This is a genomic window from Bordetella genomosp. 1, assembly GCF_002261335.1.
In the GTDB taxonomy this organism is placed as follows: Bacteria; Pseudomonadota; Gammaproteobacteria; order Burkholderiales; family Burkholderiaceae_B; genus Bordetella.
Window position 1 is genome coordinate 838673 of sequence record NZ_NEVL01000003.1, and the last position, 55931, is coordinate 894603.

General features: G+C 69.6%; 52 protein-coding genes (2 of these 52 running past the window's edge). 25 read left to right on the plus strand and 27 right to left on the minus strand.

The features are described 5' to 3' along the window. Positions 1–1927: the 5' portion of a monovalent cation/H+ antiporter subunit A gene (locus CEG14_RS12210; RefSeq protein WP_094826620.1), read on the minus strand. 1016 nt of this gene lie to the left of the window's left edge; only the first 1927 of its 2943 coding nucleotides appear in the window; it begins with the start codon at positions 1925–1927; its stop codon lies beyond the left edge, outside the window. A 786-nt stretch (positions 1928–2713) separates the two neighbouring features. Here CEG14_RS12210 and CEG14_RS12215 point away from each other — a divergent pair. Continuing rightward, positions 2714–3688, plus strand: a complete 975-nt coding sequence (locus CEG14_RS12215) for a Bug family tripartite tricarboxylate transporter substrate binding protein (protein WP_176461482.1) — start codon at positions 2714–2716, stop codon at positions 3686–3688. Positions 3689–3768: 80 nt separating this feature from the next. On the opposite strand, the gene CEG14_RS12220 is transcribed toward CEG14_RS12215, so the two are convergent. Genes CEG14_RS12220 through CEG14_RS12230 form a run of 3 tightly spaced genes read right to left on the minus strand, consistent with a single transcriptional unit; the run spans position 3769 to position 8856 of the window. After that, entirely contained in the window at positions 3769–6396 is a 2628-nt protein-coding gene (locus tag CEG14_RS12220) for an AAA family ATPase (protein ID WP_094826621.1), read from the minus strand. Continuing rightward, positions 6393–7505 carry a metallophosphoesterase family protein gene (locus CEG14_RS12225; RefSeq protein WP_094826622.1) on the minus strand — a complete coding sequence of 371 codons (1113 nt, stop codon included), beginning with the start codon at positions 7503–7505 and terminating at the stop codon, positions 6393–6395. The genes CEG14_RS12220 and CEG14_RS12225 overlap by 4 nt, the downstream gene beginning before the upstream one ends. A 52-nt stretch (positions 7506–7557) precedes the next feature. Next, a complete protein-coding gene (locus CEG14_RS12230; protein ID WP_094826623.1) occupies positions 7558–8856 on the minus strand; it encodes a D-amino acid dehydrogenase in 1299 nt (432 codons plus the stop codon). A 138-nt stretch (positions 8857–8994) separates the two neighbouring features. Here CEG14_RS12230 and CEG14_RS12235 point away from each other — a divergent pair, with 138 nt between their 5' ends. Continuing rightward, complete coding sequence (locus CEG14_RS12235) at positions 8995–9462, plus strand: winged helix-turn-helix transcriptional regulator (RefSeq protein ID WP_094826624.1); 468 nt, start codon at positions 8995–8997, stop codon at positions 9460–9462. Here the strand turns inward: CEG14_RS12235 and CEG14_RS12240 are convergent. Then, positions 9428–10159, minus strand: coding sequence for a glutathione S-transferase N-terminal domain-containing protein (locus CEG14_RS12240; RefSeq protein ID WP_373454193.1), 732 nt, complete (start codon positions 10157–10159; stop codon positions 9428–9430). The genes CEG14_RS12235 and CEG14_RS12240 overlap by 35 nt on opposite strands. A gap of 107 nt (positions 10160–10266) precedes the next feature. Between CEG14_RS12240 and CEG14_RS12245 the strand changes: the two genes are divergently transcribed. Then, on the plus strand, positions 10267–10998 hold the full coding sequence (locus CEG14_RS12245) for a DUF502 domain-containing protein (protein WP_094827519.1): 732 nt from the start codon (positions 10267–10269) through the stop codon (positions 10996–10998). Between the two features lie 175 nt (positions 10999–11173). After that, the gene (locus tag CEG14_RS12250) at positions 11174–12346 is read left to right on the plus strand and encodes a hypothetical protein (RefSeq protein WP_094826626.1); all 1173 of its coding nucleotides are present in this window, start codon (positions 11174–11176) and stop codon (positions 12344–12346) included. Positions 12347–12450: 104 nt separating this feature from the next. Here CEG14_RS12250 and CEG14_RS12255 read toward each other — a convergent pair whose 3' ends face one another. The 6 genes from CEG14_RS12255 to CEG14_RS12280 form a co-directional block, all read right to left on the minus strand. Beyond that, positions 12451–14196 carry an ABC transporter substrate-binding protein gene (locus CEG14_RS12255; protein ID WP_094826627.1) on the minus strand — a complete coding sequence of 582 codons (1746 nt, stop codon included), beginning with the start codon at positions 14194–14196 and terminating at the stop codon, positions 12451–12453. 106 nt (positions 14197–14302) lie between these two features. Then, positions 14303–14611 carry a DUF2160 domain-containing protein gene (locus CEG14_RS12260; RefSeq protein ID WP_094826628.1) on the minus strand — a complete coding sequence of 103 codons (309 nt, stop codon included), beginning with the start codon at positions 14609–14611 and terminating at the stop codon, positions 14303–14305. 10 nt (positions 14612–14621) lie between these two features. Continuing rightward, a complete protein-coding gene (locus CEG14_RS12265) occupies positions 14622–15434 on the minus strand; it encodes a carbohydrate ABC transporter permease (RefSeq protein WP_094826629.1) in 813 nt (270 codons plus the stop codon). Then, positions 15427–16311 (minus strand): carbohydrate ABC transporter permease, encoded by an 885-nt coding sequence (locus CEG14_RS12270; RefSeq protein ID WP_094826630.1) that lies wholly within the window; start codon positions 16309–16311, stop codon positions 15427–15429. The genes CEG14_RS12265 and CEG14_RS12270 overlap by 8 nt, the downstream gene beginning before the upstream one ends. Then, on the minus strand, positions 16308–17396 hold the full coding sequence (locus tag CEG14_RS12275) for an ABC transporter ATP-binding protein (RefSeq protein WP_094826631.1): 1089 nt from the start codon (positions 17394–17396) through the stop codon (positions 16308–16310). Before CEG14_RS12275 ends, CEG14_RS12270 begins: the two co-directional genes overlap by 4 nt. Then, positions 17397–18482, minus strand: a complete 1086-nt coding sequence (locus CEG14_RS12280) for an ABC transporter ATP-binding protein (RefSeq protein WP_094826632.1) — start codon at positions 18480–18482, stop codon at positions 17397–17399. It lies immediately after the preceding gene. Positions 18483–18630: 148 nt separating this feature from the next. Between CEG14_RS12280 and CEG14_RS12285 the strand changes: the two genes are divergently transcribed. Then, on the plus strand, positions 18631–19446 hold the full coding sequence (locus CEG14_RS12285; protein WP_179280589.1) for a DeoR/GlpR family DNA-binding transcription regulator: 816 nt from the start codon (positions 18631–18633) through the stop codon (positions 19444–19446). 48 nt (positions 19447–19494) lie between these two features. After that, a complete protein-coding gene (locus CEG14_RS12290; RefSeq protein ID WP_094826634.1) occupies positions 19495–21093 on the plus strand; it encodes a glycerol-3-phosphate dehydrogenase/oxidase in 1599 nt (532 codons plus the stop codon). Between the two features lie 46 nt (positions 21094–21139). Here CEG14_RS12290 and CEG14_RS12295 read toward each other — a convergent pair whose 3' ends face one another. Beyond that, on the minus strand, positions 21140–21820 hold the full coding sequence (locus CEG14_RS12295) for a type 1 glutamine amidotransferase domain-containing protein (RefSeq protein ID WP_094826635.1): 681 nt from the start codon (positions 21818–21820) through the stop codon (positions 21140–21142). Next, positions 21820–22872, minus strand: a complete 1053-nt coding sequence (locus CEG14_RS12300; protein WP_094826636.1) for an NADP-dependent oxidoreductase — start codon at positions 22870–22872, stop codon at positions 21820–21822. Before CEG14_RS12300 ends, CEG14_RS12295 begins: the two co-directional genes overlap by 1 nt. 176 nt (positions 22873–23048) lie before the next feature. Between CEG14_RS12300 and CEG14_RS12305 the strand changes: the two genes are divergently transcribed. The 3 genes from CEG14_RS12305 to CEG14_RS12315 all read left to right on the plus strand — a co-directional run bounded on the left by CEG14_RS12305 (position 23049) and on the right by CEG14_RS12315 (position 24995). Further along, complete coding sequence (locus CEG14_RS12305; protein WP_094826637.1) at positions 23049–23558, plus strand: YbaK/prolyl-tRNA synthetase associated domain-containing protein; 510 nt, start codon at positions 23049–23051, stop codon at positions 23556–23558. Between the two features lie 9 nt (positions 23559–23567). Further along, complete coding sequence (locus CEG14_RS12310) at positions 23568–24353, plus strand: NRDE family protein (protein ID WP_143277206.1); 786 nt, start codon at positions 23568–23570, stop codon at positions 24351–24353. A 186-nt stretch (positions 24354–24539) separates the two neighbouring features. Next, entirely contained in the window at positions 24540–24995 is a 456-nt protein-coding gene (locus CEG14_RS12315) for a carboxypeptidase-like regulatory domain-containing protein (protein ID WP_094826638.1), read from the plus strand. A gap of 103 nt (positions 24996–25098) precedes the next feature. On the opposite strand, the gene CEG14_RS12320 is transcribed toward CEG14_RS12315, so the two are convergent. Beyond that, positions 25099–25473: an MAPEG family protein gene (locus CEG14_RS12320; protein ID WP_094826639.1), complete on the minus strand. Its 375-nt coding sequence runs from the start codon at positions 25471–25473 to the stop codon at positions 25099–25101. 165 nt (positions 25474–25638) lie between these two features. Between CEG14_RS12320 and CEG14_RS12325 the strand changes: the two genes are divergently transcribed. Then, a complete protein-coding gene (locus tag CEG14_RS12325) occupies positions 25639–26469 on the plus strand; it encodes a CPBP family intramembrane glutamic endopeptidase (protein WP_256985669.1) in 831 nt (276 codons plus the stop codon). Positions 26470–26487: 18 nt separating this feature from the next. Here the strand turns inward: CEG14_RS12325 and arfB are convergent, their stop codons facing one another. Next, positions 26488–26904, minus strand: coding sequence for an alternative ribosome rescue aminoacyl-tRNA hydrolase ArfB (gene arfB / locus CEG14_RS12330; RefSeq protein WP_094826641.1), 417 nt, complete (start codon positions 26902–26904; stop codon positions 26488–26490). A gap of 118 nt (positions 26905–27022) precedes the next feature. Between arfB and queE the strand changes: the two genes are divergently transcribed. The 7 genes from queE to CEG14_RS12365 all read left to right on the plus strand — a co-directional run bounded on the left by queE (position 27023) and on the right by CEG14_RS12365 (position 33655). Beyond that, on the plus strand, positions 27023–27655 hold the full coding sequence (queE, locus tag CEG14_RS12335) for a 7-carboxy-7-deazaguanine synthase (protein WP_094826642.1): 633 nt from the start codon (positions 27023–27025) through the stop codon (positions 27653–27655). Between the two features lie 31 nt (positions 27656–27686). Continuing rightward, entirely contained in the window at positions 27687–28133 is a 447-nt protein-coding gene (gene queD / locus CEG14_RS12340; protein ID WP_094826643.1) for a 6-carboxytetrahydropterin synthase QueD, read from the plus strand. A 329-nt stretch (positions 28134–28462) separates the two neighbouring features. Continuing rightward, positions 28463–28939, plus strand: a complete 477-nt coding sequence (locus CEG14_RS12345; protein WP_094826644.1) for a MarR family winged helix-turn-helix transcriptional regulator — start codon at positions 28463–28465, stop codon at positions 28937–28939. Then, complete coding sequence (locus CEG14_RS12350) at positions 28936–30996, plus strand: FUSC family protein (protein WP_094826645.1); 2061 nt, start codon at positions 28936–28938, stop codon at positions 30994–30996. The genes CEG14_RS12345 and CEG14_RS12350 overlap by 4 nt, the downstream gene beginning before the upstream one ends. Beyond that, positions 30993–31205 (plus strand): DUF1656 domain-containing protein, encoded by a 213-nt coding sequence (locus tag CEG14_RS12355; protein ID WP_094826646.1) that lies wholly within the window; start codon positions 30993–30995, stop codon positions 31203–31205. Before CEG14_RS12350 ends, CEG14_RS12355 begins: the two co-directional genes overlap by 4 nt. A 4-nt stretch (positions 31206–31209) precedes the next feature. Further along, on the plus strand, positions 31210–32127 hold the full coding sequence (locus tag CEG14_RS12360) for an efflux RND transporter periplasmic adaptor subunit (RefSeq protein ID WP_094826647.1): 918 nt from the start codon (positions 31210–31212) through the stop codon (positions 32125–32127). Positions 32128–32182: 55 nt separating this feature from the next. Further along, positions 32183–33655: an efflux transporter outer membrane subunit gene (locus tag CEG14_RS12365; protein WP_094826648.1), complete on the plus strand. Its 1473-nt coding sequence runs from the start codon at positions 32183–32185 to the stop codon at positions 33653–33655. Between the two features lie 114 nt (positions 33656–33769). Here the strand turns inward: CEG14_RS12365 and CEG14_RS12370 are convergent, their stop codons facing one another. After that, positions 33770–34555, minus strand: a complete 786-nt coding sequence (locus CEG14_RS12370; RefSeq protein WP_094826649.1) for an SDR family oxidoreductase — start codon at positions 34553–34555, stop codon at positions 33770–33772. Between the two features lie 235 nt (positions 34556–34790). Between CEG14_RS12370 and gmk the strand changes: the two genes are divergently transcribed. Genes gmk through CEG14_RS12385 form a run of 3 tightly spaced genes read left to right on the plus strand, consistent with a single transcriptional unit; the run spans position 34791 to position 37977 of the window. Continuing rightward, the gene (gene gmk, locus CEG14_RS12375; RefSeq protein WP_094826650.1) at positions 34791–35423 is read left to right on the plus strand and encodes a guanylate kinase; all 633 of its coding nucleotides are present in this window, start codon (positions 34791–34793) and stop codon (positions 35421–35423) included. Between the two features lie 38 nt (positions 35424–35461). Continuing rightward, entirely contained in the window at positions 35462–35665 is a 204-nt protein-coding gene (rpoZ, locus tag CEG14_RS12380; RefSeq protein WP_003811126.1) for a DNA-directed RNA polymerase subunit omega, read from the plus strand. A gap of 23 nt (positions 35666–35688) precedes the next feature. Then, the gene (locus tag CEG14_RS12385; protein WP_094826651.1) at positions 35689–37977 is read left to right on the plus strand and encodes a RelA/SpoT family protein; all 2289 of its coding nucleotides are present in this window, start codon (positions 35689–35691) and stop codon (positions 37975–37977) included. A gap of 62 nt (positions 37978–38039) precedes the next feature. Here the strand turns inward: CEG14_RS12385 and glnQ are convergent, their stop codons facing one another. From glnQ to glnH, 3 genes are all read right to left on the minus strand, one after another. Beyond that, a complete protein-coding gene (glnQ, locus tag CEG14_RS12390) occupies positions 38040–38768 on the minus strand; it encodes a glutamine ABC transporter ATP-binding protein GlnQ (RefSeq protein WP_094826652.1) in 729 nt (242 codons plus the stop codon). Then, positions 38765–39421, minus strand: a complete 657-nt coding sequence (gene glnP, locus CEG14_RS12395) for a glutamine ABC transporter permease GlnP (RefSeq protein WP_094826653.1) — start codon at positions 39419–39421, stop codon at positions 38765–38767. Before glnP ends, glnQ begins: the two co-directional genes overlap by 4 nt. A 98-nt stretch (positions 39422–39519) precedes the next feature. Continuing rightward, entirely contained in the window at positions 39520–40272 is a 753-nt protein-coding gene (gene glnH / locus CEG14_RS12400) for a glutamine ABC transporter substrate-binding protein GlnH (protein WP_094826654.1), read from the minus strand. 167 nt (positions 40273–40439) lie between these two features. On the opposite strand from glnH, the gene CEG14_RS12405 reads away from it, so the two are divergent. Further along, complete coding sequence (locus CEG14_RS12405) at positions 40440–41471, plus strand: C45 family autoproteolytic acyltransferase/hydolase (RefSeq protein ID WP_094826655.1); 1032 nt, start codon at positions 40440–40442, stop codon at positions 41469–41471. On the opposite strand, the gene CEG14_RS12410 is transcribed toward CEG14_RS12405, so the two are convergent. Continuing rightward, entirely contained in the window at positions 41441–45079 is a 3639-nt protein-coding gene (locus tag CEG14_RS12410; RefSeq protein ID WP_094826656.1) for a hydantoinase B/oxoprolinase family protein, read from the minus strand. The genes CEG14_RS12405 and CEG14_RS12410 overlap by 31 nt on opposite strands. A 118-nt stretch (positions 45080–45197) precedes the next feature. Further along, a complete protein-coding gene (locus tag CEG14_RS12415) occupies positions 45198–45707 on the minus strand; it encodes a winged helix DNA-binding protein (RefSeq protein ID WP_094826657.1) in 510 nt (169 codons plus the stop codon). 615 nt (positions 45708–46322) lie between these two features. On the opposite strand from CEG14_RS12415, the gene CEG14_RS12420 reads away from it, so the two are divergent. Genes CEG14_RS12420 through CEG14_RS12430 form a run of 3 tightly spaced genes read left to right on the plus strand, consistent with a single transcriptional unit; the run spans position 46323 to position 49091 of the window. Then, positions 46323–47294 (plus strand): TRAP transporter substrate-binding protein, encoded by a 972-nt coding sequence (locus tag CEG14_RS12420; RefSeq protein WP_094826658.1) that lies wholly within the window; start codon positions 46323–46325, stop codon positions 47292–47294. Between the two features lie 2 nt (positions 47295–47296). Continuing rightward, positions 47297–47797, plus strand: coding sequence for a TRAP transporter small permease (locus CEG14_RS12425; protein ID WP_094826659.1), 501 nt, complete (start codon positions 47297–47299; stop codon positions 47795–47797). Then, positions 47790–49091 (plus strand): TRAP transporter large permease, encoded by a 1302-nt coding sequence (locus tag CEG14_RS12430; protein WP_094826660.1) that lies wholly within the window; start codon positions 47790–47792, stop codon positions 49089–49091. The genes CEG14_RS12425 and CEG14_RS12430 overlap by 8 nt, the downstream gene beginning before the upstream one ends. A gap of 74 nt (positions 49092–49165) precedes the next feature. Here CEG14_RS12430 and CEG14_RS12435 read toward each other — a convergent pair whose 3' ends face one another. From CEG14_RS12435 to CEG14_RS12460, 6 genes are all read right to left on the minus strand, one after another. Further along, complete coding sequence (locus CEG14_RS12435; RefSeq protein ID WP_094826661.1) at positions 49166–50521, minus strand: amidase; 1356 nt, start codon at positions 50519–50521, stop codon at positions 49166–49168. Positions 50522–50556: 35 nt separating this feature from the next. Beyond that, on the minus strand, positions 50557–51237 hold the full coding sequence (locus CEG14_RS12440) for a DUF2848 domain-containing protein (protein WP_094826662.1): 681 nt from the start codon (positions 51235–51237) through the stop codon (positions 50557–50559). Between the two features lie 88 nt (positions 51238–51325). Further along, on the minus strand, positions 51326–52609 hold the full coding sequence (locus tag CEG14_RS12445; RefSeq protein WP_094826663.1) for a TRAP transporter large permease: 1284 nt from the start codon (positions 52607–52609) through the stop codon (positions 51326–51328). Then, positions 52606–53226, minus strand: a complete 621-nt coding sequence (locus CEG14_RS12450; protein ID WP_094826664.1) for a TRAP transporter small permease subunit — start codon at positions 53224–53226, stop codon at positions 52606–52608. The genes CEG14_RS12445 and CEG14_RS12450 overlap by 4 nt, the downstream gene beginning before the upstream one ends. Positions 53227–53316: 90 nt before the next feature. Then, a complete protein-coding gene (locus CEG14_RS12455) occupies positions 53317–54360 on the minus strand; it encodes a TRAP transporter substrate-binding protein (RefSeq protein ID WP_094826665.1) in 1044 nt (347 codons plus the stop codon). A gap of 338 nt (positions 54361–54698) precedes the next feature. Further along, complete coding sequence (locus CEG14_RS12460; RefSeq protein ID WP_094826666.1) at positions 54699–55610, minus strand: LysR family transcriptional regulator; 912 nt, start codon at positions 55608–55610, stop codon at positions 54699–54701. A 95-nt stretch (positions 55611–55705) separates the two neighbouring features. Here CEG14_RS12460 and CEG14_RS12465 point away from each other — a divergent pair, with 95 nt between their 5' ends. Further along, positions 55706–55931, plus strand: partial view of a DMT family transporter gene (locus CEG14_RS12465; protein ID WP_094826667.1) — the 5' end (the start) only. It continues 725 nt past the right edge of the window; the window shows 226 of its 951 coding nt (coding positions 1–226); it begins with the start codon at positions 55706–55708; its stop codon lies off the right edge, out of view.

A 55931-nucleotide genomic window follows, 5' to 3' on the forward strand; every position in this document is an offset into this window, starting at 1 on the left:
TCATGAGACCGGCGCCGCCCGAGAGCGTGAGCGCGGCGAGGCGGTGATACTTGGCCTGATAGGCCGCGCCGAGCGCGCAGCCGCCGCCCACCAGCCACAGGATCAGGAAAGCCGGGTCGGCGGGGGTGCGCGGACCGTCGCCCGAGAGCCAGCCGCCCACGCGCAGCGGCAGCCAGGCCACCAGCAGCGTGCCGATCACGATCACCAGCATCTGCACCTGCAGGCGCGACGAGGCCACCACGCGCAGCACGCGGCTGGCCAGCACCGAGCTGGCGTCGATCAGGTACTCGAAGCTGCGGCGCCCGTCGAAGCGGTAGATGAACGGCACGTTGTCGGGGTGGATGCGCTGGCGCGCACGCAGCACCAGATAGAAGGCGATGCCCACCATCAGCGCGACGAAGCTCATGGCCAGCGGCAGGTTGAAGCCGTGCCACAGCGCCAGACTGTACTCCGGCATGTCGCTGCCGAGGATGCTGGCGGCCGCCAGGTTGAGGAAGGGCCCGAGCGTGATGCCCGGCAGGATGCCCACGACCAGGCAGATCAGCACCAGCAGCGCGCTGGGGAACAGCATCCAGCGCGGCGGCTCGTGCGGCGCGCGCGGCAGGTCCTGGGCCGGCGGGCCGAAGAACACCTGCAGGATGAAGCGCAGCGAGTAGGTCACCGAGAAGGCGCCGGCCACGGTGGCCAGCAGCGGCAGGCCGATTTCCAGCGCCGGATCGCCGCTGATGAAGGTGGTTTCGGCGAAGAACATCTCCTTGGAGATGAAGCCGTTGAGCAGCGGCACGCCCGCCATCGAGGCCGCCGCCACCATCGCCAGCGTGGCGGTGATGGGCATCGCCCGGTACAGGCCCGACAGCCGCGTCATGTCGCGCGTGCCGGTTTCGTGGTCCACGATGCCGGCCGCCATGAAGAGCGAGGCCTTGAAGGTGGCATGGTTGACCATGTGGAAGATCGCCGCCACCAGGCCCAGCGTGCTGTTCATGCCGAGCAGCAGCGTGATCAGACCCAGGTGGCTGATGGTGGAGTACGCCAGCACCCCTTTCATGTCGCGCTGGAAGATCGCGGCGTAGGCGCCCAGCACCAGCGTGATGGCGCCCGCCCCGCCGATCACCCAGAACCATTCATCGGTGCCCGCCAGGACCGGCCAGAAGCGCGCCAGCAGGAACACGCCCGCCTTCACCATGGTGGCCGAATGCAGGTAGGCCGACACCGGCGTGGGCGCGGCCATGGCATTGGGCAGCCAGAACTGGAACGGGAACTGCGCGCTCTTGGTCAGGGCGCCCAGCGCCACCAGCGCCAGCACGGCCGGATACCAGGGGTCGGCGCGCACCAGGTCGCCCGCGGCCAGCACCTCGTCGAGGTCGTAGCTGCCCACGATGTGGCCGAGGATCAGCACGCCGGCCAGCAGGCACAGCCCGCCCGCGCCCGTGACCGTGAGCGCCATGCGGGCGCCGCGGCGGGCGTCGAGCCGGTGATGCCAGTAGGCGATCAGCATGAAGGAGGCCAGGCTGGTCATCTCCCAGAACATGACCAGCTGGATCAGGTTGCCCGACAGCACCACGCCCAGCATCGCCGCCATGAAGGCCTGGAAGAAGGAGAAGAAGCGCGGCACCGGGTCTTCCGGCGACATGTAGTAGCGGGCGTACAGCACCACCAGCGTGGCCATCATCGAGACGATGAGGGAGAACAGCCAGGCGTAGCCGTCCATGCGCAGCGAGAACTGCAGGCCCAGGGCCGGGGCCCATTCGAGATTGGTGCGTATCACCTCCCCCGCCGCGATCTGGGGATACAGGCTGGCGACCAGGAGGGTACAGACCAGCGCGGTCAAACCGGCGAGCCAGGCTTCCGCATTGCGGGCATTTGCCGGCAACAAGGCGGCGCACAGGCTGCCGACGAACGGCAGAGCGAGGATGAGAATCAGCGACATGGCGCTCCGGGGAAGATCCGGCCCTCTTCGGCGTGGCGTGCGCCGCGAGAGCATGAAGCCAGGGGTGGCAGTCGGAAAATGCCTGGCCCGAGACCGCGCAACCCCCTCCCGCCGGCCGCTGGAAAGGGCAGGCAGCGCCGGCGCAAAGCGCGCTGCGGCGGCAGAACACGACAAGGGTTTCGGCGGAAAGCGCCAGGAATTCTTACACGAAAAATATCAGATTCTTGTAAGTTATGCACGGATAGCAGCCAATCGCTGCCCGATGCATACCGATTCCCGCAAGAATCGAACAATCGAATGACAGTGAACTGACAGCCCATTTTGGCCCTCTCAGACCGGCAAATTCGTTCAACGTCGGTTTATTTCGCCTAGCTGACAAAAAGCTGGCAGCCCCGGCACCGCCGATGGCCCGCCCGCCGGGCGCCCGCGGGCCCCGCGAAAAAGCCGGGACTGGCGGGAAAATTCGGGCCTGATCGCCGCATTCATCCGCTCGTCGTGCGGCCCGCGCGCCCCCGGCATTGCCTCGTCCGAAAGTGAAACTTCGTCCGAGCCGGGTGCCGGCCCAGTATGGCGGCTGCCCGGCCGCCGGTCCATACGGCCCTTTTTCGTCCTGCCCTGCCTCGGGCCGGCGAGCTGCTCGGGTTGATCCCCATATCGCCCCGGCCCCGTTTCCGTTGGAATGGCCCTACCCCGCCCGGCGGGACAGGCGGCGCCACCCGCGCCCGCCCCGACAACCCACGGCCAGCCGGCATCCAGACCGGCGCCATCTCCAGGAGACATCCCATAATGAAGTTGCCGACATTCAAGCTGTTGCTGACCGCCACGCTGGCCAGCGCCTGCTTTGCCGCGGGTGCGCAGACCAAGTACCCCGATCACGCCATCCGGCTGATCGTGCCGTTCGCGGCCGGCGGCACCACCGACATCGTGGCGCGCATCGTGGCCGAGGGCCTGACGCGCGAACTGGGCCAACCGGTCGTGGTGGAAAACCGCGGCGGCGGTGGTGGCTCGATCGGCGCCGAGGCCCTGGCGCGCGCCACCAACGACGGCTACACGCTGGGCATCGCGACGGTCAGCACCATGGCCACCAACCCCGCCACCAACCCGGCCACCCCCTACGATCCGATCAAGGATTTCACGCCCATCATCAACCTGGTCAACGTGCCGAACGTGCTGACCGTGAACCCCAAGGTGCCGGCCAACAACCTGAAGGAGTTCATCGCGCTGCTCAAGGCCAATCCGGGCAAGTACAGCTACGCGTCTTCCGGCACCGGCGGCATCTCGCACCTCGACGGCGAGCTGTTCAAGTCGCTCACCGGCACCGACATGGTCCACGTGCCGTATCGCGGTTCGGGCCCGGCGCTCAACGACACGATCGCCGGCCAGGTCAACGCCCAGTTCGACAACCTGCCCTCGTCGATGCCGCACATCCAGGGCGGCAAGCTGCGCGCGCTGGCCGTGGCCTCGAGCGAGCGCATCAAGGGCCTGGACGTGCCGACCTTTGCCGAGGCCGGCCTGCCCGCCGTGAACAACATGGCCTGGTACGGCCTGGTGGCGCCGGCCGGCCTGTCGCCCGAGATCGTCACGCGCCTGCACGACGCCGCGGCCAAGGCGCTCAAGGATCCGAAGGTTGCCCAGCGCCTGATCGACGGCGGTTCGATCGTCGACGGCGGCAGCACCCAGGCCTATGCCGAGAAGATCAAGCAGGAGCTGGCGCTGCGCCAGAAGATCGCGCGCGACCAGAACATCAAGCTCACCAACTGAGCCTGAGTCAGCCCGAGCAAACGGCCCGCCGGGACACCGGCGGGCCGTTTTGCGTGAGGGCGTGGCTGTGAGGGCGCGGCTCAGGCCAGCTGGCGCTGCGGCACGCCCATGTCTTCCCAGGCGCGGCCGTGGCAGGTGAAGAGCAGCACCTGATGGCGCGTGGCCACGTCGAACAGCGCGCGCTTCATCAGCTCGCGGCGCGCATCGTCGGCATGCACCAGCGCATCGTCGAGGATCAGCAGCGTCGGGCGGCCGGCCTCGGCCAGCAGGTCGGCATAGGCGAAGCGCGCCAGGATGCCGAGCTGCTCGCGCGTGCCGAAGCTCAGGCTGCCGAGGTCTTCGCGATCGCCGCGCTCCAGCGCCACCGGCTGCAGGCTCTCGTCGAGCACCAGCCGCGCGCCGGGCAGCAACAGCGCCAGGTAATGATTGAGCCGCTGCGCCAGCGGCGCGAGCAGCCGCTGCGTGGTCTGCTGGCGCGCCTCCTGCAGCAGCTCGCACAGCAGCGACAGCGCCTGCGCGCGCTCGCGCAGCTCGTCGCGGCGGCGCGTGTAGCGTTCGAGCTCGGCGCGCGTCAGCGCGAGCTGCTCGCCCAGGCCCTGCGCGTTCGCCTGTTGCAGGCGGCCCTGCAACTGCATGAGCTGGGCCTGGCGCTCGGCGTGCTGGCGCCGCGCCACCTCGGCCGACTGGGTGTAGCGCGCCAGGTCCTGCTCGGCCAGCTCCGGCCGCTCGGCCGCCAGCGTGCCGGCCTGGGCCGCATGATCGCGTGCCAGCGCCTCCTGCGCGGCGCGTGCGGCCAGCCAGGCCTCGCTGCGGGCGGCGCGGCGCGCGGCCTCGTCGGCGCTCTCGTAGGCGGCCCGGCGGGCCTGCAGATCCTCGTCCAGCACCTGCGCGCGCGCCGCCGCGGCGTCGTGCGCGCCCTGCGCCTGGCGTGCGGCCTGGTCGAGCTGCTGATAGCGCGCCTGCAACGCCGCCAGGTCCGGCGCGGCGCCCTCGCCCGCGGCCGTGTCGGCGTGCTGCGCCTGCAGCGCCGCCAGCCTGGCCTGATCGCGCGCCAGCGCCTGCTCGCGCGCCTGCACCTCCGTGCGCAGCGTGTCGATGCCCTTGGGGGCATGGACCTGCGCCAGCTTGCGCGCGTCCTGCCATTCGCGCTCGGCCAGGGCGCGCTGGCGCCAGGCCTGCTCGGCGGCGGCCAGCGTATCGACCTGCAGCTCGCGCAATCGTTGCGCGTGCAACGCCCGGGCCTGCGCCAGCTCGGTGGCCAGGCGCTGGAGATCCTGGCCGCCCGGCTCGATGCGCATCCAGCCCAGACCCGGCACCTCGAGCCGCGCGGGCTCGGTCAACAGGCGCTCGCCGGCGGCCGGCAAGGCCACGCCGTCGAGCGTGGCGCCCGGCGCGTTCCATTCGAAGTGCAGCCGCGTCGCCACGGCCTGCTGGCGCGCCTTGAGCGCGTCCAGCGCCTGCTCGGCCTGCCGCAACGCCTGCACGCGCGCCTCGGTGACATGCGCCTCGCACTCATGGCGCTCGCGCGCGGCATCGGCCGCCACCCCCGCCGCCTGCGCGTCGCGCAGCGAGGCCTGCAGCCGCGCCAGATCGGCCGCGCCGTCGCGCACCCGCAGCGCGAGCGATTCGAGCTCCTGCGCCGCCGCCTGCCTGGCGGCATGCGCGGCGTGCTGCGCGCGCGCCTGCGTCAGTTGCGCCTCGGCCGCGGCCAGGGCCTGCGCCGCCTCGCGCGCACGCGCCTGCTGCTCCTGCGTCAGCGCCTGGTCGCGCGCGAGCGTGCCGGCCAGGGCCTCGAGCGCGCGGCCGTCGTCCTGGTCGCGTTGCACCTGGGCCTGCAGCAATGCGGCGGTCTCGGCCGCACGGCGCGCGTCGGCCTCGAGCCGCGCCACCTGCTCGCGCAGGCGGGCCAGCCCCTGCAGGCGTTCGCGCACCTGCGCCGCCTGCGCGTCGTAGCGCTGCCAGGGCGCCTCGCGTTCGGCGCGCTGGTGTTCGTGGCGCAGCCGGGCGAGCCGGTCCACGTCGGCGTCGAGCGCGGCCAGCGCGGCGCCCTGCTCCTGCGCCAGCTGTGCCAGGCGCGCGCATTCGTCCTCGGCCTGGCGATAGGCGGCGCGCGGCTTGCCGCGCGCATCCAGCAGTTCGGCGCGCTCGGCCTGGGCCTGGTCGAACAGCCGGTCGCCGTCCTGGCTCGCCAGCTCGCCCGTGACGCCGGTGAGCGCGTCGCGCAGATAGCCGCCGGCATGCACCGCCGGCGCCGCCAGCGCCTGGCCCTCGCCCTGTTCGATCCACAGCAGGCCGGGGATGCCGGCGTGCTCGGGCTTGCTCAGGCCCTTCTTGGGCAGCTCGAAACCCAGCAGCGCGGCCAGGGCCTGCTCGGCTTCTTCGCCATCGAAACGCTCGCGGCCGCCATCGATCACCAGTTCGCAGCGGGCCTTCGAGAGAAAGTGCTTGCGCAGCAGGTAGTCGTGGCCGCCATGCTCGAACGCGAGCTCGACCGACGGGCGCGCGCCGTGCGCGCCCCAGGGTGCGAGGTGCGTGACCGTGGAGGTGCCGTAGCGTTCGAGAAACGCGGCGCGCAGCGCGGCCGCGTAGGTGCTCTTGCCGGCCTCGTTGGCGCCCACGATGATGTTCAGCCCCGGCGCGAGGCCGTCGAGCTCGACGCTGCCCCGGAACTTGCGGAATTCCGCCAGGGCGATGCGGGATACCTTCATGCGGCCTCCCGCGACTGGGCACGCTGGAACGACAGCAGCAGGCGCAGCGCCGTGCGCGCCACCGCCGCGTCCGGCCCGTCCTGCATGGCGCGCAGCCGATCGGCCACGTCGGCCACATAGCCGTCGAGCTGCAGCGCGGCCAGGTCGGCATCGGCCGGCGCCACGGTGAGCGCCGTCGCATCGACGCTGAGGCTGCGCGCACGCGCCTCGGCCTGGCCGATGGCCTGCTGCACCCGCTCCCAGCCGGCAAGCGTGACCTGCCCGGCGAGCTCGAGGCGCAGCACGTCGTCGGCGCCCAGGCCGGCGAGCCGCACGGCCAGCGCCTCGGTGTCGCTCTCCAGTCCCAGCGTCGCCTGCCATTGCTGCCAGCGGAACCGGCCGACCGGCACGCGCGTGACCTGCGGCGCCTGGCCCGGCGCGCCGATCACGACGTCGAGCACCTGGCCCGGCTCGTTGCCGCGAAAGCGGTCCTGCTCCGGCGTGCCCGCGTACCAGGTGCGCGCCTCGATCTCCAGGCAGCCGTGCCAGTCGCCCAGCGCCAGATAGTCGAGCCGCGCCCGCGTGGTGCGCTCGGGATCGATCGGGTTGGCGGCGTCGGCCGACTCGGGCAGGCGGCCGCTCACGCTGCCGTGCGCCAGCCCCACGCGCGGCAGCCCGGCCGGCGAGTCGAGATGGTCGAACGCGGCGGTCACGTCGTCGTAGGTGTGGCGCTGGGTCAGCGGCGCGGCGAGCACGCACAGCGTGTCGAGCACCACGACCTGCGTGGTGTCGGGAATGTGGACGTTGGGCGGCACGCAGCCGAGCTGGCGCGCGCGCGACCAGACGCTGTCGGCCAGCGCCGCGTCGTGGTTGCCGGCGATCATCACCCACGGGCCGGTATAGGCCGCGAGCGCGTCGAACAGGCGCCGGATGCTGCGGTCGGACACGGCCTGCGTGTCGAAGACGTCGCCCGCGACCAGCACGGCATCGACCCGGCGCTCGTGCGCCAGCGCGGCGATGCGCGCCACGGTCTCGAGCCGGGCCTCGGCCAGCACGGCCGCGTCATCGGTATCGAACTGGCCGTAGACTCGGCCGATCTGCCAGTCGGCAGTATGGAGAAAATGGGTCAAGGCGGGCCCTCTCTGGATCCCGCGATTGTGGCATAGCCGCCCGCCAGCGGCCTCAGGCCGGACCGGCGGCCAGGGCGCGCGGCGCCACCCGCTCCTTGCCGTAGCGCGACAGCGCCAGGTCGTCGGCCCGGATGCCGGGCTGGCGGCCCATCACCAGGTCGGCCGTGAGCTTGCCGGAGCCGCACGACATGGTCCAGCCCAGCGTGCCGTGGCCCGTGTTCAGGAACAGATTGTCGTAGCGGGTCGGCCCCACGATGGGGGTGCTGTCCGGCGTCATCGGCCGCAGGCCGGTCCAGAACTCCGCGCGCGCCACGTCGCCGGAATCGGGGAACAGATCGTTGACCACGCGTTCGAGCGTGGCGCGGCGGGCGGGCTTGAGCCGCAGGTCGAAGCCGGCGAGCTCGGCCATGCCGCCCACGCGGATGCGCTGGTCGAAGCGCGTGACCGCGACCTTGTAGGTTTCGTCGAGCACGGTGGAGACCGGCGCGGCGGCCGCGTCGGTGAGCGGGATCGTGAGCGAATAGCCCTTCACCGGATAGACCGGCAGATCGAGGCCGAGCGGCTCGAGAAAGCCGCGGCTGTAGCTGCCGAAGGCGGTCACGTAGCAGTCCGCGGTCAGCACCTCGTCGTTGGCCAGCCGCACGCCGGTGATGCGGTCTTTGTGGCGCACCAGGCCCTTGACCGGCGTGTCGAAGCGGAACTCGACGCCGAGCCCGCGCGCCAGTTCGGCCAGGGCCAGCGTGAAGCGGCGGCAATCGCCGGTCTCGTCGTTGGGCAGGCGCAGGCCGCCCGTCAGCTTGTGCAGCGAGCGCGCCAGCGCGGGTTCGGCCACCGGCAGCCGGTTGGCGTCGAGCAGCTCGTACGGCACGCCGACCTCCTCGAGCACGGCGATGTCGCGGCGCGCCGCCTCCATCTGCTTCTCGGTGCGGAACAGCTGCAGCGTGCCCTGGGCGCGCTGCTCGTAGGCGATGCCGGTGTCGGCGCGCAGGCTGCGCAGGCAGTCGCGGCTGTACTCGGCGATGCGCAGCATGCGCTCCTTGTTGACCGCATAGCGGTCCGCCGAACAGTTGGCCAGCATGGCCGCCATCCAGCGCCACTGATACAGCGAGCCATCCGGGCGCACGGCCAGCGGCGCGTGCTTCTGGAACAGCCACTTGAAGGCCTTCATCGGGATGCCGGGGGCCGCCCAGGGGGTGGAATAGCCCGGCGACACCTGGCCGGCGTTGGCGTAGCTGGTCTCGTCGGCCGGACCGCCCTGGCGCTCGATGACCGTGACCCGCGCGCCCTGCCGGGCCAGGTAATAGGCCGTGGTGGTGCCGATGACGCCGCTACCGAGAACGATGACGTGCATGATGAAATCCCGAAAGGATGACGATTACGTGAATTCCTGTAGTCTAGGAGTCATATCCAAGTGAAAATCACTAAAATCCAGCCATCCAACCAGATTTAATCGGGTCCACCCCCAGGTTTGCGGGCCCGCGGAGTGAAAATGCGCGACCTCGACCGCACCGACCGGAAAATCCTCGAAATCCTGCAGCGCAACGGCCGGATTTCCATCACCGAACTGGCCGAGCAGGTGAGCCTGTCGGCCACGCCCTGCTCGGAGCGGGTCAAGCGGCTCGAGCGCGAAGGCGTGATCACCGGCTACCACGCCCGCATCAACCCGGCCGCGCTGGGCAAGACCCTGCTGGTGTTTCTCGAGATCCGGCTGTCGGCCAAGTCGGGCGACGTGTTCGACAAGGTCAAGCAGGAGCTGATGTACGTGCCCGAGGTGATGGAGTGCCATCTGGTGTCGGGCGACTTCGATTACCTGGTCAAGGCGCGGCTGTCGGAGATGAACGAGTACCGGCGCCTGCTGGGCGAGATCCTCAAGCGCCTGCCGGCCTCCGCCGAGTCACACAGCTATGTGGTGATGGAGGAGATCAAGGAAACGCTGTATCTGCCCACGGATCGCTGAGCGCATCCAGCCGCAGCGGCGCCTGGTCCGGCTGCCAGGGCGCGACCTTGCGCATCGCCGTGGCAAACAGCGCGCTGGCCTCCAGCGCCGCCAGCCAGGCCTGCACGCGGGGCCAGGGCTGGCCGGCGAACCAGGCCGCCTCGGTGTGGGCGTACTGGCGCACGAACGGCATCACGGCCGCGTCGGCCAGGCCCGGCCGCGCCCCCGCCAGCCAGGCGTCGGCCGCCAGCCGCGCCTCCAGCGCGGCCACGAAGGCCGCCGCCCGCGCGCGATGGTCGGCCGCGTCGGCGCCGGGATAGCGCCCGGCATACTTGTAGCGGTCGAGATGGTGCTTGAACTCGCCGTCGCACGCGGCGATCAGGGCCTGCGCGGCCGCGGCGCCGTCGCGCCAGCCGCGCGGGTCGTGGCGCGCCAGCGCCCAGTGCATGATGTCCAGGCTCTCCGCCAGCACCTCGCCCTGCGGCAGCACCAGCACGGGCACCGTGCCCTTGGGCGAGGCCGCCAGCATCGCGGCCGGCTTGGCGCGCAGCTCGACCTCGCGCAGCACGCACGGCAGGCCCGCCACGAGCAGCGCCATGCGGGCCCGCATGGCGTATGGACAGCGGCGAAACGAATACAGAATGGGCAAAACCTCGGGCATCGGGGCAACCTTGTAACAGCGACGCGGGTGGACCGCTTGCAAGCGTGACAGAAGCATCGTCCGCTTTTTCTGTACCATTCTGCCGTGTCCTCACCCGCCGCGCATCCGCGGCAGGCTGCCGCGCCCCCGCGTGCGGCCCCGGAGCCCGATTCATGTCCAAGCTGATGTCCAAACTGTCCCGTTACTTCTTTCGCGGCCTGATCACGATCCTGCCGATCGCGCTCACGCTGTACCTGCTGTTCATTTTCCTGGCCTGGACCGAGTCGTTCGCGCTGGCCTTCCTGCGTCCCTTCATCGGCAATTTCTACTTCCCCGGCCTGGGCCTCACGCTCGGCATCCTGATGATCCTGGCGATCGGCTACCTGGTGTCGCTCGAGCGCGTGCAACGCTTCATGACCTTCCTGGAGATGCCCTTCACCAACCTGCCGGTGATCAAGAGCATCTATTCCTCGCTCAAGAGCTTCGCCGACTACTTCTCGCCGGCCGCCAAGACCACCACCCAGCAGGTGGTGGTGCTGCGCCTGCCGAACCAGCCGCTGGAGCTGGTCGGCCTGATCACGCGCCGTGGCGCCGAGGGCCTGCCGGCCGGCTTTTTGCCGGGCGAACGCGTGGCCGTCTACCTGCCGATGGGCTACATGATCGGCGGCTACACCGTGTTCGTGCCGCAGGAATGGGTCACCCCGATCGAGATGTCGGTCGAGGAAGCCATGCGCTCGTCGCTGATCGCCTGGATGGCGCGCGCGGAGGCGCAGGGCCCCGCCTCGGCCGAGGCGGCGCAGGCCGTGCAGCAGGAAATCAACGCGCACGCGCGACCCCAGGCGGCCGCCCCCGCCGCGCCGCCCGCCCCGCCCGCCGCCCCGGCGCCCGCTGCCGGCGAGCCGCCGCGCCAGCCCTGACACCGGGCTTGCGTCTCCCCAGGCTTGCCCCCCTTGCGGGGCGGCCGCGCTTTGGCAATGATGGCGAGGGGCGCACCGTGCGCCCGCATCCCGGGCCGCGCGCCGGCCGGCCCCGGGCGCGCATCACAGGCCGGTTTCCGTCAGGGCGCCCGCCCTGGCCCTGGAGTCGTTTCCGATGTCTTTCCCCCCTGCTTCTGCCGCCCGCGCACAACGCGGCGGCGTACGCATCGACAGCACCAGCGCCGCCACCGCGGCCGAGGCGCTGCAACAGGCCCGGCACCTCGTCACCGCGCTGGCACTGACCGAGTGGGTCGAAGTGCTGCCTGAAGACGCGGGCGCCGCGGCGCCCGCCGTGCTGATCCAGGCACGGCCCGCGTTCGCCGCCCGCTACCTGCCCGGCGGCGACACCACCGGCCTGGCGCAGGCCCTGGGCCTGGACACCCATACCGACGCGGGCCTCGACCGCGAGATCGTGCTCGCCATGCTGGCCTGCCCGGTGCCGTTCACCTTCCCCGACGTGGCCGAGCTCGAATCGGCCGTGCGCATCCGCCGCTACATCGTGCAGGCCGCGCGCAAGACCGCCCTGGCCTTCGACACCGAGCAGGCCGAGCGGCCCGCGGGCTACTGGACCTACGACGAGGCGCGCGGCTTCACCATCCTGCCCGGCCAGTCGCTGATCGAGGGCCTGCGCCGCGCCACCCAGCCCGAGGCCTCGGGCGAGCTCTATGCGTTCTCCTGCTACCGCGCCACCGAATACGTCACCGTGCTGGGCATCGCCCAGGAGCTCGAGACCGCCAATCCGGAGATGGCGTGGCGCCTGCAGCGCCAGTGGGAAACCCGCGCCGTGATGTCGGGGCGCTTCCACGAGGCCTTCCTGCGCGAGTACGGGTCGCTCGACGCGCCGCTGCCGCCGCGCTTCTACGTGCCGGGCGACCGGCTCTGGTTCCGCAACCCCGACGAGCACTCGTCCAACGTCGAAGGCTACGAGGGCTCCTGGGTGTTCTACCTGGGCGACGGCCTGTTCAACAACTTCTGGAAGCGCGACCAGCCCTTCACGTTCACCGCCAAGTGCGTGGAGATCTACCACTGGCGCCACGGCGCGCGCACCGATGCGCGCGGCAAGCTCTTCATCGACGAAGACATCGTGGAGGCGCGCGTGCGCGAGACGCTGGCCGACCCCGACGCGACCGCGCGCATCCTCGAGCGCATGGTGCGCATCCGCGATCCGCAGGGCGTCTACGCCGAAGGCGGCTGCATCGATGCCACGCGCGAGTGCGCGCGCTGGGTCCGCCCCGGCCACGCCGACGTGGTGCTGCCGGAGTATCCCCTGCCCGGCTCGGCCGACTGATCCGAGCAAAAAAAGGCCGCCGCGCCGGTTGGCGTGGCGGCCTGCCTCACGCGCGGACGGCACCCCCGCTTGCTCAGGAGCTCCCTCGCCGTCCGCCGCTGTGATCAGCGCACCTTGCCCTCCTTCCAGGCCTGCAGCAGCTTCTCGTAGGGGATGGTCTCGCCCTTGGGCTTTTCGTTGGCGAGCTTCTTCCAAGGCGCGTGCTGATCCGACAGCCACTTGTTCGGATCGCCCTTCGGATTGAGCTTGGGCGCGCACTGCGCCATGCCGGCACGCTCGAGCCGCGCCATCACCTGGTCCATCTCGTTGGCGAGGTTGTCCATGGCGGCCTGCGGGGTCTTCTCGCCCGTCACGGCGGTGGCCACGTTCTTCCACCACAGCTGCGCCAGCTTGGGATAGTCGGGCACGTTGTTGCCGGTCGGCGTCCACGCGACCCGCGCCGGGCTGCGATAGAACTCGATCAGGCCGCCGTACTTGTCGGCGTTCTTGGTGAAGTAGTCGCTGTGGATGTCGGTGTCGCGGATGAAGGTCAGGCCCGTGATCGACTTCTTCAGCGACACGGTCTTGGAGGTCACGAACTGGGCGTAGAGCCAGGCCGCCGCCATGCGATCCGGGTTGGTCGACTTGAAGAAGGTCCAGGAGCCCACGTCCTGGTAGCCGTTCTGCATGCCGTCCTTCCAGTACGGACCATAGGGCGACGGCGCCATGCGCCACTTCGGCGTGCCGTCGTCGTTGACCACCGGCAGCCCCTTCTTGGTCATGTCGGCCGTGAAGGCCGTGTACCAGAAGATCTGCTGCGCGATCTGCCCCTGCGCCGGCACCGGACCCGACTCGGAGAAGGTCATGCCCATGGCCTGCTGCGGCGCGTACTTCTTCATCCAGTCGATGTATTTGGTGAGCGCGTAGACCGCGGCCGGGCTGTTGGTGGCACCGCCGCGCGCCACCGACGCGCCCACCGGCGTGCACTTGTCGTCGGCCACGCGGATGCCCCATTCGTCGACCGGCATGCCGTTGGGCAGGCCCTTGTCGGCGGCGCCCGCCATCGACAGCCACGCGTCGGTGAAGCGCCAGCCCAGCGACGGATCCTTCTTGCCGTAGTCCATGTGGCCGTAGATCTTCTTGCCATCGAGCTCCTTCACGTCGTTGGTGAAGAAATCGGCGATGTCCTCATAGGCCGACCAATTGGTGGGCACGCCGAGGTCGTAGCCGTACTTGGCCTTGAACTTGTCCTGCAGGTCCTTGCGCGCGAACCAGTCCGCGCGGAACCAGTACACGTTGGCGAACTGCTGGTCGGGCAGCTGGTAGAGCTTGCCGTCGGGCGCGGTGGTGAACTTGGTGCCGATGAAATCCTTCAGGTCCAGGTCCGGGTTGGTGTAGTCCTTGCCCGCGCCTGCCATGTAGTCCGACAGCGGCAGGATCGCGCCGTAGCGGTAGTGCGTACCGATCAGGTCGGAGTCGGAGATCCAGCCGTCGTAGATCGACTTGCCCGACTGCATCGAGGTCTGCAGCTTCTCGACCACGTCGCCTTCCTGGATCAGGTCGTGCGTGACCTTGATGCCGGTGATTTCCGTGAACGCCTTCGCCAGCGTCTTGGACTCGTACTCGTGCGTGGTGATGGTCTCGGAGACCACGCTGATCTCGTTCACTCCCTTGGCCTTGAGCTTGGCCGCCGCCTCGATGAACCACTTCATCTCGGCCATCTGCTTGTCTTTCGACAGGCTGGACGGCTGGAACTCGCTGTCCACCCACTTCTGCGCCTCGGGTTCGCCGGCCCAGACGGCCGTGGAACCGATCAGCGCGATCGCGGCCGCCATGGCACGCACGCGAAACTGCTGCACCCGCACTTTCATGACTGTCTCCTCGCTGAGCTTCCCGTGTTGTGCTGCCGGTCGCGGGCCGGGAAGGCTGAGCCACGCTCCTTGGGACCCCCACACTGCCGACGAGGCGATGCGCGCCTCACCCTTTGCGCATCACCAGCGCCAGCAGCACCATCGAAATCGCGAAACCGAGCCACAGCGTGGGCGGCGCCTCGAGCGCGAACCACTGCACGAAGCGCTCGCCCAGGCCGACCCATGCCAGGTTGACCCAGGCCGCCACCATCAGCCCGATGAAGAGCCGGTCGCCGCGCGTGGTGGCGATCGGCAGAAAGCCCTTGCGCAGCCGCGTCGGCGAGCGCAGCTCCCACACCGTCATGCCCACCAGCATCAGCACCACGCAGCTGAAGAACACCGCCACCGGCACCGTCCAGACCATCCAGTCGAACATGGCGCCCTCCTCAGACGCGGCCCATCGCGAAGCCCTTCGCGATGTAGTGCCGCACGAACCAGATCACGATCGCGCCGGGCACGATGGTGAGCACGCCCGCCGCGGCCAGCACGCCCCAGTCCATGCCCGAGGCCGACACCGTGCGCGTCATGGTGGCCACGATGGGCTTGGCGTTGACCGAGGTCAGCGTGCGCGCCAGCAGCAGCTCGACCCAGCTGAACATGAAGCAGAAGAACGCCGCCACCCCGACCCCGGCCTTGATGAGCGGCAGGAAGATGGTGAGGAAGAAGCGCGGGAAGGAGTAGCCGTCGACATAGGCCGTCTCGTCGATCTCGCGCGGCACGCCCGACATGAAGCCCTCCAGGATCCACACCGCCAGCGGCACGTTGAACACCAGGTGCGCCAGCGCCACCGCCAGGTGCGTGTCCATCAGGCCCACCGAGGTGTAGAGCTGGAAGAACGGCAGCAGGAACACCGCGGGCGGCGTCATGCGGTTGGTGAGCAGCCAGAAGAACACGTGCTTGTCGCCGATGAAGCGGTAGCGCGAGAACGCATAGGCGGCGGGCAGCGCCACCGTCAGCGAGATCACCGTGTTGATCGCGACGTAGATCAGCGAGTTGATGTAGCCCGAGTACCAGGCCGAGTCGGTGAAGATGGTGCGGTAGTGCTCCAGCGTGAATTCGCGCGGGAACAGCGTGAGCTCGCCCACGATCTCCGTATTGGTCTTGAACGACATGTTCAGCATCCAGTAGAGCGGCAGGATGGCGAACACCAGGTAGAGCGCGAGAAACAGCGGCCGCCAGGCGGATCTGGGTTCAGACATGGTCGGCCTCCGTGCCCTGGCCCGTGCCGGCGCGCTGCATCCAGTTGTACAGGATGAAGCACAGCAGCAGGATGATGAGGAAATAGATGATGGAGAACGCCGCGGCCGGGCCCAGGTCGAACTGGCCCACCGCCTTCTGCGTGAGGTATTGCGACAGGAACGTGGTGGCGTTGCCCGGCCCGCCGCCGGTCAGCACGAAGGGCTCGGTGTAGATCATGAAGCTGTCCATGAAGCGCAGCAGCACGGCGATCATCAGCACCCCGCGCAGCTTGGGCAGCTGGATGTAGCGGAACACGGCGAAGCGGCTGGCGCCGTCGATGCGTGCCGCCTGGTAATACGCATCGGGGATCGCGCGCAGGCCGGCATAGCAGAGCAGCGCCACCAGCGGCGTCCAGTGCCACACGTCCATCACCAGCACCGTCAGCCAGGCGTCCAGCGCGTTGCCGGTGTAGTTGTAGTCCAGCCCGAGCGCGTCCAGCGCGGCGCCGAGCAGGCCGATGTCGGTGCGGCCGAACACCTGCCAGATGGTGCCCACCACGTTCCAGGGAATCAGCAGCGACAGCGCGATCACGACCAGCGCGGCCGAGGCGCGCCAGCCGCTGGCCGGCATCGCCAGGGCCAGCAGGATGCCGAGCGGAATCTCGATCGCGAGCACGGCCAGCGAGAACCCGATCTGGCGCAGCAACGCGCCGTGCAGTTCCTCGTCCTGCAGCGCCGCGGCATACCACTCGGTGCCGACGAACACGCGCCGGTCGGGCGAGATGATGTCCTGCACCGAGTAGTTGACGATGGTCATCAAGGGCAGGATGGCCGAGAAGGCCACGCACAGCACCACCGGCAGCACCAGGAACCAGGCGCGATGATCTATGGGTTTCATCGGATCAGCTCCTCGTTGCGATAGAAGCAGGTGTGGTGATTGATGACGCCGAGCCAGACCGTCTGGCCGGCCTCCGGCAGCGCCGCGTCCAGGCCGACCCGCGCGCGCAGCGTGGCGCCGGCGAATTCGCCGGTGAGCAGGCCGTAGGTGCCCACGTCCTGCACCCGTGCCAGCCGCACCGGCACCGCGCCGGGCGTGCCGGGCTCGACGCGCCGCAGATAGTCGGGCCGCACGCCGAGCGTGACGGGCCCGGGATGATCGAGCTTGCGCGCCTGCTCCGCCGTCAGGCCTTCGAGGCGGTAGTCGCCCAGCCGCAGCGCGCCGTCCTCCCACTGGGCCGCCAGGAAGTTCATGCCGGGCGAGCCGATGAAATGGCCGACGAAGGTGTGGGCCGGCCGCTCGAACAGATCATCGGCCGTGCCCACCTGCACCGCCTTGCCGCGCGACATCACCACCACCTGGTCGGCGAAGGTCAGCGCCTCGGTCTGGTCGTGCGTGACGTAGATGAGCGTGAGCCGGAGCTCGTGGTGGATCTCCTTGAGCTTGCGCCGCAGCTCCCACTTCAGGTGCGGATCGATCACGGTGAGCGGCTCGTCGAACAGCACCGCCGACACGTCGCTGCGCACCAGGCCGCGCCCGAGCGAGATCTTCTGCTTGGCGTCGGCCGTGAGGTTGCTGGCGCGCCGGTCGAGCACGGCGGAAAGCTCCAGCATCTCCGCGATCTGGCCGACCCGCGCCCGCACCTGGGCCGGCGCGACGCCGCGGTTGCGCAGCGGAAACGCGAGGTTCTGCGCCACGGTCATGGTGTCGTACACCACCGGAAACTGGAACACCTGGGCGATGTTGCGCTCCTGGGGCGACAGCGCGGTCACGTCGCGGTCGTTGAACCGGACCGTGCCGCGCGAGGGCCGCAGCAGGCCCGAGATGCAGTTGAGCAAGGTGGTCTTGCCGCAGCCCGAGGGGCCGAGCAAGGCGTAGGCGCCGCCGTCCTCGAAGGTGAAGCGCAGCGGCAGCAGCGCGAAATCCTCGTCGCGCTGCGGATTGGGCACGTAGGCGTGCGCGAGGTCCAGGTCGATGCGCGCCATTCAGCGTCCCTCCCGCAGCGACAGCGGCGCGGCCACCAGCCAGCCGGCCGCGTCGAAGGCATAGGTGTCGGCCGGATCGAAGTACAGCGTGAGCGGCGCGCCGAGCGCGTGCCGGTGCACGCCCGGCATCTGCGCCACCACCGGCCCGGCCGGCGTGGCCAGGTGCAGAAACGTGTCGGAGCCGGATATCTCGGCCAGCGCCACGCTGCCTGCCAGGGCCACGTCGCCCGGCCGGGCGGCCACCCGGAAGGCGCCGGCACGAATGCCGGCCGTGAGCGCGGCGTCGCTGCCCGCATCCGGCAGCGCCCGCGCCACCTCGAGCCCGCCGGGCAGCGACAGCCCGGTCGGCGTGCGCCGCGCGGCGTACAGATTCATGGGCGGATCGCTGAAGGCGCGCGCCACCCGCAGCGACACGGGCCGGTGGAACACCTCGGGCGTGGGGCCGTACTGCAGCAGTTCGCCGGCGTCGAGCACGGCGGTGTGTCCGCCCAGCAACAGGGCCTCGGCCGGCTCGGTGGTGGCATAGACCACGGTGGCCTGCCCTTCGGCGAACAGCCCCGCCAGTTCGTCGCGCAACGATTCGCGCAGCTTGTAGTCCAGGTTCACCAGCGGCTCGTCGAGCAGCACCAGCGGCGCCTGTTTGACCAGGGCGCGGGCCAGCGCCACGCGCTGCTGCTGGCCGCCCGAGAGCTCGGCCGGCAGGCGCTCGAGCAGGTGGTCGATGCGCAGGCGCGCCGCCATGGCGCGCACCGCCGTGTCGATCTCGGCCGCGCGCGCCCCGCGCAGCCGCAGCGGCGAGGCGATGTTCTGCGCCACGGTAAGGGACGGATAGTTGATGAACTGCTGGTACACCATCGCGACATTGCGCTGGCGCACCGGCACGCCGGTGACGTCCTGGCCGTCGGCCAGCACACGGCCGTCCGAGGGCCGGTCGAGTCCGGCCATGACCCGCATCAGCGTCGTCTTGCCGGCCAGCGTGGCGCCCAGCAGCACCGTCATGGCGCCGGGCACGGGCGCCAGGCTCATGGGATACAGGTGGACCTGCGATCCGGCATGCACTTCGATGCCATCCAACACCAGCTCCATCCGGCCTCCTCCAGCCTCAGGCGATGCTGCTATTCCAGGATGCTGCGTGCGCTTTCTTTTGTTTGTTTGCGTTTTACCGAAGAAACGAACCAAAAACAATCCCGCAGTGCGTCATCATTTTTCGGTTTTGTTGTTTTATGATGCAACCATGACACTGAATCCCCGACAAAGCGCGCTCGTGGAACTGGTCCGGGCCCAGGGCTCGGCTTCCATCGATGCCCTGGCGCGCCATTTCGACGTCACGCTGCAGACCGTGCGGCGCGACGTGAACCTGCTCGCCGAAGCGGGCCTGTTGTCGCGCTTCCATGGCGGCGTGCGCATCGAAGCGTCCACCATCGAGAATATCGCTTATCGCAAGCGCCAGGGGCTGCATGCCGACGGCAAGCGCCGCATCGCCGAATCGGTGGCGCGCGCCGTGCCCGACGGCTGTTCGCTCCTGATCAACATCGGCACCACCACCGAGGCGATCGCGCGCGCCCTGCTGCGCCATCGCGGCCTGCGCGTCATCACCAACAACCTGCACGTGGCCGACATTCTTTCGGACAACCCGGACTGCGAGGTGATCATCGCCGGCGGCGTGGTGCGCCCGCGCGATCGCGGCATCACCGGCGAGGCCACCATCGATTTCATCCGCCAGTTCAAGGTCGACATCGGCCTGATCGGCATCTCGGGCATCGAGGCCGACGGCACGCTGCGCGACTACGACTTTCGCGAGGTGCGCGTGGCGCGCACGATCATCGAGCAGTCGCGCGAGGTCTGGCTGGCCGCCGACAGCAGCAAGTTCCAGCGCCAGGCCATGGTCGAGCTCGCCCACATCTCAGAGATCGACCGCTTCTTCACCGATGCGCGTCCGCATGCCCAGCTCGCCCAGGCCCTGGGCGACGCCGGCGTGCGCTGCGACGTGGCGGAGGCCGGCGCCGACACGGCCAGCCATCCGACCGACGATTTCAACGACACCCCCTGACGCGCCCCCGGCGCCGTCTTTCGTACGTTTTCAGCACTTCTCCACACCATGACCGACTCCGTATCTTCGCAACTGCCCAACCGCCCGGCCCTGCTCGACATCCTGAGGCAGCCCGAGCCCTGGGACGTCATCGTGATCGGCGGCGGCGCCACCGGCCTGGGCACGGCGGTCGACGCCGCCGCGCGCGGCCTGCGCACGCTGCTGGTGGAGGGCGCGGACTTTGCCAAGGGCACCTCGAGCAAGGCCACCAAGCTGGTGCACGGCGGCGTGCGCTACCTGGCCCAGGGCAATATCAGCCTGGTGCGCGAGGCGCTGCACGAGCGCGGCCTGCTGGCGCGCAACGCCCCGCACCTGGCCTGGCCGCTGGGCTTCGTCGTGCCGGCCTACAACCTGCTCGACCAACCCTTCTACGGCATCGGCCTGAAGGTCTATGACATGCTGGCCGGCAAGCTCAACCTGGCGTCGAGCCGCTGGCTCTCGCGCGCCGAGACCATGACCCACGCCGCCACGGTGGCGCCCGAGGTCAAGGGCAAGCGGCTGCGCGGCGGGGTGCTCTATTACGACGGCCAGTTCGACGACGCGCGCCTGGCGATGGCGCTGATGCGCACCCTCTTCGACCTGGGCGGCACTGCGGTCAACTATGTGCGCGCCGAGGGCCTGGTGCGCAACGGCGAGCGCATCGAGGGCGTCACCGTGCGCGACGCGATCGGCGGCGAGGCCTATACCGTGCGCGGCAGATGCGTCATCAACGCCACCGGCGTGTGGGTCGACGCGGTGCGCCGCATGGACGACCCGCAGGCCCAGACCATGGTCGCGCCGAGCCAGGGCACCCACCTGACGCTGCCGCGCGAGTTCCTGCCGGGCGACGACGCCATCCTGATCCCCAAGACCGATGACGGCCGCGTGCTGTTCGTGGTGCCGTGGAACGGCCACACCATCGTCGGCACCACCGACAGCCCGCGCGACGACCTGCCGCTCGAACCCAAGGCGGATCCGCGCGAAATCGACTTCATCCTCGAGACCGCCGGCCGCTACCTCACGCGCAAGCCGACGCGCGCCGACGTCACCAGCGTCTGGGCCGGGCTGCGCCCGCTGGTCAAGGCCACGGGCGACGCGGCCACCAAGTCGCTCTCGCGCGAGCACACCATCCTGGTGTCGGCCTCGGGGCTGGTCACGGTGACCGGCGGCAAGTGGACCACCTATCGCCGCATGGCGCAGGACGTGATCGACACCGCCATCGAAAAGCAGTTGCTGCCGCAACGACCCAGCCGCACGGCCGACCTGCCGCTGCACGGCGCGCCGCGCCAGGGCGCCGCGCTGCCGGCCGCCCAGGGCACGCCGGACAGCTACTACGGCACCGATCTGGCGGCGCTGCGCGCGCTGCCGGGCGCCGATCGCATGCTGGTCAAGGCGAGCGGCCTGACCGAGGCTCACGTGCGCTACGCCGCACGCGCCGAACTGGCGCGCACGGTCGAGGACGTGCTGTCGCGGCGCAACCGCGCGCTGTTCCTGGACGCGGCCGCGGCCGAGCTGGCCGCCCCCGAAGTGGCGCGCATCCTGGCCGAGGAGCTGGGCCACGATGCGGCATGGCAGCAGGCCCAGCAGGCCGCCTTCGCCGCCACCGCGGCCGGCTATCGCCTGCACTGATCCTGCCGGCGCCGGACCCGCCCACGCGGGCCTGGTGCCGCGGCGCCTAGCGTTCCAGCGCGCTCAGCAGGGCCTGCGCCGCCGCCTCCGACGACGCCGGGTTCTGGCCGGTGATCAGCATGCCGTCGTGCGCCACGTGCACCGCCCAGTCGGGCGAGCGCGTGTAATGGCCCCCGAGCCGCTTTAGCTCGTCTTCGACCAGGAAGGGCACGACCTTGGTCAGCTCGACCGCGCGCTCTTCGGTGTCGGAGAAGCCCGTGACGTGACGGCCGGCCACGAGCGGCCGGCCATCGGCCGCCTTGGCGTGACGCAGCACGCCCGGCGCGTGACAGACCAGCGCCACCGGCTTGCCCCCGGCCAGCATGGTTTCGATCAGCGCGATGGAGCGCCGGTCTTCGGCCAGGTCCCACAGGGGGCCGTGGCCGCCCGGATAGAACACCGCATCGAAGTCGGCCGCATCGATCCGGGCGAGCGGCACCGTGTGCGCGAGCGCGTCGCGCGCCTCGGCATCGGCGTCGAAGCGGCGGGTGGCATCGGTCTGGGCGTCGGGGTCGCTGCTCTTGGGATCGAGCGGCGGCTGGCCGCCCGCCGGCGATGCCAGCACCAGCGTCGCGCCCGCATCGCGAAACACGTAGTACGGCGCGGCGAACTCCTCGAGCCAGAAGCCGGTCTTGCGACCGGTGTCGCCCAGGCGGTCATGCGAGGTCAGCACCATCAGAATCTTCATCATGCGCTCCCGTCGTCGGTGCCGACGCGCACGATGCGCTTGCCGGCGTTTTCACCGCGCAGCAGGCCGATCAGCCCCTGCGGCGCGGCCTGCAAGCCTTCCACCACGTCTTCGCGGTACTTCACGTGTCCCTGCTCGATCCAGCCGGCCATGTCGCGGCGGAACGTGCCGTACTGGTCGGGATAGTCGAGCATGATGATGAAGCCCTGCATGCGGATGCGCTGCGTGAGCACGGTGCGCATCAGCTGCGGCAGGCGGTCGGGGCCGTCCGGCGTGCCGGTGGCGTTGTAGCCCGAGATGAGCCCGCACACCGGCACCCGCGCGCGCGGGTTGAGCAGGGGCAGCACGGCCTCGAAGACCTTGCCGCCGACGTTCTCGAAATACACGTCGATGCCCTTGGGCACGACGTCGGCCAGCGCGCCGGCCAGGTCGGGCCCGCGATGGTCGACGCAGGCGTCCATGCCGAGCTCCTCGACCGCGTAGCGGCACTTGTCGGCGCCGCCGGCAATGCCGACCACGCGGCAGCCCTTCAGGCGCGCCACCTGCGCCACCACCGAGCCCACCGCGCCGGTGGCGGCGGCCACGACGACGGTCTCGCCGGGCTGAGGCTGCCCGATGTCGAGCAGGCCCATGTAGCCGGTGTAGCCCGGCATGCCGAGCACGCCCAGCGCATACGAGGGGCGATCGGGCGCGGCGCCGAGCGACAGCAGGCCGGTGCCGTCCGACAGGCTGTAGTCCTGCCAGCCGGCCTGCGACAGCACCCAGTCGCCCACCGGATACTCGGGATGATGGCTGGCCACCACGCGGCTCACGGTGCCGCCCACCATCACGCCGCCCAGCGCGACCGGCGTGGCATACGACTTGGCATCGCTCATGCGGCCGCGCATGTAGGGGTCGAGGGAAAGATAGACGGTGCGCAGCAGCACCTGGCCCGGCCCCGGCGTGGGCACGGCCTCGGTCTCGAGGCGGAAATCCTCGGGCGTCGGTTCGCCCGTGGGGCGGCGCGCCAGCACGATGCGGCGGTTGACGGTGGCGGATTGCGATGACGACATGGGGTACGGCCTCCTCGCGCTTGCGCGCATGGTGGGCACGAGCCTGGCGGCCCGCGCCCGGTTCCTCTTTTGTACACCATGCCCGCGGCGGATCGCAGCAGGATCGCGGGCGTATGATGTAGCCCCGATGGGCGCTCCCGCCCGCAGCCGCCGCGGCCCGCCGCGCACTCCGACTCATGACGACCGACGTATTCCAGCAATTGCAGGACCTGCTCTCCGGCCATCGGGCCGAATTCACGCTGCTGCGCCACGCCGCCGAGGGCCGCTCGGTCGAGGTCGCCGCGATCCGCGGCACCCAGGTGAGCCAGGGCGCCAAGGCGCTGGTCTGCCGCGTGAAGCTCAGCTCGACCTTGCGCCAGCACGTGCTGGCGGTGTTCCCCGCCGACGGCCAGGCCGACCTCGACGCCATCGCGCTCGCGGCCGGCGGAAAAAAGGCCTCGCTGGCCTCGCGCGACCTCGCCCGCGAGCTCACGGGCTGCGAGATCGGCGCGATCCCGCCGTTTTCGTTCAACCCGGAGCTCAAGCTGATCGTCGATCCGAGCCTGGCGCACCGCCACGAGGAAATCGTGTTCAACGCGGGCCGGCTCGACGCCTCGATCCTGATGCGCGCCGATGATTACTTCCGCATCGCGCAGCCCCAGGTCGCGCCGCTGGTGCGCACCGCCGACGCCACGCCCGCCGCCTGAGCGCCCGCCATGTGTCTTGCCGTCCTCGCCCTGCAGCACGTGCCCGGCATGCCGGTGCTGATCGCCGCCAATCGCGACGAGTTCCACGCCCGCCCCACCGAGACCATCCATGCCTGGCCCGGCCAGCCCACGATCTATGCCGGCCGCGACCTGCAGGCCGGCGGTTCGTGGATGGGCACGACGGCGGCCGGCCGCTATGCGCTGGTCACGAACTACCGCGAAGTCGGCGCGCAGCGCGCCGACGCCATCTCGCGCGGCGAGCTGGTCGAGGCCTACCTGCGCGGCACGGAGAGCGCCGCGCAATACGCCGCACGCGTGCACGCGGCGGGCGCGCGCTACAACGGCTTCAACCTGATCGTGGGCGACCTGCACACCGCATGGTATTGCAGCAACCGCGACGCCGGCTCGCCGCGCCGCCTCGCGCCCGGCGTGCACGCCGTGTCGAATCACCTGCTCGACACGCCCTGGCCCAAGCTGGTGCGCCTGAAAGCCGCCTTCGCGGCCGTGCTGGAACAGGGCCGCGGCCCCTTTGCCGCGCGCATCCCCGCGCTGTACGCGGCGCTCGACGACCGCACGCCCGCGCCCGACGCCGACCTGCCCCGCACCGGCATCCCGCTCGAGCGCGAACGCCTGCTGAGCAGCCCCTTCATCGTGAGCCCGGACTACGGCACCCGCAGTTCGACCCTGCTGGCCTGGCACGCGGACGGCCAGGGCGAGCTGCACGAACGCAGCTTCGCGCCCGACGCCAGCATCCTGCGCGAAACCGAATTGCGCTTCGCCCTGGCCGCGCGCTGAGCGCCACGCTCATCCCCGGGTATGCCGGCCTCATCCCCGGCGGCCATTGACCGTCTGTTCCGTTCGCTTGATATTGCTAACAAGCCGCGCGCGAACTTCGGCGCGGCGCCTTCGGTCCAACGACTTCCTTCCCGCACTGCGCCCGCCGGACACGGCGCGGCGCGCGGGCGATTCAGGAGATCCAACATGAAGAAAAGCTACGAACGTTCCATGATCGCGGCGGCCATGCTCGCCGGTTCCCTCGCGTTGTCGGGGATGGTGCAGGCCCAGGAAACCCTGCCGGTGATGCCGCAGGCGCAGACCCAGGGCGACGTCAAATTCGTAACCGGGGGTATCGGCGAAGGCCAGTCCGGCGCGCTGCAAAAGGCCTCCAGCGACTATCGCCTGGCCCTTACGTTCGCGCAGGCCGGCGGCAGCGGCGGCAAGGGCGTGTATCTCGCCGACGTGCCCGTGCAGATCATCGACGCCAAGGGCGCGACGGTGCTGTCGACCAAGACCGACGGCCCCTACCTGCTCGCCAATCTGCCCGCGGGCGAATACACGGTCAAGGCCAGCGCCGACGGCGTGGAAAAGACCCAGAAGGTCAAGGTCGGCGCGAGCGGCACCACGCGCGCGGTGTTCGAGTGGCCCGCCGGCAAGTGAGCGCGCCACATTGAAGGTTGCGCGCGACGTTGAACGTTGCGCGCGCAACCGCGCCTGCCGAAACGGCCCGCCACGCGGGCCGTCTTCGCGTCCGGGCGCGGGATCACACGCCCGAGAACAGGATCACCACGTTCAGGATCAGGGCGGTGAGCCAGCTCACCGAGCGCAGCGTGCCATACCCGCCGACATAGAGCGCGATGTAGACCACGCGCACCAGCAGCCAGGCGCCCATCAGCACGGCCAGATGCTGCGGCTCGGCCCGGGTGTAGAGCGCGTACAGCACGGCGGCATAGAAGAACGGCAGCGCCTCGAAACCATTCTGCTGCGATGCATGGGCACGCGCGCGCCAGCCTTCCTGGCTGGCCAGCCAGGCGCGCGGCGCATTGTTGTCGTAGCGTTTGCCGCCCGCCTTGGCCAGGCCCGCGGACACCACCGGCAGCAGGGCCGCCACCACCATCAACCATCCGATCCATTGCATCGCTGTCTCCCGTTCCGGCACGTGGAGGCCGGGCGCGACATGATTGCGTGCCCCTTCTTCCGCGTCAACCGCGCGGGGCCCGGCCGCACAGATTGAAACCTCGCCGGGCCCGGCGCCCGCATGGGCTCGCATACACTGCGGGTCCGTTTCGTTGAACCCTGCCCGATGACGCCTGGCCTCGCCCCCTGGTTCCTGCTGACCCCGGCCTATGTGCTGCTGTGGCCGCGCGCCACGCGCCCGGCCGCGCTGGCGCTGGCGGTGGCGGGCCTGGGCTTCGCGGCCTACGACGGCCAGGTCGACGCACGCGCGTTGCTGGCGCTGGCCCTGCTGGGCCTGTCGGCGTGGGCCGTGCGGCTGCGGCGCGGCTGGCCGGTGCCGCTGGGCCATGCGCTCTTCATCGCCACCGCCATCGCGCTGGCCCTGCATCTGCTGCCCGGCTTTCACAACCCGCGCGTGATCGACGCGGTGCAGTTCGATCCGCGCGCGCTGCCGTTCACCATGTATTTGAACTACGACAAGCCGATCATCGCGCTGTGGATCATGCTGGTGCTGGCGCCGCCGCGCTTCGGACCCGACGCGCGCGCCACCGTGGGCGCCGCGCTCGCGGCCGGCACCGCCGCCTGCGTGCTCTGCCTGGGCACGGCGTGGGCGCTGGAATTCACGCGCTGGGCCCCGCACTGGCCGGCCGAAGGCGGGCTCTGGCTGCTCAACAACGCGGTGTTCGTGACGCTCGCCGAGGAGGCGCTGTTCCGCGGCTATGTGCAGGAGCGGCTCACCCGCCGCATCGGCCCCTGGCCCGCCTGCGCGATCGCGGCGCTGCTGTTCGGCCTGGCCCACTTCGACGGCGGCCCCGCCCTGATCGCGCTCGCCACCCTGGCCGGACTCTGCTACGGCTGGGCCTACCGCCACGGCGGCCTGGCCGCCGCCGTGCTCGCGCACCTCGCGCTCAACGCCGCGCACTTCGGCCTGTTCGTGTATCCGGCGCTGGCCGGGTGACTCCGCCGCGGCCCGCCCTCAGTCCCCCGACACCCGCCCCCGCAGCCGCTTCACGTCGCCGCGCTGGGTCTTGCGCTGGATGCGGCGCTGCTGCGATGCGCGGGTCGGGCGCGTGGCCTTGCGCGGCTTGTCGTCGTGCAGCGCGCGGCGCAGCAGCGCGAGCAGGCGCTCGACGGCATCGGCGCGGTTCTTTTCCTGGCTGCGGAAGGCCTGGGCCTTGATGATGACCACGCCGTCCTTGGTGACGTGATGGTCGTCGAGCGCCATCACGCGTTCCTGCACTTCCGGCGGAAGGGCACTGGCGCGCAGATCCAGGCGCAGATGGACCGCGCTGGAGACCTTGTTCACGTTCTGGCCGCCGGCGCCCTGGGCCCGGATCATGCCGAACACCAGATCGCGGGGATCCAGGTAGAGATCGTGCTTGATATGCAACATAAGGCGGGAGTCTACCCGTGCCCGGCGCCTCGCGGGCGGGCTGGCCGCGCCCCGAAGCCCGGCAGCCGGTAAAATGTTGGATTATCCCGACCTCCGGCCTGTCCGCCCGAGGGGCTTCATGACTTACTCCGCCAAAGAAATCTTCAAAACGCTGCAGGGCGAAGGCGCCCAGGCCGGCCGCGCGGCCGTGTTCTGCCGCTTCGCCGGCTGCAATCTCTGGAGCGGCCGCGAAAGCGATCGCGCCAGCGCCGTCTGTACCTTCTGCGACACCGACTTCGTCGGCATCGACGGCGAAGGCGGCGGCAAGTTCGCCACCGCCCAGGCGCTGGCCGACACGCTCGCGCGCACCTGGGGCCCGGAACGCGCCGGCCGCTACGTGGTATTCACGGGCGGCGAGCCGCTGCTGCAGCTCGACACGCCCTTGATCGAGGCCGTCCATGCCGAGGGCTTCACGATCGCGATCGAAACCAACGGCACGGTCGAGCCGCCGCCCGGCATCGACTGGATCTGCGTGAGCCCCAAGGGCAATTCGCAGATCGTGCTGCAGCGGGGCAACGAGCTCAAGCTGGTCTATCCGCAGCGCGAGGCGCCGCCCGAGCGCTTCGCCGGCCTGGATTTCGAGCACTTCTTCCTGCAGCCCATGGACAGCCCGCAACGGCTCGCCCATACCGAGGCCGCGGTGCAGTACTGCATGCAGCATCCGCAATGGCGGCTCAGCGTGCAAACCCATAAATACATAGGCATTCCATGAAAGTCAGCATCAGCACGGCGGGGTACGCGTCGTGATTTCCGTTACCCGCAGGCTGGAATTCGACGCCGGCCACCGCATTCCCGATCACCGCAGCCAGTGCCGCAACCTGCACGGCCATCGCTACGTGCTCGAGCTCACGCTCACGGGCGACATCGTGCAGGCGCCCGGCGAGTCCGACAACGGCATGCTGATGGACTTCTCCGAGATCAAGTCGATCGCCAAGCAGCACGTGGTCGATGTGTGGGACCACGCCTTTCTGGTCTACGAGGGCGACAGCGCCGTGCGCGCGTTCCTCGACACCCTGCCCGGTCACAAGACCGTGGTGCTCGACCGCATCCCCACGGCCGAGAATCTCGCCACCATCATCTTCGGCATCCTGGCGCCGCACTATCACGGCCATTACGGCGCCGACCTGCGCCTGACCCGCGTGCGCCTGTACGAAACGCCCAACTGCTGGGCCGACTGCACCGGCGCCTGAGCGCCGCGCTTCGGCGGCCGGCCCGAACCGGCTGCCGCTGACCTTCCCGCCGCCTTTCCCGCCGACCTTCCCGGTGCCTGCGCGCCGCACAGCTGCGCTGGATCGCTGCACCCGGAGGCGGCGCCCGTCCGCAACACCCGCATGGGCGTGAATCCCTGCGCCCGGACGGCCGCGCCGACGCCGCGTCCCCGCCCGCCCAACTGTCTCCCCGCTGAATCGACCCCGTTTTTGGCGAGCCACCGCGCCGGCTCGCCGTTAGGAACAATCGATCGGAATTATTGCAATTTCCTATTTATTAGCATCCTACTAAATAGGATACAATGGTTCCCATGAACTCGCCGACCGACTCCCGCCTCATGGCCATGACCGCCAATCTCATGGTGCTTTCGCGCGCCTACCGCAGCGCGGCCGACAAGGCGCTGGCCGACTTCGGCATGTCGCAGGCCACGGCCTGGCCGGTGATCCTCACCGGCCGCCTGGGCGACGGCGTGCGCCAGGGTGCGCTGGCCGAGGCCCTCGGCGTCGAGGGCCCCTCGCTGGTGCGGGTACTGGACCAGCTCGTCGCGGCCGGCATGATCGAGCGCCGCGAGGATCCGCAGGACCGCCGCGCCAAGACCATCCACCTCACCGAGGCGGGCCAGGTGCTGCGCGAGCGCGTCGAGAGCGTGCTGGTGCGGTTGCGCCGGCAACTGTTCGACGGCGCGAGCGACGCCGACATCGAGGTCTGCCTGCGCGTGTTCGACTCGCTCAAGACCGCGCTGGGCCGCCAGACGGCCGCTTCCATGGAGGACGACAAACGACCATGAAGCTGCCCAATCTCGAGGAATCCCTCTTTTCCCTCAAGTGTTACCTGGGCGCCATGATGGCGCTTTATGTTTCGTACACGATCGGCCTGCCCCGCCCCTTCTGGGCCGTGACCACGGCCTACGTCGTGTCGCAGCCCTGGTCGGGCGCCGTGCGCTCCAAGGCCATCTATCGCCTGGGCGGCACCTTCTTCGGCTCGGCCATGACGGTGTACTTCGTGCCGCGACTGTCCAACTATCCGGTGCTGATGACCGCGGTGATGGTGCTGTGGGTCGGCATGTGCCTGTACATCGCCGTGCTCGACCGCACGCCGCGCTCCTACCTGTTCATGCTGGCCGGCTACACCGCCGCGATGATCGGCTTCCCGAGCGTCACCGATCCGTCCACCGTGTTCGACACGGCGCTCGCCCGGGTCGAGGAGATCAGCCTCGGCATCCTGTGCGCCACGCTGGCGCACAGCCTGATCCTGCCGCGCGGCATCGCCGGCCCGCTGATGGGCCGGCTCGACGCCACCGTGCGCGACGCGCGCAGCTGGATCCAGGACGTGCTCAACCGCCGCAACGACGAGGCCCAGCACGCCCGCGACCGCCGCGTGCTCGCCAACGACATCACCCAGCTGCGCCTCCTGTCCACCCACGTGCCGTTCGACACCGGCAACATCCGCTGGACCGCCGATTCGCTGCGCGCCATGCAGGATCACATCGCCGCCCTCACGCCCGCCGTGTCGGCCGTGGAAGACCGGCTGCGCGCGCTCGCGGCCGCGGGCCGCGACCTGCCGGCGCCGGTGGCCGAGGTGCTGGAATCGATCTCGGTCTGGATGGACGGCTCGCGCATCGCCACGCGCGACGAGGCCGTGCGCCTGCGCGCCGCGCTGACCCGGCTCGAGCCCGAGCTCGGCGCCGAGGCCTCCTGGCAGGACGCGCTGCTCACCAGCCTCCTGGTGCGCCTGCGCGAGCTGGTCGACACCTACGACGCCTGCCTGGCCCTGCGCCTGGACATCCGTGACGGCCTGGCCGGCACCCCGCGCCTGTCGGCCCGCCCGCGCCGCCTGACCCGCGGCCCCGCGCTGCACCGCGACCACGGCGTGGCGCTGCTGTCCGCCCTGGCCGCGGGCCTCGCGATCTCGATCTGCTGCGTGTTCTGGATCGGCACGGCCTGGAGCAACGGCGCCACCGCCGCGATGATGGCCGCGATCTTCAGCTGCTTCTTCGCCGCGCAGGACAACCCCGTGCCCGGCATCATGCAGTTCCTGACCTACACCATCTATTCGATTCCGTTGTCGGCGCTCTATCTGCTGGGCATCATGCCGGCGGTGCACTCGTTCGAGATGCTGGCGCTGTCGCTGCTGCCGGTGGCCTTCTTCACCGGCGTCTACATCATGCGGCCGGCCACCACCGGCAAGGCCATGGCCGTGTTCTTCGGCCTGACCGGCACGCTCGCCCTGCACGACACCAACACCGCCGACCTGGTGTCGTTCATCGACACGGTGCTGGCCCAATGCATCGGCGTGGCGCTGGCCGCGCTGATCGCCGCGCTGTTCCGCACGCTCAGTGTCGAGGTCAGCGCGCGCCGCATCCAGGCCGCCAACTGGCGCGAGCTGATTGCCCTGGCCGGCAACCGCCGGGTGCCGGGCCGCCAGGCCTACGCCACCCGCATGCTCGACCGCATCGGCCTGCTGCAACCGCGCCTGGCGATCAGCAAGCGCGCCGACGACCAGCTCGCCGACGACGCGCTCAAGGATCTGCGCGTGGGCAAGGACATCGCCGAGCTGCAGCGCGCGCGCCGTCACCTGCCGGTGGCCGACGCCGCGATCCAGCCCGTGCTGACCGGCCTGGGCGATTTCTTCCGCGAACGCCTCGCGGGCCGGCGCGGCGAGCGCAGCCCGCAACTGCTCGAGCGCATCGACCGCGCGCTGGCCAGCGTGTGCGCCAGCGGCGACAGCGCCGGCGGCCCGCGCGAACGCGCCGTCGTGGCCCTGGTGGGCATCCGGCGCGCCCTTTACCCCGACGCTGACGACTTCCGGGCGCAGCGCCTCGAACCCGCAGGAAACGCATCATGATTGGCGAGTTCAACTTCTACGGCATTTTCTTTCCCTGGCTGCTGGTGCTCGCCCTGCCGACGCTGGCCGCCGCCTGGCTGGCGCGCCGGGTGCTGGCCCGGGTCGGCTTCTACCGGCTGGTCTGGCATCCCGCGCTGTTCGACCTGGCGCTGTTCGTCGTGCTGTTGTACGGCGCTTTCCTGATTTCCCCTTATTTTTTCCAGAGATAGCAGTATGAAACTCCCAACCATGCTCCGCCCCGCCGCGATCGGCCGATTCGCCGTGACGGCAATCGTCGTTGCCGCCGCCGCGTATGCCGGCTGGCAACTCTGGGTGCACTATGAAGTCGAACCCTGGACCCGCGATGGCCGCGTGAAGGCCTACGTGGTGCAGGTCGCACCCGACGTGTCCGGCCTGGTCACCCAGGTGCCCGTGCACGACAACCAGGACGTGAAGGCCGGCGACGTGCTGTTCGAGATCGACCAGGCGCGCTTCACGCTGGCGTTCGACCAGGCCCAGGCCGCCGTGAAGGCGCAACAGGTCGCGCGCGACCAGGCCACCCGCGACGTCAAGCGCAACCGCTCGCTCGGCCAGCTGGTGTCGGCCGAGACGGTCGAGCAGAGCCAGACGCGCCTGCAGCAGACCGAGGCCGCGCTCGCGCAGGCCGAGGTGCAGCTCGACACGGCGCGCCTGAACCTCGAACGCAGCCGCGTGACCGCCGCCGTCGATGGCCGCATCACCAACCTCGACCTGCGCGTCGGCGCCTACGCCACCGCCGGCCATGCCGTGATGGCGCTGGTCGATGCGCGCTCGTTCTACATCGAGGGCTACTTCGAGGAGACCAAGCTGGCGCGCATCAAGGAAGGCGACGCGGCCGTGGTCACGCTGATGGGCGAATCGCGCCAGATCCGCGGCCATGTCGAGAGCATCGCCATGGGCATCGCCGACCGCGACCGCAGCACCAGCGCCAACCTGCTGCCCAACGTCAACCCCACGTTCAACTGGGTGCGGCTGGCGCAGCGCATCCCGGTGCGCGTGAAGATCGACGAGGTGCCCGAAGGCGTGCGCCTGGTCGCCGGCCAGACCGCCACCGTCGCGATCGAGAACGCCCCGCCCGCCACCGCCCCCGCCGCCGCGCCCGCGGCCGGCTGATGCCGCGGCCCGCCACCGCTTTCGCCACCCGAATCCACTCACCAGAAGTCCTGCCATGAAAACCCGCCTCTTCCTGCCGCTCGCCCTTGCGCTCGCGCTGGCCGGCTGCTCCGCCGTCGGCCCCGACTATCACGTGCCCGAACAGGCCGTGGTGAAGCGGGACGCGGCGCAAGGGGCCTTCACGCAGGCCGAAGGCATGGTCAGCGCCGCACCGCTGCCGGCCCACTGGTGGCGGCTCTACCGCGACCCCGTGCTCGACGGCCTGATCGAACAGGCGCTTGCCGCCAACACGGACCTGCGCGTGGCCGCGGCCAATCTGGAACGCGCCCAGGCCGTCACGCAGGAGGCCCAGGCCAGCCAGCAGCCGACGGTGGGCGTGAACGCCTCCCCGACCTTCGGCCACAGCTCGGGCATCCAGCAATTGCAGCCCGACGTGCGGCCGCAGGACCGCTGGTCGTACTCGGGCGGCGTCAGCATCTCGTACCAGGTCGACCTGTTCGGCCAGATCCGCCGCGCCATCGAGGCCGCACGCGGCGACGAGGCGGCCGCGCAGGCCGCCTACGACAGCGCCCGCGTGACGCTGGTCGCCGAGACCACGCGCGCCTATGCCGACATGTGCTCGGCCGGCATGCAACTGGCCTCGGCCAACCACTCGGTGCAGGTGCAGCGCGAATCGCTGCAGGCCGTGGAGCGCCTGCAGAACGCCGGTCGCGGCACCGCGCTGGACGTCTCGCGCGCCCGGAGCCAGCTCGAACAGTTGCAGGCCAACCTGCCGCCGTTCCAGGCGCAGCAGCGCATCGCGCTGTATCGTCTGGCCTCCCTCACCGGCCGCGCGCCCGCCGAGCTGCCGACCTCGCTGCTGCAATGCGCCCAGCCGCCGCGCCTGACCCAGACCATCCCGGTCGGCGACGGCGCCGCGCTGCTGCGCCGCCGGCCCGACATTCGCCAGGCCGAGCGCACGCTGGCCGCCGCCACCGCCCGCATCGGCGTGGCCACCGCCGATCTCTACCCCAAGATCTCGCTGGGCCTGTCGGGCGCCTCGGGCGGCCCGGCCAGCATGATCGGCGACCGCGGCACCTTCAGCTGGAGCGTCGGTCCGCTGATCAGCTGGACGCTGCCCAACACGGGCGCGGCCCAGGCGCGCATCGCCGAGGCCGAGGCCTCGACCAAGGCCGCGGCCGCGCGCTTCGACGGGACCGTGCTCAATGCACTGCGCGAGACCGAGAGCGCGCTGGTCAGCTACGCGCGCCAGCTCGACCGCGACGCGGCGCTCGCCGCCGCGCGCGACCAGAGCAAGCTGGCCGCGCAGCAGGCGCGCCAGCTCTTCACGCTGGGCAAGACCGACTACCTGACCGTGCTCGACGCCGAACGCACGCTGGCCGCCAACGAGAGCGCGCTGGCGGCCTCGCAGGCCCAGCTCTCGTCGGACCAGGTGGCGCTGTTCCTGGCGCTGGGCGGCGGTTGGGAAGACGACCAGGGCCAGGGCGCGCAGCCCGCGGCCCCGGCAGCCCCCGCCGCGCCGCGCTAGCCGCCGCGCCAGCCGCCGCGCTGGCCGCAGCCGGCGATCCGGCAGGCTCGCGCAAAAAAAACAGACGCCCCGGAAAACCGGGGCGTCTGCTTTTGTTGCGTGCGCGACGAACGATCAGCCGCGGCCGACGTAGGGCATGTTGGTGGCCATGATGGTCATGAACTGCACGTTGGCGTCGAGCGGCAGCTTGGCCATGGCGGCCACGGCATGCGCCACGTGGGCGACGTCCATGCGCGGCTCGACGGCGGTGCGGCCATCGGCCTGCAGCACGCCGCGCGCCATGCGCTCGGTCATGTCGGTGGCGGCATTGCCGATGTCGATCTGGCCGCAGGCGATGTCGTACTGGCGGCAGTCGAGCGAGATCGACTTGGTCAGGCCCGTGACCGCGTGCTTGGTGGCGGTGTAGGCGATCGAATAAGGCCGCGGCGCATGCGACGAGATCGACCCATTGTTGATGATGCGGCCGCCGCGCGGCGACTGCGCCTTCATCAGCCGGATGGCGGCCTGGGCGCAGAAGAACATGCCGTTCAGGTTGGTGTCGACCACCTCGCGCCAGGTTTCGATGGGCAGCTCTTCGATCGGCACCGCGGGCGCGCCGCGCCCGGCATTGTTGAACAGCACGTCGAGGCGGCCATACTCGCGCTGGGTGGCTTCGAACAGCTCGCGCACCGACTCCTCGCGGGTCACGTCGGTGGGCACGACCAGCGCGCGCACGCCGTCTTCGCCGGCGGCGATGCGGGTCTGGTCGAGCGGCTCGCGGCGGCGCCCGGCCAGCACCACGCGGTAGCCCTGGGCCAGGAATTCGAGCGCAACGGCGCGGCCGATGCCGGTGCCGGCGCCGGTGACGAGCGCCACCCGGGCGACGGGCGCCTCGGGCGTTTCAGACGTGTGGGAATTCAAAGCCGACTCCAGCAACGTAATTGTAACCGCGCCATCCTACCCCAATCCCGGGCGCCCGGATGCAAGCGGCGGTGACGATTTCGCTCCAGGCTTGCGCGCGGGCAAGGCGGCCGCGGCCGGCACGTCGGCACCCGCCACAACGGCACGCGACGCAGCGGCGCCCGGCGCGGCGGCGCCCGGCACAATGGCGTCCGATTTGCTATGCTTCGCCTCTCGCACCGTGTGTTTCAGTTCCATGTCCGCTCACTCCGGCAATGTCTTCATGGTCGTCGCCCCCAGCGGCGCCGGCAAATCCAGCCTGGTCCGCGCTCTGCTCGACCGCGACCCGTCCATCATTTTGTCCATCTCGTGCACCACGCGCGCGCCGCGTCCCGGCGAGGAAGACGGCCGCGAATACCGTTTCGTGACGCCGGAGGCCTTCGCGCAGATGCGCGACGAGCAGCAGCTGCTCGAGTGGGCCGAGGTGCATGGCAATTTCTATGGCACGCCGCGCGACCGCATCGATGCGGCCACCAAGGCCGGCCAGGACGTGCTGCTGGAGATCGACTGGCAGGGCGCGCGCCAGGTGCGCCAGCGCTACCCGGAAGCCATCGGCATCTTCATCCTGCCGCCCTCGATCGAGGAGCTCGAATCGCGCCTGAAGGCGCGCGGCCAGGATGCGCCGCAAGTGATCGCGCGCCGCCTGCTGGCGGCCGGCGGGGAAATCGCCCACGCGCCTGAATGCGAATATGTTATTATTAATCAAGAATTTAGCGTAGCCCTCGCGGAGCTGAACCAGATCATCAGCGCCGCACGGCTGCGTTTTTCGTCTCAGGCCGCCCGAAATGGCCAGTTGTTCGCGCAACTCGGCATTCCGGCCGCGCACTGAAACGTCCCATCATCCGTCAGCATCTCAGGTAATTCTCAATGGCCCGCATCACTGTCGAAGACTGTCTGAATCAGATCCCCAATCGCTTCAAGCTCACGCTGGCCGCCACCTACCGCGCCCGCGAACTGGCCCAGGGTCATGCCCCGCGCTTGGACAGCAAAGACAAGCCCACCGTGACCGCGCTGCGTGAAATCGCCTCGGGCCTGACCGGCCTGGAAATGCTGCGTAAAGTCCCGACCTGATCACGGCCGGGGAGGCGGCAGGCATGGCTTTTCCCGGACTGAAGTACGCTTCTTCAGGACTGCTCGCGGCGCTGCGCGCCGGCTCACGGCTGGGCCGGCGCAGCCCCAAGAAAAACGCCCCGCCGTCTCCGGCGCAGGCTGAAGAGGAAGCCGCCCAGGCCGCCGCGCTGCCGGTCGCCTCGCTCGCTCCCCTCACCGAAATCATCAGCACCTACCTCGACCCCAAAGAGGTCGAACGGGTGCGCGAGGCCTACCGCTTCGCCGACCAGGCCCACCTGGGCCAGTTCCGCGCCAGCGGCGCGCCCTACATCTCCCATCCGATCGCCGTCACCGAGATCTGTGCGGGCTGGAAGCTCGACGCCAACGCGTTGTCCGCCGCCCTGATGCACGACGTGATCGAGGACCAGGGCGTCACCAAGCAGGAGCTGGCCGAGCGCTTCAGCCCCGAGGTGGCCGAGCTGGTCGATGGCCTCTCCAAGCTCGACCGCCTCGACTTCGCCACCAAGGCGGAGCAGCAGGCCGAGAGCTTCCGCAAGATGCTGCTGGCGATGGCGCGCGACGTGCGCGTCATCCTCATCAAGCTGGCCGACCGCCTGCACAACATGCGCACGCTGGACGCGGTCAATCCCGAGAAGCGCCGCCGCATCGCGCGCGAGACGCTCGAGATCTATGCGCCCATCGCCCATCGCCTGGGCCTGAACCTGCTGTTCCGCGAGCTGCAGGACCTCTGCTTCGCGGCGATGTACCCGAACCGCTACCAGGTGCTCTACAAGGCCGTGCTGGCCGCGCGCGGCAACCGCCGCGAGGTGATCAGCAAGATCCAGGATTCGGTGCGCGCCGCGCTGCCGGCAGCCGGTATCGAAGCCGAGGTCACGGGCCGCGAAAAGACGCTGTTCGGCATCTATCGCAAGATGGCCGACCAGAAAAAGACCTTCTCCGAGGTCCTCGACATCTACGGCTTCCGCGTGATCGTGCACACGCTGCCCGAGTGCTATCTGGCGCTCGGCACGCTGCACCAGCTCTACCGGCCGGTGCCCGGCAAGTTCAAGGACTACATCGCGATCCCGAAGGTCAACGGCTACCAGTCGCTGCACACCACGCTGGTCGGCCCCTACGGCACGCCGGTGGAATTCCAGTTCCGCACGCGCGACATGCACCACGTCGCCGAAGAAGGCGTGGCCTCGCACTGGCTCTACAAGGAAGCCGACCTGACGCTCAACGAGCTGCAGAAACGCACCCACCAGTGGCTGCAGTCGCTGCTCGACATCCAGAGCCAGACCGGCGACTCCGGCGAGTTCCTCGAACACGTCAAGGTCGACCTGTTCCCCGACGCGGTCTACGTGTTCACGCCGCGCGGCAAGATCATCTCGCTGCCCCGCGGCGCCACGCCGGTGGACTTCGCGTACGCGATCCACACCGACATCGGCAACCAGGCGGTGGCGGCCAAGATCAACGGCGAGTTCGTGCCGCTGCGCACCGAGCTCAACAGCGGCGACGCGGTCGAGATCATCACCTCGCCCGCCTCGCGGCCCAATGCGCAGTGGCTCAACTACGTGCGCACCGGCCGCGCGCGTTCCGAGATCCGCCACTATCTGCGCACGGTCAAGTACGAGGAGTCGGTGGCCTTCGGCGAACGCCTGCTCACGCAGGCGCTGCAGGAGCTGCACCTGCCGCTCGCGCCGGCCGACGATCCCATGTGGGAAAAGCTGGCCCGCAGCAGCGGCGCCACCTCGCGCGACGAGATCCTGGCCGACATCGGCCTGGGCAAGCGCCTGGCGGCCGTCGTGGCGCGCCGCTTCGCGCCCGAACACCAGCTCGTGGCCACCACCGCCGCGGCGGTGGACGAGATCACCTCGGCCCGCAGCGCGCCCATCCTGATCCAGGGCAACGAGGGCCAGGCGGTGCAGCTCGCGCCGTGCTGCGGCCCCCTGCCGGGCGACCCCATCATCGCCGGCATGCGCCTGGGCCACGGCCTGGTGGTGCACACGGCCGACTGCCCGGTGGCCACGCGCCAGCGCACTCGCGAACCCGAACGCTGGGTCACGGTGGCCTGGGACAGCCACACCGCCAAGCACCTGGCCACGCGCCTGGACATCGTCACGCGCAACGAGCGCGGCGTGCTCGGCCGGCTGGCGGCCGAGGTCACGGCGGCCGACGCCAACATCGTGCACGTCACGATGCACGACGACGCCGTCGCCACCGTGTCGCTGCACCTCACCGTGCAGGTCGACAGCCGCAAGCACCTGGCGCAGGTGATCCGCGCCATCCGCCATGTGCCGCAGGTTCAGAAGATCGTGCGCGTGAAGGGCTGAGCGCCCTGCCCGTTCAAACGAAAACGCCGGCCTCGCGCCGGCGTTTTCGTTGGAAGCGAAGCTCAGCTCACGTGCTGGAGGAAGTCGCGCAGGCGCTGGCTCGGCGGGTCGGACAGCAGCGCCGCGGGCGGCCCGTCGTGGGCGATCTTGCCGCCGTCGATGAAGATCAGGCGGCTGCCGACCTTGCGCGCGAATTCCATTTCGTGGGTCACCACCACCATGGTCATGCCCTCGTCGGCCAGGTCGCGCATCACCTTCAACACTTCGTGGCGCAACTCCGGATCGAGCGCCGAGGTGGGCTCGTCGAACAGCATCAGCTTGGGCATGATGGCCAGCGCGCGGGCGATCGCCACGCGCTGCTGCTGGCCGCCCGACAGCTCCGCGGGATAGTGGCCGGCGCGCTCGGACAGGCCGACCTTGGCGAGCAGGTTCTGCGCCATGCTGCGGGCCTCGGCGCGCGCGATGCCGCGCGTGTGCACCGGCCCGAACATCACGTTCTCCAGCGCGGTCATCTGCGGAAACAGATTGAACTGCTGGAACACCATGCCGGCCTCGCGGCGGATCTCGCGCACCTCTTCCGGCGAGCCGCGCACGCTGATGCCGTCCACCCGCAGGTCGCCCTCGTCGATGGTCTCGAGCACGTTGATGCAGCGCAGGAAGGTGGACTTGCCCGAGCCCGAGGGCCCGACCACGACCACCACCTCGCCCGCATCGATGTTCAGCGTGATGCCGTCGAGCACGGTGGCCGTGCCGAAGCGTTTGATGACGTCCTGGAATTCCACCATGCTCATAGTATGCGCATCCTCGATTCGACCAGCCGCAGCACCAGGGCCATGAAGCCCGTCAGGATCAGGTAGATCACCGCCACCGCCGACCAGATCTCGACCGCGGCGAAGTTGCTCGCCATGATCTCCTGGCCCTGGCGCGTGAGCTCGGCCACGCCGATCACGATGAACAGCGACGAATCCTTCAGGCTGATGATGCACTGGTTGCCCAGCGGCGGGATCATGCGGCGGAACGCGATCGGGCCGATGATGTAGACCAGGATCTTGTGAAACGGCAGGCCCATGGCCTGTCCCGCCTCGCGCAGGCCGCGATGCACCGAGAGCAGCGCGCCGCGCACGATCTCGGCGATGTAGGCGCCGGAGTTGATCATGAGCGTGGCGATGGCGGCGAACTCGGCCTGCACGCGGATCTCGAACAGGATCGGCAGCGCGAAGTAGATGAACATCACCTGCACCACGATGGGGGTGCCGCGGATCACCGACACATACACCATCGCGATGCCGCTCACCACGCGCCCGCCGTAGGCGCGCGCCACGCCGGCCAGCACGCCGAGCAGCGCGCCGCCGAGCAGGCCGAGCACGGTGATCTTGATGGTCATCAGCGTGCCGTCGAGCAGGCTCGGCAGCGAGCTTTCGATCACGGACCAATTGAATTCCACGTCGTTCCCCTCTGACGCGGACGCGCCCCTGGCCGGCATGGCGCCGCGCCGGTCGGGACGCGCCCTGGCCGGGGCCTGTCAGCAGGCCCCGCGTACCCTCAGGGCTTCTTGCCGAACCACTTGGTGTAGATGGCGTCGTACTTGCCGTTGGACTTGAGCGTGGCGAGCGCCTTGTTGACCTGCGGCACGAGCTCGCTGCCCTTGGGGAAGGCAATGCCGTAGAAGTCGCCGCTCTTGACCGTGCCGGCCACCTTCACGCGGCCCTTGCCCGCCGTGTTGGCGTAGTACTGCACGTTGGGCGTGTCGTGCACCGCGGCATCGACCCGGCCGGTGGCCAGCTCGAGATAGGCGTTGTCGATGTTGGGGAACAGCTTGAGCTTGGCGTCGGGCACCTGCGCGCGCAGGAAGTCGACCGTGGCGGTGCCGGTTTTCACGGCCACCGACTTGCCGGCCAGATCGGCGGCCGCCTTGATGGTGTTGTCTTTCTCGCTGACCAGGATGGCCAGGCCGCTTTCGTAATAGGGATCGGAGAAGTCGACGACCTTCTTGCGGTCGTCGCGGATCGTGATGCCGGCCAGCGCCACGTCGATGTTGCGGGTCTGCAGGCCCGGGATGATGCCGTTGAAATCCATCGGCTGCAGCTTGTACTTGAGGTTGAGTTCCTTGGCGATGGCTTCCCACAGCTCGATGTCGAAACCGGTGTAGGTGCTGCCCTGCTTGAACTCGAACGGCACGAAGGCCGTGTCGGTGGCCACCACCAGCTCCCGGCCCTGCGCATGCGCCGTGGACGCAAACCCCAACACCGTCGACGACAAACCCAGCAACAACGCAGCAATACTACGCTTGAACATGGAACGTCTCCTCTTCGGGTTACCTGCAGCGACGCCGCGCCTGCGGCGCCCTTGATGCATCGCCCCGGTCTGCCTGCGGCCGAGGTGTGTCCCGATCTTAAGTCGCGCCACGGCACGCGCGCAATCCCCCAAGGAATACAATGTTCAGACCAACCCGGAGGTTCGCCATGCCGTTCAAGCCTGTCTCCATCCGCGGTACCCGGCGCGAGATCGGGGCGGCGCTGGGCAAGCTGGCGCGTCCGATCATGGACGCCTACTTCGACCAGAGCCCCACCTGGAAGGCGCTGCGCCCCTGGCGCGGCCACGCCTACCTCGACGCGCTGGCGCAGGCCGCTCAGCTGCGCGTGCCGGCCGTCTGGCAAGAGCTCGAGGGCCTGGCCGAGGGGCTGCGCATGGCGCCGGCCGACGTGCTGCTGTGGCACTGCCGCGGCGACCTGCTGCACAAGACCACCGATGGCTGCACCTCGATCGCCTGGCGCGATGCCGAGGGCGTGCGCTGGATCGCGCACAACGAGGATGGCGATCCCTGGCTCTACGGCCGCTGCCATGTGGTGGACGTGCAGCCCGACGACGCTCCCGGCTTCCTGAGCTTCTACTATCCCGGCTCGCTGCCGGGCCACACCTTCGGCGCCAATCGCGCCGGCCTGGTCCAGACCATCAACAACCTGCGCACGCGGCAGCGCCACGCCGGGGTGCCGCGCATGCTGCTGGCACGCGCGGTGCTCGATTGCGCCACCCTGCCCGACGCGCTCGCGCTGCTGCGCGACGCGCCGCGCGCCGGCGGCTTCCATCATCTGCTCGGCTCGGCCCACGATCAGCGGCTCTACGGCGTCGAGGCCACGCCGGCCGCGTGCTCGGTGGCCGAGATCGGACGCGGCTATGTGCACGCCAACCACATGGTGCATGGCGGCGCGGCGCGCCAGCCGCAGATCATCACCGAGTCCTCGCGCGCGCGGCAGAGCCAGGCCGAGCGCCTGATGGACGGCTGGGGCGGCAACGCCAGCGGCGCGGACCTGATCGCGCTGCTGCACGACACCGACGGCGCGCTGCCGATCCTGCGCCGCGCCGCCGACGATCCGGACGGCGAAAACACACTGGCCACCGCCTGCTTTCGCATGGACGGTGGCCAGGTGGAACTGGCGATTTACGATCGCCAGTCCGAGCCGGTTCAACGGCTGACGCTGCCCGCCGGGCCGTAGCCGCCGCCTCCCGGCGTTTCGACCACGAACACATCGCCCGCCTTGAGCTGGGCGCTGTCCTGCGGGCCCAGCGGCTGCACGGTGCCGTCGGCGCGCTCGACGTAGTTGCGCCCCATCTCGCCCGGCTCGCCGCCGGCCAGGCCGAACGGCGCGTAGCGCCGGTTGTTCGACAGGATGGCCGCCGTCATGTCTTCGAGGAAGCGCACGCGCCGCACGCCGCCGTCGCCGCCGCGCCAGCGTCCGCCGCCGCCCGAGCCCGCGCGGATCTCGTACGACTCGAGCCGTACCGGGAAGCGCAGTTCCAGCACCTCGGGATCGGTCAGGCGCGAGTTGGTCATGTGCGCCTGCACCACCGACGTGCCGGCAAAGCCCGCGTCATCCGGGCCGGTGGCGTCGATGCGCACCGGCCCCGCGCCGGTGCCGCCCGAGATGGTCTCGTAGTACTGGTAGCGCGCATTCCCGAACGTGAAGTTGTTCATCGTGCCCTGGCTGGCGGCCAGCACGCCGAGCGCGCCATACAGCGCGTTGACCACGCACATCGAGGTCTCGACGTTGCCCGCCACCACCGAGGCCGGTGGATTGGGCCGCAGCATCGAGCCCGCCGGAATCACGATCTCCAGCGGCTTGAGGCAGCCGGCGTTGAGCGGAATCTCGTCGTCGACCAGCGTGCGGAACACGTACAGCACCGCCGCCACCGCGATCGCGCCGGGCGCGTTGAAGTTGTTCTCCAGCTGCGGCGAGGTGCCGGTGAAGTCCACCACGGCGGTGCGGGCCTCGGTGTTCACCTTGACCGCCACCTTGATCACCGCGCCGTTGTCGAGAGGGTATTCATAGTGGCCGTCCTTCAGCACCGAGATCACGCGGCGCACCGCCTCCTCGGCGTTGTCCTGCACGTGGCCCATGTAGGCGCGCACGACCTCGAGACCGAAGTGGTCGCACATGCGCAGCAGCTCCTGCACGCCCTTCTCATTGGCGGCGATCTGCGCATGCAGGTCGGCGATGTTCTGGTCGGGGTTGCGCGCCGGCCAGCGGCCGGAGGCCAGGATGGCGCGCGCCTCGGCGTCGCGGAACTCGCCATCCTTCACCAGCTGGAAGTTGGTGAACAGCACGCCCTCGTCCTCGACGGTGCGCGAGTCGGGCGGCATCGAGCCCGGCGTGGTGCCGCCGATGTCGGCATGGTGGCCGCGCGAGCCCACGAAGAACAGGATCTGTTCGCCGGCCCGATCGAACACGGGCGTGATCACGGTCACGTCGGGCAGGTGCGTGCCGCCGTGATACGGATCGTTCACCACGTAGGCATCGCCGGGCCGCATCACGCCCGCGTTGGCCTGCATCACGGTCTTGATCGACTCGCCCATCGAACCCAGGTGCACCGGCATGTGCGGCGCGTTGGCGATCAGGTTGCCCTCGGCATCGAAGATGGCGCAGGAGAAGTCCAGGCGCTCCTTGATGTTGACCGAGTACGCGGTGTTCTGCAGGCGATAGCCCATCTGCTCGGCGATCGACATGAAGAGGTTGTTGAACACCTCCAGCATGACCGGATCGGCCTGCGTGCCCACGGCGCGCCGCTCGGGCCGCGCCTCGACGCGCCTGAGCACCAGGTGGTCCAGCGCGGTGACCTCGGCCTGCCAGCCGGGCTCGACCACGGTGGTCTGGTTGGGTTCGGAGATGATGGCCGGGCCGGCCATCACGTCGCCCGGCACCACGTCTTCGCGCACATACAGCGGCGTGTCGCGCCAGGCGCCCGCGCTGTACATCCGCACCTGGCCGCGCGCGGCCAGCGGCGCGGCGCGGCGGCGCTCGACCGGCGCCTCGGTGGCCTGCTCGCCGCCGCCCGTGGCCTCGACCGAGATCGTCTCGACCACCAGCTCGCGGTTGGGCATGAGGAAGGAATAGCGCTGGCGATAGGCGGCCTCGAAGGCGGCGCGCATCTCGTCGAGCGGGCCGTAGACCACCTCGAGCGCGGTGTCGGTGCCGCGATACTTCACGTGCAGGCGGCGAATCACCTGGATGTCGCGCGCGGCCACGTGCTGGCGGCGCAGCTCGCCTTCGGCCAGGCCGGCGAGCTCGTCCAGCCCCGCCTCGACCTCGGCCAGCAGCTCGGGCGCGAGCGTCTTCTCCACGGTCTTCTGGCGCATGTCGGTCTGGTCGGCCAGGCCCATGCCGTAGGCCGACAGCACGCCGCCCAGCGGATGGGCGAACACGGTCGTCATGCCGAGCGCGTCGGCGACCAGGCAGGCGTGCTGCCCGCCCGCGCCACCGAAGGTGGTGAGCGCGTATTCGGTCACGTCATGGCCGCGCTGCACGGAGATGCGCTTGATGGCCTCGGCCATGTTGCCGACCGCGATTTCCAGGAAGCCCTCGGCCAGCTGCTCGGGCGTCATGTCGCGGCCGGTGGCCGCGCGCACCTCGGCCGCCATGGCCGCGAACTTCGCCGCCACCGCGTCGCGGTCGAGCGCCTCGTCGGCCGCGGGGCCGAACACGCGCGGGAAGTAGTCGGGCTGGATCTTGCCCAGCAGCACGTTGCAGTCGGTCACGGCCAGCGGGCCGCCGCGGCGATAGCAGGCCGGGCCCGGATTGGCGCCGGCCGAGTCGGGGCCCACGCGCAGGCGCGCGCCGTCGAAGTGCAGGATCGAGCCGCCGCCGGCGGCCACCGTGTGGATGCTCATCATGGGCGCGCGCATGCGCACCCCGGCCACCTGGGTCTCGAACTCGCGCTCGAATTCGCCGGCATAGTGCGACACGTCGGTGGAGGTGCCGCCCATGTCGAAGCCGATCACGCGGTCGAAGCCGGCCAGCTCGCTGGTGCGCACCATGCCGACGATGCCGCCGGCCGGGCCCGACAGGATGGCGTCCTTGCCGCGGAAGCGATGGGCGTCGGTCAGGCCGCCGTTCGACTGCATGAACATCAGGCGGATGCCCGGCAGCTCGCCCGCCACCTGGTCGACGTAGCGCATCAGGATGGGCGAGAGGTAGGCATCGACCACCGTGGTGTCGCCGCGCGACACGAACTTGATCAGCGGGCTCGCCTCGTGCGACATGGAGATCTGCGTGAAGCCGATCTCGCGCGCGATGGCGGCGGCGGCCTGCTCGTGCGCGGGCGCCTGCCAGGCGTGCATGAACACGATCGCCATGGCGCGCACGCCGGCGTCGAAGGCGGCCTGCATGTCGGTGCGCAGCGCGGCCTCGTCGAGCGCGGTGACCACGGCGCCGTCGGCGGCCACGCGCTCGTTCGCCTCGACCACGCGCTCATACAGCAGTTCGGGCAGCTGGACGTTGCGCTCGAACAGCCGGGGCCGGTTCTGGTAGGCGATGCGCAGCGCATCGCGGAACCCGCGCGTGGTGACCAGCACGGTGCGCTCGCCCTTGCGCTCGAGCAGCGCGTTGGTGGCCACCGTGGTGCCCATCTTGACGCACTCGACCTGCTCGGCAGGCACGGGCTGGCCCGGGGCGATGCCCAGCAGCTTGCGGATGCCGGCCACGGCCGCATCGCGATATTGCTCGGGGTTTTCCGACAGCATCTTGGCCGTCGTCATGCTGCCGTCGGGGCGACGCCCCACGATGTCGGTGAACGTGCCGCCACGATCCACCCAGAATTGCCACTTCATATCGCCCTCGGAATGTAGGAATTGCGTTGTGTGTGCTGCAGGGACTGCCGGGTACTGACGGATGCTCGGGCGGGCGGCTCGGCGCGGCCCGCCCGAGCGGGATCGATCGGGCTCGCGTTCAGAGCGAGGTGGCCGCGCGCGCGGCCTGGTCATAGAGGCCCGAGAGCGCGCGCAGCGCGTGCGCGAGCTGGCGCGACACCTCGGCGCCGCCGCCGGCGCCCGCATCCATGCCCTCGATCAGGCATTGCTCGCGGATCTCGCCGTAGCGCTTGATGTAGGCGGCGCCCTCGCGGGTCACGCTGTAGAACACTTCCTTGCCGCTGCGGTCGCCACGCACCACGCCCTGGCGCTCGAGCTTCTTCAGGGCGTAGTTCACGATGTGGGTGTCTTCGACGTTGAGCGTGAAGCAGATGTCGGCGAGCTTCTTGGGACGCTCGCGGTGGTAGACGTGGTGCAACACCATCACGTCGGTCGGCGTGAGATCGGGCAGGCCCGCCGCGGCCATGCAGCGCACGGTCCAGCGGTTGAACGCGTGGCTGGCGATCATCAGGCCGAACTCGACTTCCGACAGGTCCGGCGCACGGCCACTGGCCAGGTGCGCGGACGACGCGATCAGGTTGCTCTTCACGGGCGGACTCCAGGCACGGGCGGCTGGGAGAGCGGCCTCGTTGTGGCGAAATACTAATAATTTATCGATATTTCATCAACAAAAAATCGGCCTCGACTCCGTGTTTTGCGCTAGTGGTTTTCCCTTGCGCCGGTCGACGTTGCCCGCGCACCCGGGCCACGCGCCGGGCGCGAGCGCAGCGCGGGTGCAAGGCGGGTGCAAGGCGGGCGCAGCGCGGGGTCCGAACGCCCTGCCGTGCCGCGCGTCACCGCCCGGCGCCGGCCGCGGCGGAGCGCGCCAAGCAGCGCCGTCGGCCCATCGACGCAGGCCACCGCCGCTGCACGCAACCGGTGCGCCATGCACCGCGTGCGCGCAGCCGCGATCCGCCATGCGCACAACCGTTGCGCATGCAAGCGTCTCGTTGCTTGATGCTTGAAGCATTGCGGCCACGCGCCGTTAGGAATTACCCGTAAAACACCGTTTTCCACCGCACGCACACGAGGCCGCAACATAGAATTGCAGCGGCTTTGACGGTGCGCGCAGCATGGCGCCCGGTTCTTTTCGCAATACAACACCGGGGCGATGTGTGCTCGCGCATCCCCGGGCATTCTTGTCTCAGCACGAAGGATCCACCGTATGTTCAAACGCATCGCACTCTATGCCGGCCTGGGCCTGGCGTTCTCCTCCGCCGCCATGGCGCAGACCAAGTGGGACCTGCCCAGCGCCTATCCGGCCAGCAACTTCCACGTCGAAAACCTGACCCAGTTCGTCAAGGAAGTCGATGAACTGTCGGGCGGCAAGCTCAAGATCACGCTGCACAACAACGCCTCGCTCTACAAGGCGCCCGAGATCAAGCGCGCGGTGCAGGGCAACCAGGCCCAGATCGGCGAGATCCTGCTGACCAACTTCGCCAACGAAGCGCCGATCTACGAGCTCGACGGCCTGCCCTTCCTGGCCACCGGCTACGACGCCTCGTTCAAGCTGTACCAGGCACAGAAGCCCTACCTCGAGAAGAAGTTCGAATCGCAGGGCATGATGATGCTGTACGCGGTGGCATGGCCGCCCCAGGGCATCTTCGCCAACAAGGACATCAAGCAGATCTCCGACATGAAGGGCCTGAAGTGGCGCGCCTACAGCCCGGTCACGGCCAAGATCGCCGAGATCGTCGGCGCCCAGCCCGTCACCGTGCAGCAGGCCGAGCTGGCGCAGGCCCTGGCCACCGGCGTGATCGACTCCTACATGTCGTCGGGCTCGACCGGCTACGACACCAAGACCTACGAGTACATCAAGAAGTTCTACGACACCCAGGCCTGGCTGCCGAAGAACGCGATCCTGGTCAACAAGAAGGCCTTCGATGCGCTCGACGCCGACACGCAGGCGGCGCTGAAGAAGGCCGGCGCGCAGGCCGAGGAACGCGGCTGGAAGGTCTCGCGCGAGAAAAACGAGTGGTACAAGGAGCAGCTCAAGGCCAACGGCATGGAAATCATCCAGCCCACGGTCGAGCTCAAGGAAGGCCTGAGCGTGGTCGGCAAGCGCATGCTCGACGACTGGCTCAAGAAGGCCGGTCCCGAAGGTGAAGCCATCATCGCGGCCTACAAGAAGCAATAACCATGCGTCGCATCCTCGATACGCTGTACGGCGCCGCCGGCCTGCTGGCCGGTGTGTGCACCATCGGGGTGCTGGTTTCGGTGCTGGCGGCCATCCTGGCCCGCCAGTTCAACTGGAACATCCAGGGCACGGACGCCTACGCCGGCTATTTCATGGCCGCCGCGGGCTTCCTGGCCCTGGCCAGCACCTTCAAGCATGGCGAACACATCCGCGTGACGTTGCTGCTGAACTCGCTCAAGCCGGCGGCCAGCCGCCGGCTCGACATCTTCGCGCTGGCAGCCGGCGCGCTGCTCGCAGCCGCGTTCGCATTCTTCAGCTTCAAGCTGATGCTCGATTCGCACACGTTCAACGACATCTCCACGTCCAACGACGCCACGCCGCTGTGGATCCCGCAGGCCAGCATGGCGGCGGGCACGCTGCTGTTCTTCATCGCCATCGTCGACGAACTGGTGCGCCGCATCCGCGGCTACAACGCCCCCACCTCGCAGCAGACCCATGAGTGAACTCCTCGTCATCACAATGCTGGTCGTCTCGATCTTCGCGCTGCTCGGTTGCGGCGTGTGGGTCGGGCTGACCCTGGCCGGCACCGCCTGGATCGGCATGGAGCTGTTCTCCAGCCGCCCCGCCGGCGACGCCATGGCCGTCACGATCTGGGGCGCCTCGTCGTCCTGGACCCTCACCGCCCTGCCGCTCTTCCTCTGGATGGGCGAGATCCTGTTCCGCACCCGCCTGTCCGAAGACCTGTTCCGCGGTCTGGCGCCCTGGCTCAACCGGCTGCCCGGCCGGCTGCTGCACACCAACGTGATCGGCTGCGCGATCTTCGCGGCGGTCTCGGGCTCGTCGGCGGCCACCTGCGCCACCGTCGGCAAGATGACCATCCCCGAGCTCACGCGCCGCGGCTACCCCGAGTCCAAGATCCTGGGCACGCTGTCGGGCGCCGGCACGCTGGGCCTGCTGATCCCGCCGTCGATCATCATGATCGTCTACGGGGTGGCGGCCGACGTCTCGATCGCGCGGCTCTTCATCGCCGGCATCGTGCCGGGCATCGTGCTGGCCCTGCTGTTCATGGGCTACATCGCCTGGTGGGGCATCCGCAATCCCGACCAGGTGCCGGCCGCCGATCCCGGCATGAGCTTCGGCCAGAAGCTGCGCCAGTCGCGTCACCTGATCCCGGTGATGGTGCTGATCGGGGCGGTGCTGGGCTCGATCTACACCGGCGTGGCCACGGCCACCGAGGCCGCCGGCGTGGGCGTGGTGGGCGCGCTGCTGCTGTCGGGCCTGCAGGGCTCGCTCACGCGCAAGAGCTTCATGCAGTCGCTGCTGGGCGCGACCCGGCTGTACTGCATGATCGCGCTGATCCTGGCGGGCGCGCAGTTCCTGACGCTGGCGATGGGCTACATCGGCCTGCCGCGCGCGCTGGCCGAATGGATCGGCTCGCTCGGCCTGTCGCAGTTCGGGCTCATCATGGCGCTGATGGTGTTCTTCATCATCCTGGGCTGCTTCCTCGATGGCATCTCCATCGTGGTGCTGACCATGGGCGTGCTGCTGCCCACGGTGCAGGCGGCGGGCATCGACCTGATCTGGTTCGGCATCTTCATCGTGTTCGTGGTGGAGATGGCGCAGATCACGCCGCCCGTGGGCTTCAACCTGTTCGTGCTGGCCGGCATGAGCGGGCGCGAGCTGCCCTACATCGCGAAGGCGTCGCTGCCGATGTTCTTCCTGATGATCCTGGCCGTGCTGCTGCTCTACTTCATCCCGGGCATCGCCACCTGGCTGCCCAAGCACATGACGCTCTGAGCCGCCTCGCCCGCCCAACGAAACGCCCCGCCGGATTCGCATCCGGCGGGGCGTTTTTCTTGCGCCTCGGCGTATCAGCGCTGCGACTGGAACAGGGCCTCGACCGCGAGGCCGATCTCCAGCACGCGGCGGTCGGCGCCGTTCAGGCCCGACAGCATCAGGCCGACGGGCGCGGTGCCGGGCGCATGGCACGGCAGCGACAGGCTGCAGCCGTCGAGGAAGTTGATGAAGGTCGGGTTGCGCAGGATCAGCAGATTGGTGCTGCCGAACAGCTCGTCGCTCTCGACCAGCGGCTTGATTTCGGGCGCCACCACCGGCACGGTGGGCATCAGGATCGCGTCGTAGCCGGCCACGCGGGCCGAGACGCCGGCGATCCAGCGCTTGCGCGCGGCCAGCAGGTCGATGAAATCGGCGGCCGACATCTCCTTGCCGCGCAGGATGCGGGTGCGCACGCGCGGGTCGTAGGCGTCGCCGTTCGAGGCGATCAGCTCGCGGTGCCAGGCCCAGGCCTCGGAGGCCGTGAAGCCGCCCTTGCCGTTGATCTCGCCCAGCTGGGCGAACTCGGGCACCTCGATCTCGTCGATCTGCACGCCGGCCGCGACCAGGCGCGTGACGGCGGCGTCGAAGGTGGCCTTCACGTGCGCATCGAGGCCGTCGAGCGCGATCGTGACCGGCAGCGCCAGGCGCAGGCCGCGCAGGCGTGCCGCCTGCGGCAGGCCGGCCGTATCCTCGCCCGCCAGGATGGCGTCGAGCAGCGCGCAGTCGGCCACGCTGGCCGCCAGGGGGCCGATCGAATCCAGGTTCACCGACAGCGGCAGCACGCCTTCCATCGACACCCGCTGCGCGCTGGGCTTGAAGCCCGTGAGGCCGCACAGCGCCGAGGGAATGCGCACCGAGCCGCCGGTATCGGAGCCGATGCCGGCCAGCGCCATGCCATCGGTGACCGACACGGCCGCGCCCGACGAGGAACCGCCCGGAATGCGGCCCACGCTGCGGTCCCAGGGGTTCTTCGGGGTGCCGTAGTGCGGGTTCAGGCCCAGGCCCGAATACGCGAACTCGCTCATGTTGGTGCGGCCCACCAGCACCGCGCCCGCGGCGCGCAGGCGCTCGATCACGACGGCATCGCGGCGGGCGGCCGGCGCGCCGCGGCGCGCCACCGAGCCGGCCAGCGTGGTGCCGCCGGCAACGTCGAAGAGGTCTTTGATCGAGATCGGCAGGCCTTCGATCGGCGAGCGGGCCAGGCCGGCCGCGCGCAGCGTGTCGCTGGCCCGCGCGGCGGCGCGCGCCTGTTCGGCATAGACCTGGGTGTAGACGCGTACGCCCTCGCCGGCCGGATCGGCGGCGCGCGCCAGCGCGGCATCGGTCAGTTCGGCGGAGGTGGTGCGCCCTTCCTGGAGGGCGCGCTGGGATTCGGTGAGCGTGGGATACATGGTGTTCCTGGAAAACAGGGCGAGGACAGGACGGCTCAGGCCACGACGGGCAGCGTCGTCACGTCGTATCGATGGCGAAGACTACGCCCCAGCACCGGGTCGTGCAACTCCATGATGAAGGTCGTGGACGGGCGGATGCCGCCGATCGCCGCGACCGTGCCGCAGGTCATGCCGGTGCCTTCGGCCAGGCCGGCGTCGCCCGCATAGCCCTTGATCAGGTCGAGCGGATTCTGCAGCGTGGCGAGCGGGCCGTCCTGGTACACCACTTCCTTGCCGCCCTCGACGATGTAGGCGCGCAGCACCAGCTCGTCCCAGTGGCCGGCGACCTCGGCGTGGCGCCAGGCTTCGCGCGCCACGGGCTTGATGCAGGCCTGCTTGGAGAAGGCCACGCTCACCGACTCCAGCTTGCGGTCGGTGTGGTCGGAGGCCAGGCTGACGTAGAGCTCGCCGCCCGACTTGAACACGAAGGTCTCGGCTTCGCCGGACGAGTCTTCGCCCAGCGCCTGCACCGTGGCGGCCTGGGTGAGCTGGTTCTCGGCGATGCGGTAGTAGAGCGGCACCGTGCTGGGACGCGGCACGCCGAGCGCCGCCAGCTCTTCGATGTGATGCTCGATGGCATCGCGATCGCGACCGGCCCAGCCGGCCACCACCAGTTGATCGATCTCGACGTCGATGACGCGGGCGTCGGCGCCCTGGACCTGGAAGCTAACTTTCATATCTCATCACCTGTACTGCGTAGGAGGCGCGCCACCCGGCGCGCCGGACAAAGGGGAAACGGCGCCGCGGGCGCGGCGCCGTCATGCATCAACTGAAGACCTGCGGCAGCCAGAGCGCCAGGCCCGGGAAGAACGACAGCAGCGCGAGCATCACGAACATGGCCGCCACGAACGGCAGCGCGCCGTTGATCACCGCGGTCATGGAACCGCTCTTGCGCAGGCTCTGCACCACGAACAGGTTCAGGCCCACCGGCGGCGTGATCAGCGCGGCTTCCACCAGCACGATGATCAGGATGCCGAGCCAGATCGGGTCGTAGCCCAGGCCGATCATGATGGGCGCCACGATGGGGATCGTGGTGATCATCATCGACAGCGTCTCCATGAAGCAGCCCAGCACCAGGTAGAACACGATGATGATGAGCAGCATCATGGCCGGCGACAGGCCCAGGCCGGTGACCGACTGCACCAGCGCGTCGGTCACGCCGGTGGCCGACAGCACGAAGTTCAGGAAGCCCGCGGCCAGCACGATCAGCATGATCATGGCGGTCGAGCGCATCGTGCCTTCGATGGCCTCGCGCAGCATGGTCCAGGTCAGGCGGCGGAACCAGGCGGCGAGCAGCAGCGCGCCCACCACGCCCAGCGCGGCGGCCTCGGTCGGCGTGGCCAGGCCGGCGTAGATCGAACCCACCACCAGCAGGAAGATGCCGAGCGGCGGGCCGAGGTGCACCAGGCTGGCCAGGCGCTGGGCCCAGGTCGCGCTGATCTTCTTGCCGCCCCAGGCCGGCTTGACCATGCAGGCGATGATGACGGTCAGCATGAACAGCCCGGCCATCAGGAAGCCCGGGATGATGCCGGCCAGGTAGAGCTTGGGCACCGACGAGTTGGTGAGCACGCCGTAGATCACGAGGTTGATCGACGGCGGGATCAGGATGCCGAGCGTGCCGCCGGCGGCCAGGCTGCCGAGGAACAGCGGCTCGTTGTAGCCGTAGCGCTTGATCTGCGGCAGCGCCACCGTGCCCACCGTGGCGGCGGTCGCCACCGAGGAGCCCGAGGTGGCCGAGAACAGCGTCGACGCACCGATGTTGGCGTGCATCAGGCCGCCCGGCAGCCACGACAGCCACAGGCTCATGGCGCCGTACATCTTCTCGGCGAAGCCTGCGCGCAGCAGGACCTCGCCCAGCAGGATGAACAACGGAATTGCCACCAGCAGGAATTCGTTGTTGGTGCTCCAGGCCAGCTCGCCCATGGCGCGCGTGAGCGGCAGCATCGAAAACATCGGGTCCAGGATCAGGCCCAGCACACCGAGCGCGGCGCCCACCGGGATGGAGATCCCGATCAGCACCAGCAGAAGAACCAGAGTGGTCGCGATCATGCCTGACCTCCATTGACCATGCGTTCACCGGCGGCGGCCTCTTCATCCGCCTCTTCCTGGGCGGAACGCACGCCGCAGATTTCCTTGACCAGCTCGATGTCGCCCGTCACCAGCGCCAGGCTGGCGCGCAGCAGCATCAGCGCCACCGTGATGCACATCCAGAACAGCCCCAGCAGCCACAGGCCCTGCGGCACCCACAGCGGGGTGGCCAGCGGCGTGTTGGCGGTGGCCTTCTGCTGCCACGAGGTGTTGACCACGTCGAAGGCGTAGTACGACAGCGCGACCATGAAGACGGCCAGCGCCACCAGCGCGATCCAGTCGAGCACGGCCGACACGCGCACCGGCAGGTATTGATAGACCACGTCGACGCGCACGTTGGCGCGCTGGAGCGTGGCGAAGGCCAGCGCCCACGAGGTGCTGATGGCGAAGGCGTAGCTCGACAGCTCGTCGGCGCCGCCGGTGGTGAAGCCGACGAACTTGCGCGCCAGCACGTCGAACGCGATCAGCAGCACGCTGGCGATGGTGAGCGCCCCGCCCACCCAGACCGCCACGCGCGACAGGGTCTCGGCGCGCCGCAACAGCGCGCCCAAAAATGCGAATTTCTCTTTTTGAATCATGGTATCCCCCGGGCTTGCGGGCCTGTGCCAGGCACAGGCCCGCGGGCGGACACTCGGCCCGCCCGCGTCCCAAATCGGCTGCGCCGATGCTTACTTCTTCGCCTGCAGGCCGACGACCGGGCCGACGGTGGCGTTGAAGTCCTTCACGCACTGGGCCGAGCAGCGCGCGGCCCACTTCGGCAGCACGGACTCGTTGAGCACCTTCTTGAGCAGCTCGCGGTCGGCGTCGGTGGGTTGCACCAGCGTCATCTTGCCCTTGACCGGCTGCGTGCACGCGGCGGCGCCGGTGTTGCAGTCATAGCCTTCCTGGGTCTGCTTGGCGGCCGCTTCCCAGATGTTGTCGACCAGGGTCTTGATCTCGGCCTGCAGGAACGTGCGCACCTTCGGATCGAGCTTGTCCCAGGCCTTCTGGTTCACGGCGTGGATCTGCTGGTTCCAGTTGATCGGCAGCGCGTACAGGTGGGTCGAGACCTCGTACCACTTGGCCGAGTAGCCCGACAGCGAACCGGTGATGGCGCAGTCCACGACCTTGTTCTGCAGCGCCGGCACGACCTCGCCGAAGGCCATGGTCACGCTGGTGCCGCCCAGCGCCTCGACGAACTCGGCGGTGGTGCGGCTGCTGGTGCGGACCTTCTTGCCCTTCACGTCGGCCAGGCCCTTGATCTGCGCGTTGCAGAACAGCACCTGGGCGGGATAGGTGGAGATGCCGAGCAGCTTGACGTTGGCGCCGTCGCCGTACACCTTGGCATAGACCGGCTCGAAGGCATCGGTCACCGCGCGGGCGGTCTTCACGTCCGGCGCGAGGCCGGCCAGGTCGATGGCTTCGTTGATCGGGTTGTCGCTGGCGAAGTAGGCCAGCGTGGCGGTGCCGAACTCGATCACGCCCTGCGACATGAGGCGCAGCAGCTCGGGGCCCTTCAGGCCCATTTCGTTGAAGCCCTTGATCTCGGCGGTGACCTGGCCCTTCGAATGCTCGGGGATGGTCTTGGTCCAGAACGGACGCTCGTAATCGCTGTAGGCGGTCAGGTTCGACAGGCCGCCGACGACCTTGAGCTGGGTCTTGGGCAGATCCTGGGCGTGGGCGATGCCCGTGATGGCAACGGCCAGCGCGGCCGCGATCCAAGCTTGCTTCATGTAACTCTCCTTGCAGGCGGGATTGTTGAATTCGCGCCGGGCCCCGTTACCCGTGGCGCCTGTATGACCTGTTCTGGAGGGACGGGCCGCATGCGGCCCTGTGGCTTCCCCTGCCTGGCGCCCCGATCGGACGCCATGGCGCGGCCATTGCACCGCACGGTGTGCCGGGGGTCCAATCGTTAGTTTGGATGTGCAGGTATAAATTCTGCTTAGGGGTCGCGCCCGCGCACCCCCGCATCGGCCGCAACGCCAATGCTGGCGCGGGTCTCGGGGGATCGGCGGAAAGCCGGGGACGGGGTCGGGCGGGCGCGGCCGCACCTGCGTGCGCGGGAAATCCCCTAGGCGCGCGGCACGCCGGAATAGTCGTGGCGGCCGGCCACGGCGTGGGCCAGCTCCGCCACCGCGCGCGCCGCATGGCTGTCGGGGCCCTGCATCCAGGTGGCCGTGAACGACAGGCCCGGCAAGGGGTCGGCCTGCACGTCGAGCACGCACAGCTCGCCGCGCGCCAGTTCCTTGTCGAGGAAGCCCGGCGCGATCACGCTGACGCCCATGCCGTCGATCGCCATGCGCACCACCATCGAGAGCGAGGCGCTGCCATACATGCGCGGCGCCTTGACGCCGCCGCGCGCCAGCATGTCGCGCACCATGCGATAGGGCTCGCTCGACGAGGGGTAGGTGATGACGGGGTGCCGCCCGAGGCACTCCAGCGTGAGCGGCCCCGGGCCCAGGTCGAGCGCCGGGCTTGCGACCCAGGCCAGCGAATAGGTGCAGAGCGGCAGGTTCTCCATGCGCTCTTCCAGGATCGGGCCCATCAGGAAGGCCACGTCGATCTGCCGCGCAATCAGTTGCGCGCGCAACACATGGGTGGTGTCGACCTCGATCTCCAGCACCAGCGCCGGATGGGCCGCGTGCACGGCCTCCAGCAGCTCGGGCAGCCAGGTCTGGACGATGGTCTCGGCCACGCCGATGCGGACCCGGCCGCTCATCACGTTCTGTGCCCGCGCCGCCTCCAGCAGGTCGCTGCGCACCTGCAGCATGCGCTCGGCGTGCGGCACCAGCTCGGTGCCCTTGCCGGTGAGCGTCACGCCGCGCGCATCGCGCTCGAACAGGCGCACGCCCAGCTCGTCCTCGAGCGAGGCGATGCGTTGGGAGATGGCGGGCTGGGTGGTGTTGAGCTTTTCCGAAGCGGCCCGGAAGCTGCCGAGCGTGGCCACCCAGAAGAAGGTCTCGATCTGTCGCAGGTCTATCATGGAGCGCTATTCCGGAGGCGTTGAGCGTATCATGATCGCCTCGCGCCGCCTAAGACCAATCCCCACCACCCGGCGCGCGCATCGAGGAGACACGCATGCAACGGGCCCAGACAGGCCTGGCCGCGCCAGCCGGCGCGGCTTCGACCGCGGCACCCACCCACACCCTGCTGGGCATCGGGCTGCTGGTGTTGTCGATGTGGACCCTGTCGGGGCTGGATGCCAGCGGTAAATGGGTGATGGCGGCCGGCGTGCCGCTCATGATCCTGTGCTGGGTCAGGTACGTCGTGCATCTGGTGCTGGTCCTGGCGCTGGTGGTGCCGG

Coding starts and splice junctions, on each gene's coding strand:
- CEG14_RS12215 (WP_176461482.1), top strand. CDS start 2,714: ATGAAGTTGCCGACATTCAAGCTGTTGCTGACCGCCACGCTGGCCAGC.
- CEG14_RS12220 (WP_094826621.1), bottom strand. CDS start 6,396: ATGAAGGTATCCCGCATCGCCCTGGCGGAATTCCGCAAGTTCCGGGGC.
- CEG14_RS12230 (WP_094826623.1), bottom strand. CDS start 8,856: ATGCACGTCATCGTTCTCGGTAGCGGCGTCATCGGCACCACCACGGCC.
- CEG14_RS12235 (WP_094826624.1), top strand. CDS start 8,995: ATGCGCGACCTCGACCGCACCGACCGGAAAATCCTCGAAATCCTGCAG.
- CEG14_RS12240 (WP_373454193.1), bottom strand. CDS start 10,159: ATGCTTCTGTCACGCTTGCAAGCGGTCCACCCGCGTCGCTGTTACAAG.
- CEG14_RS12245 (WP_094827519.1), top strand. CDS start 10,267: ATGTCCAAACTGTCCCGTTACTTCTTTCGCGGCCTGATCACGATCCTG.
- CEG14_RS12250 (WP_094826626.1), top strand. CDS start 11,174: ATGTCTTTCCCCCCTGCTTCTGCCGCCCGCGCACAACGCGGCGGCGTA.
- CEG14_RS12255 (WP_094826627.1), bottom strand. CDS start 14,196: ATGAAAGTGCGGGTGCAGCAGTTTCGCGTGCGTGCCATGGCGGCCGCG.
- CEG14_RS12260 (WP_094826628.1), bottom strand. CDS start 14,611: ATGTTCGACTGGATGGTCTGGACGGTGCCGGTGGCGGTGTTCTTCAGC.
- CEG14_RS12265 (WP_094826629.1), bottom strand. CDS start 15,434: ATGTCTGAACCCAGATCCGCCTGGCGGCCGCTGTTTCTCGCGCTCTAC.
- CEG14_RS12270 (WP_094826630.1), bottom strand. CDS start 16,311: ATGAAACCCATAGATCATCGCGCCTGGTTCCTGGTGCTGCCGGTGGTG.
- CEG14_RS12275 (WP_094826631.1), bottom strand. CDS start 17,396: ATGGCGCGCATCGACCTGGACCTCGCGCACGCCTACGTGCCCAATCCG.
- CEG14_RS12280 (WP_094826632.1), bottom strand. CDS start 18,482: ATGGAGCTGGTGTTGGATGGCATCGAAGTGCATGCCGGATCGCAGGTC.
- CEG14_RS12285 (WP_179280589.1), top strand. CDS start 18,631: ATGACACTGAATCCCCGACAAAGCGCGCTCGTGGAACTGGTCCGGGCC.
- CEG14_RS12290 (WP_094826634.1), top strand. CDS start 19,495: ATGACCGACTCCGTATCTTCGCAACTGCCCAACCGCCCGGCCCTGCTC.
- CEG14_RS12295 (WP_094826635.1), bottom strand. CDS start 21,820: ATGAAGATTCTGATGGTGCTGACCTCGCATGACCGCCTGGGCGACACC.
- CEG14_RS12300 (WP_094826636.1), bottom strand. CDS start 22,872: ATGTCGTCATCGCAATCCGCCACCGTCAACCGCCGCATCGTGCTGGCG.
- CEG14_RS12305 (WP_094826637.1), top strand. CDS start 23,049: ATGACGACCGACGTATTCCAGCAATTGCAGGACCTGCTCTCCGGCCAT.
- CEG14_RS12310 (WP_143277206.1), top strand. CDS start 23,568: ATGTGTCTTGCCGTCCTCGCCCTGCAGCACGTGCCCGGCATGCCGGTG.
- CEG14_RS12315 (WP_094826638.1), top strand. CDS start 24,540: ATGAAGAAAAGCTACGAACGTTCCATGATCGCGGCGGCCATGCTCGCC.
- CEG14_RS12320 (WP_094826639.1), bottom strand. CDS start 25,473: ATGCAATGGATCGGATGGTTGATGGTGGTGGCGGCCCTGCTGCCGGTG.
- CEG14_RS12325 (WP_256985669.1), top strand. CDS start 25,639: ATGACGCCTGGCCTCGCCCCCTGGTTCCTGCTGACCCCGGCCTATGTG.
- arfB (WP_094826641.1), bottom strand. CDS start 26,904: ATGTTGCATATCAAGCACGATCTCTACCTGGATCCCCGCGATCTGGTG.
- queE (WP_094826642.1), top strand. CDS start 27,023: ATGACTTACTCCGCCAAAGAAATCTTCAAAACGCTGCAGGGCGAAGGC.
- CEG14_RS12345 (WP_094826644.1), top strand. CDS start 28,463: ATGAACTCGCCGACCGACTCCCGCCTCATGGCCATGACCGCCAATCTC.
- CEG14_RS12350 (WP_094826645.1), top strand. CDS start 28,936: ATGAAGCTGCCCAATCTCGAGGAATCCCTCTTTTCCCTCAAGTGTTAC.
- CEG14_RS12355 (WP_094826646.1), top strand. CDS start 30,993: ATGATTGGCGAGTTCAACTTCTACGGCATTTTCTTTCCCTGGCTGCTG.
- CEG14_RS12360 (WP_094826647.1), top strand. CDS start 31,210: ATGAAACTCCCAACCATGCTCCGCCCCGCCGCGATCGGCCGATTCGCC.
- CEG14_RS12365 (WP_094826648.1), top strand. CDS start 32,183: ATGAAAACCCGCCTCTTCCTGCCGCTCGCCCTTGCGCTCGCGCTGGCC.
- gmk (WP_094826650.1), top strand. CDS start 34,791: ATGTCCGCTCACTCCGGCAATGTCTTCATGGTCGTCGCCCCCAGCGGC.
- rpoZ (WP_003811126.1), top strand. CDS start 35,462: ATGGCCCGCATCACTGTCGAAGACTGTCTGAATCAGATCCCCAATCGC.
- CEG14_RS12385 (WP_094826651.1), top strand. CDS start 35,689: ATGGCTTTTCCCGGACTGAAGTACGCTTCTTCAGGACTGCTCGCGGCG.
- glnQ (WP_094826652.1), bottom strand. CDS start 38,768: ATGAGCATGGTGGAATTCCAGGACGTCATCAAACGCTTCGGCACGGCC.
- glnH (WP_094826654.1), bottom strand. CDS start 40,272: ATGTTCAAGCGTAGTATTGCTGCGTTGTTGCTGGGTTTGTCGTCGACG.
- CEG14_RS12405 (WP_094826655.1), top strand. CDS start 40,440: ATGCCGTTCAAGCCTGTCTCCATCCGCGGTACCCGGCGCGAGATCGGG.
- CEG14_RS12410 (WP_094826656.1), bottom strand. CDS start 45,079: ATGAAGTGGCAATTCTGGGTGGATCGTGGCGGCACGTTCACCGACATC.
- CEG14_RS12420 (WP_094826658.1), top strand. CDS start 46,323: ATGTTCAAACGCATCGCACTCTATGCCGGCCTGGGCCTGGCGTTCTCC.
- CEG14_RS12425 (WP_094826659.1), top strand. CDS start 47,297: ATGCGTCGCATCCTCGATACGCTGTACGGCGCCGCCGGCCTGCTGGCC.
- CEG14_RS12430 (WP_094826660.1), top strand. CDS start 47,790: ATGAGTGAACTCCTCGTCATCACAATGCTGGTCGTCTCGATCTTCGCG.
- CEG14_RS12435 (WP_094826661.1), bottom strand. CDS start 50,521: ATGTATCCCACGCTCACCGAATCCCAGCGCGCCCTCCAGGAAGGGCGC.
- CEG14_RS12440 (WP_094826662.1), bottom strand. CDS start 51,237: ATGAAAGTTAGCTTCCAGGTCCAGGGCGCCGACGCCCGCGTCATCGAC.
- CEG14_RS12445 (WP_094826663.1), bottom strand. CDS start 52,609: ATGATCGCGACCACTCTGGTTCTTCTGCTGGTGCTGATCGGGATCTCC.
- CEG14_RS12450 (WP_094826664.1), bottom strand. CDS start 53,226: ATGATTCAAAAAGAGAAATTCGCATTTTTGGGCGCGCTGTTGCGGCGC.
- CEG14_RS12455 (WP_094826665.1), bottom strand. CDS start 54,360: ATGAAGCAAGCTTGGATCGCGGCCGCGCTGGCCGTTGCCATCACGGGC.
- CEG14_RS12460 (WP_094826666.1), bottom strand. CDS start 55,610: ATGATAGACCTGCGACAGATCGAGACCTTCTTCTGGGTGGCCACGCTC.